This is a genomic window from Zhenhengia yiwuensis, from assembly GCF_014384995.1.
Taxonomy (GTDB): Bacteria; Bacillota; Clostridia; order Lachnospirales; family Cellulosilyticaceae; genus Zhenhengia; species Zhenhengia yiwuensis.
In genome coordinates this window covers 57672-115342 of record NZ_JACRSY010000009.1, presented here as the reverse complement: position 1 = coordinate 115342, position 57671 = coordinate 57672, and the positions used below count along the sequence as shown (strand labels likewise).

Sequence of the window (57671 nt, the reverse complement as noted above, 5' to 3'; positions counted from 1 at the left end):
TTTTCTCAAGTAAAAGGGCAAGTTCTAACAAAACTTGGTTGAGTTTTTCTTTATCCATCTTAACTTGTTGGTCTAAACGCACTACATTAGTTGGTTTATTAATAGCAAGAGGTCTACCGTATCTGTCATAAATAAGCCCCCTCGGTGCTGTTATATCAATAACACGTTCTACACTTGCTCTTAAATTGTTTGCATATTTATCATGTTCAATAATCTGAAGCTGATAAAATTTCCCTACAATAACAAGAAATAAAACGCATACACCTAAATACATTAAGAAAAGACGTTCTGATAACATATGGAGGATTTTATTTGTTTTCTTTTTCATATGCCCCTCCTGTACTTAAAATATATTCCTTGTTTTCTTTTCTCTTAGTTCTAACCTTTCATTAATTAGATAAATCAGTTGATAAAGAACTAAAGATAATGTAACTGTATAAATAACTTCTGGAATAACTAGTGCCTTAAGGAAAAAGAGTAAATTGGCTTTTCCACGCATAACATAAATAAACATGGAACTACAGCTCATAAATAAACTACTAAAAAGGGTACAGAAGAATGGCATAATAAAATTTTCTCTGTAAAAATTCTTATTAAACTTACCACATACATAACCAATAAGTATGTACGCTACTGTATGTTGTCCAATAAACATACCAAATGTTACATCATAAAAAAGTCCGGCAAGCGCTCCTATTAATGCGCCTTCCTTACTTCCTCTTAAAAGTGCAAAAGATACAATGATCATAAGCATAAAATCAGGTGCAACTCCACCTATTCGAATGGATTTAAAAAGTGTCATCTCAAGAATGTGTGTCATAACAAGTAAAATCGTTATTACAACTATACGCATAAGTAGTCCCTCTATTCTTCAGAATCACTAGTAATAACTAGTACATTTTCTAAATGTTTGAAGTCTACAAAAGGTTTGATATAAGCATATTGTGTCAGGCCATTTTTACCTGTTGTCACTTCTTCTACCGTTCCTATAGGAATACCGGGTGGATAAATATCACTTAAATGAGAAGTAATAATTTGATCTCCTTTTACAACTTCTGACTCAATATCAATCTCTAGTCTACACAGCCCCTTCTCAGCAAGTTCAATGTCACCTCTTAAAATACCTGTGTCACCTGTTCTTACTACTTTTACACTGATAGAACTACGATCGTCTATAATAGAAATGGCAGTAGATGTAAGAGGATCTACCTTTGTTATATGTCCAGCTAGTCCTCCACCTGATAAAAGAACATCTTCTTCTTTAATGCCTTGTATAAGTCCTTTATCAATATTAAAAGATTTATACCAGTTACTTATATCTTTTGCTATAACATTAGCCCCTAATGTTGGGTATTCCTGATAACGTTGTTTAAGGGATAGAATTTCCTTAAGTCCTTCATTTTCACTTTTGTATTGTTCTAACATAGTATTTTGATACAGTAAGCGATCATTTTGAGTTTTAAGTTCTTCATTTTCTCTAATCAAATCTTCTACGTTTTTAAAATACCCCGTTACTTCACTCACTTGTTCAGTTAGAAAATAAATACTCTTTTTAAAAGGGTAGGTAATAATATCTGCCACACTACTAAGCATGGAGATATTATACTTAACACCTAATACTACTGACACAGAGAGAACCGCAGTTACACTTATCCCGATTACTATGAGTTTCTTTTTGGTTTTTTGTGATAATTTCACGGCCTCTTACTCCTTGTCTATATCTATTTATCGTCGGCAAATAGCCCCGCCCATTTTTCAATATTTTCAAGTGCTAAACCAGTCCCTTGTGCTACGCAGTCAAGTGGATTTTCTGCAATATTAACCGGCATACCTGTTTCTAAGCTAATGAGTGTATCAAGACCTGTAAGGAGTGCACCACCGCCTGTAAGCATAATACCACTTTCCATAATATCTGCTGATAATTCTGGTGGTGTTTTTTCTAAAGTATATTTAATGGCTTCTACAATAGCATTAACAGGTTCTTTGATAGCTTCTGTTACTTCTTGTGAAGTAATTGTTAAGATTTTTGGAAGTCCTGTTACAAGGTCACGGCCACGGATTTCCATTGTATTATTTTCACCAGTAGGATATGCTGCACCAATTGTAAGTTTGATTTGTTCTGCTGTACGTTCACCGATCATAAGGTTATATTCTTTTTTAATGTAAGAAACAATGTATTCATCAAATTCATCCCCTGCAATACGAAGAGAACGACTTGCAACAATACCACCTAACGAAATAACTGCTACATCTGTTGTACCACCACCGATATCCACAACCATATTTCCTGTTGGTTCTTCTACACGAAGGTTAGCTCCAATAGCTGCTGCCATAGGCTCTTCCATAATAAGCGCTTGTTTAGCACCTGCTTTAAGTGTTGCTTCTTCAACTGCACGTTTTTCAACTGATGTAACCCCTGATGGTACACAGATGATAACACGTGGTTTTGGTGAGAATAAAGATTGTTTATATGCTTTTCCAATAAAGTAGCGAATCATTGCTTCTGTTGTGCCAAAGTCTGCAATAACCCCATCTCTAAGTGGTCTAATAGCAACGATATTTCCTGGTGTCCTACCGATCATTTTTTTAGCTTCATCACCTACTGCTAAAATTTGATTTGTTTTTTCTTTTATGGCAACTACTGATGGTTCATTTACTACAATACCTTTACCTTTTACAAAAACAAGCGTATTCGCTGTTCCTAAGTCAATTCCCATATCTCTTCCAAACATGTTCTTTCCTCCTACTCATGTCCATAATCATCATATGATCTGCTTGTATTTTATTTGTTAATCAAGTCGTTATCCTATAGAATTTGCATAAAATCCCATAGCTAACATGATACAGTTTTTTTCGTTATTTTTCAACAAAAAAACTGCATTTGTTTTAATAAATATTTCAAAGATACCCTTGTTCTTTCAGACTTATAAAACATCCATCACCGATAATAATATGATCAAGAAGCCTAATTCCTACAATATCTCCTGTATCTTTTAGTTTAGCCGTAATCTGAAGATCTTCCTTACTTGGAATGGGCTCTCCACTTGGATGATTATGAAGGACAATAATACTATAAGCAGATTTGCATATAGCACCTTTATAAACTTCTCTTGGGTGGACAATAGAAGCATTAAGACTTCCTTCCGACACTCTCTCATAACCAATACATTTACACTTTGTATCTAGGTAAACAACAAGAAACTGTTCTTTTTTCTTATGCCTCATCTCTTCCATAAAATAGCCTGCTACATCTTTAGGACTGGTCCATTTCATAGTTTGTTTATAGGTAGCCTTAGAAAGCCTTCGACTTAACTCTAATAGAGTTAAAATCTGTATAGCTTTAACAGGACCTATGCCATTTAGCGCTATAAGACTTTCATACGTATAATCATAAAGCTTTAGAATCTGTTCTTTTTGATCAATATCTAACACAAGATTTCTGGCAAGTTCAATACTGCTTAACTCTCTGGTCCCACTACGAAGTAAAATAGCTAAAAGTTCGCTAACGCTTAAAGCTTTCTCTCCATATTTTATAAATTTCTCATAAGGTCTCTCTTCTACTGGAAAATCTTCTATTTTCATTAGATAAACTCCTTTAATGACTTATTAAATGATTACCTAATTTTTTCATGTTTATACAAATCATTACTAGTTTATTGCAAAAAAGCTTTTAGGTTATTTCCTAAAAGCTAAGTAGTTCATATTCTTTTAAAACTTGATAAAGAGCTGATACAGGCAAACCTACTATATTAAAGTAATCACCTTCTATTTTTTCAACAAAGTTACTTGCATAGCCTTGAATACCATATGCACCTGCCTTATCCATAGGTTCACCCGTACTTACGTACCATTCTATCTCCTCAGCCTCTAATTTTCGCATATAAACAAGACTTGTAGTCGTAAAACTTCTACTTACTCCTTGTTTAAGATTAACAAGACTTACGCCTGTACAGACTTTATGGCAACCTCCCTGCAAGTCTTCAAGCATATTTAAAGCCCCTTGTACATCTTTCGGTTTACCCATAATCTCCATCTTATTTACAACAATGGTATCACAGCCCACTACCCACCTATCTTCATGATCCTGTGCAACAGCTAAAGCTTTTTGCTGTGCTAGCATTTTTACGTTTTCCTCAGGTGTTTTGCACCTATCTATCACCTCTTCTACTTCCTTTGCAATCACTTCAAAATTTACCGGGATCAGCCCCATAAGCTCTTTGCGTCTTGGAGACTTTGAAGCTAAAATAATCTTTTGCATAACTTTCTCCTTATTAAATCTTTTTGTAAATCAGTATACCGCCAACCATCCCAAGTATACCTGCTAGACTAATTTTAATTTGAAATTTAAATACAGCACTTATAACACCTAAGTCAATAGGTATAGGCTCTTCAAGGCCAAAAATCTGCTGGTAATTCATAAAACTTAAACCAGGTACTTTCGTACATAACTCTCCTATAAAATAACCTACTGTAAGCCCTGCCAACATACAAAGCAGTAAAACCCAGAAATTTTTTGCTTTCATCTTTTATCCCCCTACTTATCCTTTGTATCATCCCATTATTATATCATAGTTTAAATACACACAAAATAAGAAGCTCTTATTTTCAAAGAGCTTCTTATTACTATTAATCTTCTTCGTGATAAAGTGTAAGGGCATGAGTTGGACATTTCCCTATACATTTGCCGCACTCCGTACACTTAGAGGGATCAATAGTAGCCAGTCCATTTTCTAATGTAATCGCACCCAACTCGCATTGTTTGACACAAAGACCACATCCTATACAACCTACTTGGCAATTTCCTTTTACAATTTTTCCTTTATCATAGGATTTGCACATAACTTGATATTTTGTCCCTGCATCTCCTATATAAATCAGCTGTCTTGGACAGGCAACCACGCAGGCACTACAAGCTTTACACTTATCTTCATGAATAACGGCTAAACCATTTTCTATCGCAATAGCATCGAATGGACATGCTTTTTGGCAACTTCCGTATCCTAAACATCCATATGTACAAGCTTTTGCTCCTCCCCCTACTAAATGTGCATCTTCACAAGTCAAAATACCCTCATACTCATACTTCTCACGCGCCAAATCATGATTACCCTGGCATCTTACAATGGCTACCTGTTTAGAACATTCGACAACTTCTTCTCCCATAATTTTAGCAATAGCCTCTTTCTGAAGCTTGCTGCTTACAGGACATCCATTAGCTTTTGCCTCACCGCTTGCAACTGCTTTAGCAAAGGCATCACAACCTGCAAAGCCACACCCTCCGCAGTTGGCTCCTGGAAGATTTTCTCTTATACCTTCTACCTTTTCATCTACAGGCACTGCAAATTTCTTTGAGGCAATACCAAGTCCTACTCCAAAAACGAGCCCCATACCGCCTATGGCTAAAATAGGGTTGATCACTGCTGTTAAATCCATGTTTTTCCCCTCCTATTTAATTAGGTTCTGAAAGCCTAAGAAGGCAATTGCCATAAACCCTGCTGTAATAAGTGCTATTGGAAAACCTTTTAAATATGGTAAAATATTATTCTTTTCAATACGTTCACGTATACCTGCAAAAAGTACAATAACTAAAGTAAACCCTATTGCACCACCCACACCATTTACAATAGATTCAATGAGTGTATAGGATTTTTGCATATTGATAATAGCTACACCCAGTACAGCACAATTTGTTGTAATCAGTGGCAAGTAAACACCTAGTGCTGAATAAAGAGATGGACTTGTCTTTTGAATAACCATTTCCACAAACTGTACTAAAGATGCGATAACTAAAATAAATGCTACTGTATAAAGATACTCTAAATGTAAAGGCTGTAAAATAAATTCATAAACAATATAAGAAATCATTGAAGCAAGGCCCATTACAAAAGTTACAGCCATACCCATACCTATAGCTGTTTCTATTTTTTTAGAAACACCTAAAAAAGGACAAATTCCTAAAAACCTTGTAAGAACAAAGTTGTTCACTAATGCAGCACCTAAAAATACTAGTAATAATTCCATCGTTACATCCCCCTCTAGTGTTTTCTAGCCCTAATTGCATTTAAAATAGCCATTAAAATAGCTAAAGTAAAGAAGGCACCTGGCGCTAAAATCATAATGATAGCTGGTTCATAGGTTGCTGGCATAACACTTATTCCAAATAAGCTCCCTGCACCCAGTATTTCTCTAACCGTACCAATGGTTGTAAGAGCTAGTGTAAATCCAAGTCCCATCCCTAGTCCATCAAATAAAGAAGGAATCACCTTATTTTTAGAAGCATAAGCTTCTGCTCTTCCTAATATGAGACAGTTTACTACAATTAAAGGAAGAAAAAGGCCAAGTTGTGCATGAAGTGCCGGAATATAAGCCTGCAAGAGTAGGTCAATCATGGTTACAAAGCTTGCAATAATGACAACAAATGCTGGAATACGTATTTTGGAAGGAATACATTTTCTAAGAAGTGAAATAACTGTATTTGAGCAAATAAGTACTGCGGTTGTAGCTAGCCCCATCCCCACTGCATTTTGTGCACTTGTTGTAACAGCTAATGTAGGGCACATACCTAGTACCTGCATAAAGGTAGGATTATCTATTAAAATTCCTGCTTTTAACCTTTCAAGTAATGTTTTCATTGAGCATCCCCCTTCTGCCATTCTTCTTGATGGCTTTGAACATATTCAGCAGCTAAGTTAACACCATCTGCTACCCCCTTGCTTGTAATAGTAGCACCCGTAATAGCCATAATTTCATTTTCACTCGGATTCATTTTATTAACAACTATAGGGGTCTGCTTACCTGGAAATTGTTCTTTAAAATCTTCCTTATCCATATTCGCTCCAAGACCTGGTGTCTCTTGATGGCTTAATACTTGAATACCTGCCACCTTTCCTTCTGGCAAAATACCTACTAAAAGCTCAATACTCCCACCATAGCCTTCTGGATAAACTTTAATAACACTGCCTGTGTAATCACTTCCTTTATAAGTAATAAAAGCTGTAGTTATTTTATCCTGATCTGTCACTTCAATTTCTTTAACCGTTTCAACATCTGGCAAAAGTTTTTTAACAGCTTGATTTTGTGTCTCTTGTCTGCCTAATTTAATTACTGGTGCTGTTAGATTATTAATAAAACCTAATAGCCCTGCACATATAGTTGTAATCACAAGTAAAATGGCACCTAATTTTAATGGTTCTCTCATGCTTTGCCACCTCCAAAACGAACAGGTTTCATAAATTTATCAATAAGTGGTACAGCAAGGTTCATAAGTAAAATACTATAGCTTACTCCTTCTGGGTAACCTCCAAAAATCCTAATAACGCCTGCAATGATACCTGCCATCACAGCAAAAAGTATTTGTCCTTTATGAGTCATCGGTGTTGTCGTATAGTCTGTCGCCATAAAGAAAGCACCTAACATAGCTCCCCCTAAAAACAGTGAAGTAAAGCTTTCGTATAACCCATGCCCACTAAATAACATTGTCACAATAAAAAGTGTACCTAAATAGCATACTGGAATATGCCAAGAAATAACTTTCCTATAAATAAGATAAAGCCCTCCTAAAAGTAAAGCTAGCGCACATACTTCACCTAGGCATCCTCCTATATTTCCTAAAAAAGCATCCATTAAAGAAGGCATATAGCTTGAATCTCCTAATTTAAACGCTACAAGTGGTGTAGCACCTGAAAGTGTATCTACAGCTGATGCTGCAGATGTTGCATCCCAATTGGTAACAGGTGCACTTCCCATAAAACGTTCAGGTTTTTGAAAGTTAGTCATTGCAGTAGGATAAGCTGCAAGTAAAAAGGCACGTGCTGCAAGAGCCGGGTTAATAAAGTTCTGCCCAATACCTCCAAACATCTGTTTAGCTAGAATGATTGCTACAAAGGAACCTACTATAGGTACATAGATGGGTATATCTGCTGGTAAGTTAAAAGCTAATAGCATCCCTGTTACAACAGCACTTAAATCTGTAATGGTCACTTTTTGATGGGTAAACTTTTGCCAAATGGCTTCAAAGGCTACGCAAGATAGAACACATAGAAGTGTAGTCCATAAAGCCTTTAATCCAAATAGGTATGTACCTACTAGAAATGCTGGAATAAGTGCAATGACTACATCCCGCATAATACTCTGTACATTTTGCTTCTGGTGTGCATGAGGTGAAGATGCCACTGTAAATAATTTTTCCATGTCTTATTCTCCTTCGTCCTATTTTCGTCTTATCCTATTTTTTTCTGTTCTAATAGTCTGTACAATAGGTCTTCTTGCTGGGCATACATAGCTGCAACTCCCACACTCTATACAGTCCATACCGTGATAGGCCATAAAAGTTTCATCATCTTTATTGAGAGCTGCCTGATGCAGTGTATTAGGCACGAGCCTCATAGCACAAGCCTCTACACATCTTCCACATCTTATACAGTTAGACATTTCATATTCTCCAATTTCTTCAGCCGTAAGACATAAGATAGCAGAAGTTCCTTTTCCAACTGGTACATCTACTGAGCTTAAGGCTGTCCCCATCATAGGTCCACCAGAAATGATCCTTACTGTTCTCCTCTCATCCCATCCTGCTGCTTCTAATAACTCCCTATAAGACATCCCTAGTCTTACTTTAAAGTTAGAAGGTTTGTCTACTCCTTTTCCTGATACAGTGACAATACGTCGCATAATAGGCCTGTGTTTGGTTACTGCACGCCATATAGCTACAACTGAATCAATATTAAGCACAATAGCCCCTATATCAGCGGGTAGCTTACCACTTGGCACCTCTTTGCCTGTAATAGCATAAATGAGATGTTTTTCTGAACCTTGAGGATATTTAGTTTCTAATACTTCTACTTCTATTTTAGGTTCTCCTTGGCATAGCTCTTTCAAATGACTTATAGCATCTTTTTTATTATCTTCTATCCCTATAGAAGCTGTCGCTTCACTGAACATATGTAAAAGAATTTTAATACCATCTATAATACATGTACCTTCCTCTAACATAATCCGGTGGTCGGATGTTAAGTAAGGCTCACATTCAGCTCCATTGATAATGATATGTTTAATAATCTTATGAGCAGGCGGAGAAAGCTTAATATGAGTAGGAAAAGTAGCTCCTCCCATTCCTACAAGTCCTGCTTCTTTAACGATTTCTACAATTTCTTCTTTCGTAAGTGTTTTGTAATCTCTAAACGGTGCCTCTTGCAAATGAGGCACTTCCTCATAAGTATAGTCATTGACCACAACTACTGATAAAACCTGCATACCTTGAAAATTCAATCGCTCTTCAACAGCTTTTACTATACCAGATACTGTACTGTAAATAGGTGCACATACATATCCTGTCTCTTCCCCAATCTTCTGTCCTACTAAAACGTGATCGCCCTTTTTGACAATAGGTTTGCACGGGCTACCTATATGTTGCTGCATAGGATAGACAAGTTCATCTTTTGGCATTAGAAGCTCAATAGTTTTATCCCTAGTTAATTCTTTATAATATTTTGGATGGATACCTTTTTTAAAACTTAAAAGTTTCATGTATTTCCCCCCTCTTTCTGTCTTACTCTTAGTATATTTGCCTCCTACCAAAATTATAAACTTTATATTCTAATTTCTCAACAAAACACAGATTAATTTATACACTTTACTTATTTATAGAGTGCCCTTTCATTTTCTGCTATATAGCTCTTAATCCAGGTTAGAATATCTGGATGGTTAATAGGTAAACCATCTAACATTTCTACAATCTGCTCCGTATCCATTCTGAAACCTTGTGCTTCATAATCATGCTCATAAATATAGCGAATCTCTGGTTTAGCCATAATAAGCATATATAGGGTGCCTACCATATCCCCTAAAGGGAGTCTATCAATATGATGGTAACGCATAATAGCCTTTATTCTAGTTCCTTCTCCCTCTTTACTATCTATAGTAAGTTTCCCCTCACATTCTTCACAGAGCTGATGCAAAAGTGGAATACCAAGCCCTACCCTCCTTAAGGTGCGTGTTGTTGTAAAAGGATTGGTTACAGTACTTCTAATGGCTTCGGGCATACCTTTACCATTATCCTCAATCTCTATTACAAATCTATCAACAGATGGCTTCTCCTCTATGCGAAGTATAATACATGTTGCCTCTGCCCGAATGCTGTTCTGTATAATATCTAAAATATGTAATGCCATTTCTTTCATCTTTCATACCTCCTTATTAAATCTTATTTTCAAATAAATAAAAAGCTGCTACAAAATAATCTATCTTTCTTATTTTGTAGCAGCCTTTTTATGTTGTTGTCATCTTTTCTTGTCTTACTTTGATAATACTCTTACTTTAATCATATCGTCAAGAGCTTCTATACTTTTAATCTTTATATCCGTTACTTTTGTATCTGTGTCAATAATGGTATACGCCCATTCTCCCTTGCTTTTATTAATCATATCTGAAATATTAATGCCCTCTTCTGCAATAATACTTGTAATCTTTCCAATCATAGCTGGAATATTTTTATGAATCAATGTCAATCTAAAAGTTGCATGCCACGGCATCTCACATTCTGGGAAATTCACAGAGTTTGTAATCGTACCCTTCTCTAAGTAACCCTTAAGCTCTTTAACTGCCATAACTGCACAGTTATCTTCTGATTCTGGTGTAGAAGCACCTAGATGAGGAATGGTTATAATTTGAGGATGCCCTATAAGACCTTCTACTGGAAAATCTGTTACATACTTTTCTATAGTTCCTTTTTCAATAGCTTTTACAAGTGCTTGATTGTCTACTAAAGTATCCCTTGCAAAATTCAAAAGTCGTACACCTTTTTTCATTTTATTAAAAGCTTCTTCATTAAACATTTCTTTTGTAGCAGATGTAAGAGGAGCATGAATTGTAATATAATCTGCTTGCCCTAATACTTCTTCTAATGTATGTGCATGCCTAATATGCCTAGAGATTCCCCATGCTGCATCTACAGAAAGATAAGGATCATAGCCTATTACTTCCATCCCTAATGCCTGTGTGGCATTGGCTACTAGAACACCTATAGCCCCCAGCCCTACTACACCTAATTTTTTACCTAAAATTTCAGGTCCTGTAAAAGCACTCTTTCCACTTTCAACTTCTTTAGCAATATTACCCTTTAAAGTCTGTGCCCAGTTTACCCCTTCTATAATTTTACGAGAAGATAATAAAAGTCCTGCAATGACCATTTCCTTTACTGCATTAGCGTTAGCTCCAGGTGTATTAAAAACGACAATTCCCTTTTGAGTACAAGCATCAATAGGAATATTATTAACCCCTGCTCCAGCCCTTGCAATTGCCTTTACAGACTTCGGAAGCTCTAGTTCATGCATTTTAGCACTTCTTACTAAAATGGCATCTGCATCTTGTAAACTTTCTTGAACTTCATAACACTGACCAAAACCTTCTAATCCTTTGGATGAAATCTTATTGAGCGTATAAATTTTACTCATAAAATCCCCTCCTCATGCTGTCTTTCAAATTGTTTCATAAAATCAACGAGTGCCTTGACACCATCTATTGGCATGGCATTATAAATACTTGCACGCATACCGCCTACACTTCTATGTCCTTTCAAATTAACAAGACCCTTAGCTGTAGCTGCTTTTACAAAAGCTGCATCTAATGTTTCATCTCCTGTTACAAAAGGGATATTCATAAGAGAACGATCCTCTTTAGCCGCTGTACCTCTAAACAATTTAGACGTATCTAAATAATCATAAAGAATTGATGCTTTCTCTTTATTTTTCTTTTCTATAACTTCTATACCACCTTGTGCAAGCATCCACTCCAAAACAAGTCCTAACATATAAATGGCATAAGTAGGTGGTGTATTGAACATGGAATCGTTAGCTGCATGGGTTTTATAATTAAGCATAGTTGGAATACTTTCATCTACTCTTCCAATCAAATCCTCTCTTATAATCACTACTGTTACACCAGCGGGACCTAAATTTTTTTGAGCACCTGCAAAAATAATCCCATAGCGATTTACATCCATCTTTTCTGATAAGATACAAGAAGAAAGATCAGCCACTAAAGGCACATTCCCTGTATTAGGCAATGTGTTAAATTTAGTTCCATAAATTGTATTATTCTGACAGATATATACATAATCTGCTTCTTTATCAAACTGCTCTTTTTTATAAGTTGGAATATATGAATAAGTATCCGCCTTGGAGGATGCAATCACATTAGCTTTCCCGAACTTTTTGGCTTCTTTAATAGCTTTTGATGACCATACACCTGTGTCAATAAAATCAGCTTTTTTAGAACCTGTCATCAAATTCATAGGTACCATGGTAAATTGTAAAGATGCGCCACCTTGCAGAAACAGTACTTTATAAGTATCTGGTATCTGCATAAGCTGTCTTAACTTTGCTTCAGTTCCTTCAATAATTTGGCTATATGCCTTAGAGCGATGACTCATCTCCATGACACTCATCCCTGAATCCTGAAAGCAGACAAATTCACTTTGTGCTTTTTCTAAGACTTCAAGAGGCAATACAGCTGGTCCTGCTGAAAAATTGTAGACTCTCATATTGACATCCTCCCTTTAGATTCTTTTGCACTTTAATGTGCTATAAATATTAAATTACACTTTTAATTTATAAAATAATTAATAAATTTATAAATTTTAACTTTAACTCAAAGTAGCTACCATTACAGCTTTAATCGTATGCATACGATTTTCTGCCTGATCAAAGACAACAGAGTAATTAGCTTCGAAAACTTCTTCCGTTACTTCATTACCTTTTACTGCTGGAAGGCAATGCATAAAAATCATATCTGGATTATTAGTAAGTTGTATAAGTTCTTCATTGACTTGATAAGGTTTAAGTAGGCTAATGCGCTCTTTTGCCTTTTCTTCTTCTCCCATAGAGCACCATACATCGGTATAAAGGACATGTGCACCTTCTACAGCATTTACCTCATCTGTCACGATTAAACTTCCTCCACCTTCTTTAGCATATGCTTTACAAGTTTCAATAAGTCCTTGGTCAGGCCATAAAGTTCTTGGTGCTACAATAACCATATGTAAACCCATTTTACAGCAACCAATCATAAGACTATTCGCCATATTATTACGCCCATCACCTATATAGGCAAACTTCTTACCTTTTAAACTACCTAAATGCTCTTTTACAGTAAGTAAATCAGCTAAAATCTGAGTTGGATGATAAAGATCTGTAAGTCCATTATAAACAGGCACACCGCTATAAAGTGCTAATTTTTCTACTGTATCTTGAGAAAATCCTCTAAACTCTATAGCATCAAACATACGGCCAAGTACTCTTGCTGTATCGGCTACACTTTCTTTATAGCCTAATTGAATATCATTCTTTCCTAAATATTCAGGGTGAGCACCTTCATCTACACAAGCAACTGTAAAAGCACAACGTGTACGTGTAGAGGGTTTTTCAAAAATAAGGGCCACATTTTTTCCTTCTAATAAATTTCCCTTTATCCCCATTCTTTTTTTCATTTTAAGTTCTTTTGCAAGCTCTAATAAATAATTAATTTGTTGTGATGAATAATCATGTAAAGTTAAAAATGATTTTCCTTTTAATCCGTACATATATAACCCTCCTATTTTTTCAATTTAATATTTATTAATATATATGCATTTTTATTTATATTATACGTTATCTTTTTATTTTTGCAACTACTTTTATAAAGATAGTTTTCACATGCTACTCACAAAAAAGAGGATGCTCCTTATCCCTAGGAACATCCATACTTACTAATCTTTATGCATTCTTTTGAAAGTATTCTATAACCTCACTATAGTCTTCTATAAAATAATGAGCCTCTTTATGTAGTGCTGCTTCCATTTCTTCATTTTGTCTATCTTTTATGGCACATACAGTCATTCCTGCTCTTTTAGCTGCAAGGACACCATTTGGCACATCTTCAAATGCTAAACATCTATGCACATTTACACCTAGCTCCTCGGCTACCCTCTGATAAATATAAGGATAAGGTTTGCCTTTTTCTACCTCACAAGACGTACGAATCACCTCAAAACGCTCCCTAATGCCATGAGCTTCTAATACAGCATTAACAAGTTCATGGCTATTACTTGTAGCAATCCCTACCTTAATGCCTTGCTCCTTAAGATAATCTAAAAAGGCAAGGACACTTGTTTTGAGAGGTACCTGTTTTTGATAGAACTCAAAAGCAAGTTTATTCCACTCCGCTTTGATAGCTTCTACATCATCAGGTATATTAAAGCACTCCTTCACATAGAGTGCTGTTTCTGTAAAACTCATTCCTTCAAATTCTGCTTCAAGTGTATCAGGCACTTCAAAGCCGAAGCGCCCTAGATATACCTCATCTATTTTGGGCCACACCCACATAGAATCTACAAGTGTCCCATCTAAATCAAATATAACTGCATCAAATAGTTGTTTCACCTATTTTCCCTCCAAGTAGTTGCAATTCTGCCTCCGTTAATTTACGATAGCTACCTGTCTCTAAATCTTCTGGTAACATAAGACCGCCCATTTTAATACGCTTTAAGAACGTCACTTCCTTCCCTCTTGCGCGCATCATACGTTTAACTTGATGGAATTTACCTTCTTTAATGGTAATATAGACCTTAGAATAATCCTCATGCGCTTCTATAATTTCTAACTGAGCTGGCATGCATACTTTATTTTCACCAATATCTATGCCTTCTTCAAAAGCGCTTTGGTCTTCTTCTACCACTTTGCCATCTACTTCTGCATAATACACCTTATCTACATGTTTTTTAGGTGAGAGCAATTCATGATTAAACTTACCATCATTCGTTAAAATAAGCAGACCTTCTGTATCTTTATCTAGTCTTCCTACTGGTGATAAACTACGGCCTTTAGCAATAGGATCTAAAAGGTCAATCACTGTTTCATGTCTTGGATCTTCCGTAGCTGTAATGCATCCTTGTGGTTTATTCATAATATAATAATAAAACTCTGCATAGTCTACGATTTCATCTCTTACCTTAACCACATCTACATCAGGGTTCAAATTACAATCTGGCTTTTTAGCCACTTCATCATTAATTTTAACACGTTTACTTCTTACAAGTTTTTGTACTTCTGAACGAGAACCATAACCTGTGTGTACTAAATATTTGTCTAATCTCATTTTTTATCCTCATCCCATCATACGCCAATGTGGCGGATATTGATTTTTTAATGTACCATTATTACTTTTTACGAAGCCTAAAGGATGTCCCTCTACACAGATAACATGGTACCCCTTTGGGGCTTCTACAAGCAATGTCTCACCTTTTAAGTATTTGATGACATTTACATCATCTACAGCTAAATCTATAGTTTGCTTAAACATTTCTTTACTATAAGCCAGAACAGGTGCATGAGCAGGCTCAAAACGTTTAGATTTAAGTTCACCTAGTAACATGCCACTGCGTACAATGCGCAAACCTTGTAAATCAGGTGCATCTTCTATAGCCATGAAAACTTTATCTTTCACTTCTATAACAGGTGTGTCCCTATCTATATGTGTATAGGTTTCTATAAATTCACTTAAAGCTGGAATATCTTTAATACGTTTCTTAATAACTTGTCTTTTTGCTAGGTCTAATGTAGGCTCTTTCTTTTGAATCAAGCACACAAAATGCCCTTCACCTTGTAAATGATGTGGCCATAATCTCAGTGCCCCCTTAAGACTCGCATCTCCTCCTTTAGTCCATTCTGGATGACCAGTTGCAATGCCCCCTACTGGTGTTAAAGGTACCACTTCACACAGAGGATGATGATTTAAAAATTCCTGTATCATCCCTTCATTTTCTTCTGGTGAGAAAGTACAAGTAGAGTATAAAATCATTCCTTCTTCTTTAAGCATGGCATAAGCATATTCTAAAATTTCCCTTTGAAGTGCCTGGCAGTGCTCTACACCATGAGTCTCCCAGCTTTTTATAGCCCCTTCATCTTTTCTAAACATACCTTCTCCAGAACAAGGTGCATCAATAAGAATTTTATCAAAGTATCCTGGTAGTTTACTTGCCAGCCTTTCTGGCGTTTCATTCGTAATAATCGTATTACGTGCCCCAAAGTTTTCTACATTTTTAAGAAGTGCCTGCGTTCTTGAAGCACTAATATCATTGCTAATTAATACTCCTGTTTGGTTCAGCTTAGCTAAAACTTGTGTTGTTTTCCCACCTGGGGCAGCACATAAATCCAGAACTTTGTCTCCCTCTTTGATAGGCACATAAGCACCTGGTGCCATAGCACTTGGCTCTTGCATATAATAAAGCCCTGCAAAGTAATACGGATGCTTACTTGGTTTATTCGGCTCTGTATAATAATAGCCCTCTTTACACCAAGGGACTGGCTGAAGCTCTGTAAATGGGTTTATTTGCTTCCACTCCTCATCACTTACTTTCATCGTATTGATACGAATACCTTGATATTTAGGATTATTATAACTTTCTAAATAAGCTTCATATTCATCACCTAAAAGGCGTTGCATTTTTTCTTTAAAAAGTACTGGTAATTTCATTGATCTTGCCCCTTGCTTTAGTCATTAATTTCTAAGATATGTTTTGGATTAAAATCTATATAGTCAGCCGCTACAAGATGATAGCACTGACTTCCATATTTTCCTTTACGTGATACCATCCATGCCCTTTCATCATGCAAATGTCCATATACCACATGACGAACAGGGTAACGTTCTAAAAGCTCTGTAAAAAGAGAGGGTTCATCTTTTTCATTAGTAGGTGGGTAATGAAGTGCTACAATAATTTCTTTTGCCCCTTGCTTTATAGCATCTTCTAAAGATAGCTTAAGGCGCTCCTTCTCTCTTTCATAAACTTTCCTATCTTCAGCTGTCATATCTTCTTGAATAGGCCATCCTCTTGTACCACATATAGCCAGTTCTCCTAAGATATACGCTTTATTTTGAATAAAATACAAATCTTCATAAAGGCTGTTTAAAAGCCCTATTTTCTCCCACCAGAAGTCATGATTACCTTTAATACAGACTTTATATCCTGGCAATTCATGTATAAAAGCTAAATCTACCTTAGCTGCTTCTAAACGCATAGCCCATGAAAGATCCCCACACAAAATAACCAGATCTTGATCGGTTACTTTCTTTTGCCAAACTTCTTTCAAACGACTTACATGCCCCTGCCATCTTTCACCAAACACATCCATAGGTTTATCTGATGTAAAACCTAGATGTAGGTCTCCTATTGCATAAACTTTCATTTTATCGCTCCTTATGCTCGTATTATAGCACATTCCTTGATTCTTTCCAACGCAGCTATTTGTCCTCTGTATATTTAAGAAGTGCATAAGGATTAATCCAAAACTCTACTTGATCCTTCGTTTTAACCGCAATCCCTATATGCAGATGTACAGGAAACTTCCCCCTAGTCCCCTCAGTACCATATCCTGTATCTCCCATCATCCCAAGCAAATCTCCTGCATCAATCCTATCTCCTTTTTGTAAATGACTAGGATAATCATCTAAATGCGCATAATAAAAATAAGCCCCTCCTGGACTTCTAATACCTACCCTATAACCACCTGTTTCATTCCACCCAACATTTTCTACTATACCATCGGTCATACTAATCACTTCAATTTTCCCTGATTCATTGGTATCAGACATAATATCAATACCATAATGGAGCCTATTTCCATTATATGTTCTAGATTGTTTCCATCCATTTTCATAGGTATACCCTTTTCTAATTTTTAGGGGAAACTTACGAATGTCATAAATAAACTGCTTGTACAATTTTGTGGCTGCATCATACATACCAAAATCGTCTATTTCATTTTCTGGTCTATATTGCCTTAAGCACTGCTTCACCTGTGCCATAGAGCCTCCTTTATAAGATTCTACTGCCCACACACCAAGTGTATGGGCATAATCTTGTTTATAGCGCAGGGATAAATCCAAAAGTACTTTTAAATCCTCTTCTTCAATATTAAAATCCTGTATAAAATTTTCATAAGAAGTCTGTGTTTCATAAACTACTTTCTTTTCATTAATATCTTTGACTGCATCTTTTCTACTTCCTCCAAAACATCTCGTCAAAATAAGTATAACACCTATTGCAATTAAAAGAATACCTATTACTTTTTTAGCATTTCCTCCACCTAATGCTAGTACAGGCATATACACTTGCCTACCACTTGTACTTTTTGCTCTATGATGGATCTCATGTTGTGGATTTCTACTTTGCTTTTTGGACTTACCTAAATAACGTTTCCTCCTCATATCATAGCTCATCTGGCTAATGACTCTTTCCATAGCTCCCATTTTAACCCCCTAAAAAATTAAAGAAGCATAAAAACTTATGCTTCTTTAGTAATAAATTTTTTAACAGCTTTCCCATTTTGATATTGACACAAATCACCTTGTTTATACCCTGCATCTTCCATAGTTGCTATAATCTCATCATGTATTTTCCACCAACTTGTATTCCAGTTAGCAAATAATGTATATTCACTTGGTGCTCTCCCTATAATACGTTGAATGACCACATCTTCTGAAAGATATCTTAAGAAAGTAATGACACGCTCTTCATATTCCTCCATACTAATCATGTCAAATTCACCTTTTAAATATTGCTGCCCCATGACCGTATTTTTCACAATATAAAGTGCATGTAGCTTCACATAGTCTATACCAAGTACACTCATTAACTTAGCATTTTCAATGACATCTAGCTGATTATCCCATGGTAAATTTAAAATCAAGTGAGTACAAATTTCAAAGCCATAGCGCTTAATGCGTAATACAGCATCAATATATTCGCTTAGCCCATGTCCTCTGTTAATTTTCTCTAATGCATGATAGTTAAGTGTCTGTAAACCAAGTTCAATACATACATCATATCCAGTTTCGTCTTGCCATGCTTTTATTTTCTCAAGATAGGCATCATGAATACAGTCAGGTCTTGTAGAAATGCTAATGCCTACAAGTTTTTCATGTTTGATCTGTCCAAGCACCTCTTCGAAAGTTTCAAGAGGCATATACGTATTACTGAAATTTTGTAAATAAGCAATAAAGGTATCTGCTTTATAACGCTTGCCAATATAAGCAATATTTTCTTCTATCTGCTTACTAATAGCCATTTGTGTGTCTAACATTTCATAGCCTATTCCTACTTCACTACAAAAAGTACATCCTCCTTTACCACATGTTCCATCGCGGTTTGGACAGGTAACTGGCAGATTAACTGGAATTTTATAAACCTTTCCGCCATATTTCTCTTTTAAATAATCTGCATAACGTCTATATGTGCTCACGTCTTATTAGCTCCTTGTCTATTTCATTAAGTCATTTTTCTTTATGTTAAAACGAGATAGCTTGTTTGTCAAACAAGCCTTTATTATATATATAGCTTAGAGATGGTTATTTATTCCAAGAGTTTATTTACTGCATAAAATTTTTATTTTTTCCCATACTATCACCATAGATTTCCTAATAATACTACAAAGGTGGTGAAGATATGGATACAAAAGGACTTGATTATGTAGCATTAGCATTAATTATTATTGGTGCCATTAACTGGGGACTTATCGGCTTTTTCCAATTTGACCTAGTAGCTGCATTATTTGGAGGAATGGCTTCATGGATAAGCCGTATTATTTATGCTGTAATAGGTATCGCAGGTCTCTATTCTCTGACGCTCTTTGGAAAAGTATCTCAAAACAATTATAATAGCTAATCTAAAAATAACTAGACACATAGTTGCCTAGTTATTTTTATTACCATTTTTATAATATTTTTTATAAAATATTTTTCATTTTAAAGGATATTTTAGGCAATATGTTGAATATGTATATTAATAAATCATACTATTAGGGGTGATAACCATGATTCAGATTATTACAGGACAGACAGGTGAAGGTAAAACCAAACAAATGATTGAACTTGCCAATGAACGTAGCAAATCTTTAAATGGTCACATTGTTTACATTGATAGTACGACTCAACATCGTTTTGCACTTTCTCATCGTATACGTCTTATCGAGACGACAAATTTCCCAATTAGTGCCCATGATTTCTTTGGTTTTTTATGTGGGATTCTATCTAGCAATCATGATATTGAACTTGTTTTCATTGATGAACTTATTCAAATCACCCATTTAGGTATTGATGAACTCAGTCTTTTCTTCGACAAACTCAAAAAGCTCTCTGAAAAATATTCCGTTAACTTTATAGTTGGAGCTTCTTGTTCTCAAAGAGAAATTCCTGAGCATCTACTTTCCTATCTTGTCGCTTAGCTCATTATAAAAAAATAGAACCATCATTATTCTTTTTATAATGATGGTTCTATTTTTTATGTTTTAAAAACGCATATACTAAATGGCATAACCTTATGATTAGACTCTTGAATCTTAAGACTAGACTGTATAAAACTTTCATTTCTTGAGGTATCTATCATGAGCTTCCAACCTTGCATTGTACGTGGTAGTTCAAATCTAAGAGGCTCTACATAATGATTAATGATTATATAGAGCTTCTCATCCCCTACTTCCATCTGAACCGCTAGACTGCAGGAATAATAAGACCAGTCTGGCTGATTGTAGTTCACACCATGGAACGTGACTTTAAGTTCATGCTCATACTGCTTCATAAAACAATGGCTCTCTTTTCTAAAAGCTATTATTTGTTTTACAAAATTAAGGATTTCCTTGTTACGTTCTACATTCTCCCAATTCATCCAAGTGAGTTCATTATCATGACAATAGGCATTATTGTTGCCTTTTTGTGTCCTTCCTATTTCATCCCCCATAAGAATCATAGGTACACCTTGTGATAGCATAAGAAGGGTAAAATAATTTTTAATACGTCTTATGCGCATAGCCAAAATTTCTTCGTTTTGCGTCTCCCCCTCTACCCCACAGTTATAACTATAGTTGGCGTTGTGGCCGTCTCTGTTATCTTCTCCATTTAACCTATTATGCTTCGTATTGTAAGAAACTAAATCCCATAAGGTAAACCCATCATGGGCTGTTACATAATGAAGGGTATTTTGCTTAGTCTTACGTAAATCTTTAAATTGGATTTCACTTCCCATTAAACACTGTGCTACATCTCGAGTCATTCCCTGATCTCCTCTAACAAACCGTCTAATGGTATCCCTATATCGATCACTCCACTCTACAAAAGGATAAGGCATACGCCCCACATCATAAGCACCCTTTGCATCCCAACATTCTGCAATGAGCTTCATATGAGATAAAATAGGATCTTTCGCAATATCATCAACGAGAGACCCTTCATACCAATTTCCTGCTTCATCTTGTGCTAAAATAGATGCCAAATCTAATCTAAAACCATCTACACCCATACAAATAACCCAATACCTCAAACTATCTAAAATTAATTTTTTGGTCATTATATGCATATTATTGAAAGTATTACCCGCACCTGCATCATTACGATAATACTCATCTTGAAACTTATAATAACTTTGTGGCGCTAAGGCTTTGAAGCTAAAGACTTTCCCCTCCTTACTTCCTTCTCCTGTATGGTTATAAACTACATCTAAAATTACTTCCATACCTTCATCATGTAAGGTACTTATAAACTTTTTAAAAGATTTTAATTCTCCAAGCACTTCTTTATTTGCACTATAATTTTCCTGCAAAGCAAAGAAAGCTATAGTATTATATCCCCATTCATCCTGTAAAGTTTCTTGAGTAATAGGATGCTTATTCGCAAGAGTATGTTTATTCCATTTAAACACAGGCAATAATTCCAAGGTTGTTACACCTAATGCTTTTAAATAAGGAAGTTTTGCTATAATCCCTTCAAAAGTACCTTTCTCTTTTTCAAGTACTGTACATGTAGGACTTTTAGTAAAAGCTCCTACATGCATTTCATATATAATGGTCTCTTGCCATTCTAAATGAGGCCTATTGGCTACAATATACTCATCTTTAACCACTATATTTTTATAATGATTACTCCCCTTAGGAAAGGCATATAAACTTCTTGCATAAGGGTCAATAAGTGGCACACTTATTTCATCATTTTCGTTTTGCGTCTGCCACGTATAACTATAGCCTTCTTGTACATCTTCAATAGCTACATGAAAAATGTCCCCTGTGGCGTAGTCTTTTCTATCTAATACAACTTCTAACAAAGGTCCATCTTCATAAACTTCTTTATATAATTTAAGAATCATATATTTTGCCTCAGTGGAATAAATACCAAAGTAACAATTACCATCTATTAAGTGACAACCTAATGTAGGTAGCCCCTTACTGATCTCAAACATATGTGTCCCCCCTTGAATTCCTCTTACTTCTTCTCGATTTTACTCTATACTTTATATTATTATAGTTTACCACTTTTTTCCACTTTTATTCTGTACTATTTAGAGTCTTGCAAAATATTTAAGCTATGTTATAATAATAACCAATATAAACATAGTCAAAAATGTTGATGAAGGAAGCAGTAATAATAAAGGGAGTCTTCAGAGAATGTACGGTTGGTGCAAGTACATACCGAATTTATTATGAATTACACCTTTTGAGTTGCACAATTGTGCCGGTTTCATACCGTTATCATGTCAAGGCAAAGTTTATTTGCGAATTAAGGTGGTACCACGGGTGATCTCGTCCTTTTCTAGGATGAATCACCCTTTTTAATTTTCAATAAAATATTAGGAGGTTTTAACAATGAGTAACGTATTTGATACCCTCATGGAACGTGGGTTTATTGAACAAACAACACACGAAAAAGAAATTAGAGAATTATTAGAGAAAGAAAAAGTAACTTTCTACATTGGTTTTGATCCTACAGCAGACAGCTTACATGTTGGTCACTTTGTAACAGTTATGGCTATGTCTCATATGCAAAAAGCTGGTCATAGACCAATTGCCCTTCTTGGTGGTGGTACAGGTATGGTTGGTGACCCTACTGGTAAAACAGATATGCGTAAAATGCTTACACCAGAAATCATCAAGCATAATGTAAATTGCTTTAAAAAACAACTTTCACGCTTTATTACATTTGATAATGATCAAGCTATTATTGTTGATAATGGTGACTGGCTGTTAAACTTAAACTATGTAGACTTCCTTCGAGAAGTTGGTGTACACTTCTCTGTAAACCGCATGCTTACAGCAGAATGTTTCAAACAACGTCTTGAAAAAGGTCTATCATTCTTAGAATTCAACTACATGCTTATGCAGTCTTACGACTTCTTAGAGCTTTACAGAAAATTCGGCTGTAAATTAGAGCTTGGTGGTAATGATCAATGGTCAAATATTTTAGGTGGTGTAGAACTTGTAAGACGTTTACATGGTGACACTGCTTTTGGTATGACATTCTCTCTTCTTACAAACAGTGAAGGCAAAAAAATGGGTAAAACTGAAAATGGTGCTGTATGGCTTGATGCTGAAAAAACATCTCCATACGACTTCTACCAATACTGGAGAAATGTTGCAGATGCTGATGTTAGAAAATGTATGTGCCTTCTTACATTCCTTCCAATGGATGAAATTAATACACTTTGTAATGTAGAAGGTGCTGCAATCAACGAGGCTAAAGCACGTCTTGCATTTGAGATTACAAAAATCGTACATGGCGAGGAAGAAGCTACTAAAGCTCAGGAAGCTGCTAAAGCTGCTTTTGCTGGTAAAGGTGCTAGTGGTTCACTTCCAACAACAGACCTTAGTGCAGATTTATTCACAGATGGCCTTGATATCATCAGTCTTCTTGTAGACCATACAAAGATCGTTGCAACACGTTCAGAAGCACGTCGTCTTCTTGATCAAAAAGGCATTAAACTTGATGGTAAACCTGTTGAAGCTATCGATTTCAAAGTAACAACAGATCTTTTTACAGATAATGCTTTAATGATTCAAAAAGGTAAAAAAGTATTCCACCAAGTAAATCTTGTTTAAACACAAAAAGGACTATTGCTCGTGCAATAGTCCTTTTTTATTCTTCCATTTACTTTATTAGTTTTCTTTTGGACTAAACAAGTCTCCCATATAACGCATCACAAGTAATCTAATAAAACCTGCTACTGGTACACCTAGTAAGATACCTACTAAACCACAAATCTGCCCACCTATTACAATAGCTAAAAGTACAGCTATAGGATGAAGTTTCACTGTTTTGCCCATAACTTTAGGGACGATAAACCATCCATCTATTTGCTGCAAAATCATAACAGCAATAACAGCATAGACTCCTTTAATAGGATGTGGCCCAATAAAACCAATAAGCCCTGCTAAAATAAAACCTACTACTGGCCCAAAGTATGGAATCAGATTAAAAATACCTGAAATAATGCCTATAATAATGGCAAAATCGATACCGATGCACATAAGTGCTATGCTAATTAATGTAGCCATAATAACAGCATCAATAAGTTGCCCCCTAATATAGCCTGAAAAAACATAATCTATATCTCTACCAATATCCCTTACTTCACCACTTATACGTTTAGGAATCATTAAATCTAGAAAACGATTGTATATGGTTAATAAAGTTTTCTTATCCTTCAGTCCATAAAAAGCAATGACAAAACCTAATCCAAGGCTAAGCAAATTCCCACCCATTCCAGTAAGGACACTGATAGCCTTTGTGCCTATCCAGTTTACAAAGGCATCTATGTTACTATAAACTTGCGCAATAAAGCTACCTCCACTTCTTAGAAAAGGCATACTGGATGTTGCAAATTCCATACTTTCAATCATACTGGTAAAGTAATGAGTGTACTGCATCAGACTATCTTGTAGATTTTTCACTGCTCCAACACCAATAACTTTTTTCACATTCACTGCTACCAGAATAACAAGTGCTCCTACTGCACTAATAAAACTTATTAACGTAAGTAAAGTGGCAAAACTCCTTTTAGACTTTTCCTTCTTTCCAAGACGTTTTAACCATCTCTCATAAAAATCTGTAAGTGGATCTAAAAGATAAGCAATAATAAAACCAAAAATGAGAGGCTTTAAAAGATCAAAAATCCATTTAATAAACGTCGCTATATATCCCCCAATAAGTTTGAAATTAGTAAGCAAAAATGTAGCGAATACTGTAATCAATATACTAACTACAACATAAACACTGATTGTAAAATACTTATTATTTTTTTCAAATTTCATGGGGTCACCTTCTTAGTAGTTTTTCATTTCTTTAAGAAGGTTTACTAAGTATTCATACACACGTGCCATGGAACTAATGCTTGCACGTTCTTCTGGAGAATGAATATCATAAGCATTTGGCCCAAAAGCAATCATATCAATACCTGGTATCTTTTCTAGAATAAAGCCGCATTCAAGACCTGCATGGATGGCTTCAATTTTAGGTTGTTTATGGTACATATTTTCAAATACTTCACTAGCAAGTTCACGTATACGTGAGTTTGGTGCATATACCCATGCTGGATAATCTCCATTCACTGTAGCTTTTGCACCTAAGGCTTCACTTACTAGTTTAATTTTACGAAGCATATTTTCTTTTTTAGTTGGTACAGAACTTCTTACTGCAAGTACAAGGTGGAAACGTTCCTTTTCAAGTTGTGCCACCCCAATATTAAGAGAACTCTCAACAAGTCCTTCAATTTGCATACTATAAGCTGTAATACCATGAGGAAGTAACATGAGAAGGTCAATAGCTTTTGCTGTATTTTCTAAAGAAAGAACTTCCATCTCTTCTTGTAATGTAGTAAAGATAACTTCAAGACCTGGGTCTTGTTTAGCATATTCTGTTTTAAAAGCAATAGTCATTTCATCTATAGTCTTTTCAAGTGCTTCTTTTTGTGCATTTGAAACGTAGAAACTTACCTCTGCTTCACGTGTAATAACATTATCTTTACTTCCACCTGCAAAACGTGCTATATAAAGGGGTATTTCACATCTTATCCTATCCAGCATACGGCCTACTAATATATTAGCATTCGCACGCTCTTTATGAATGTCTGCACCTGAGTGTCCGCCTGTTAAACCTTTAATAGCTAAACTATATAAAGTATGCGCTTCTGGAGCTTTTTCATAGCTTACTGGAAGCTCTACATGGGCTTTAGCACCACCTGCACAGCTTACTAAAAATTCTCCTTCAATATCTGTATCTAAGTTAAGAAGTACTTTACCTTGTAGATATTCTGGATGAAGGTTCGCAACACCATCCATACCTGTTTCTTCTGCTGTTGTCATAAGGACTTCAATAGCTGGATGCTCAAGCGTATCATCTGCTAAAACCGCCATTTGGTAAGCAATAGCAACCCCATTATCTGCCCCAAGTGTCGTACCATCTGCACGGATAAAGTCACCATCTACAATAAGTTTAATACCTTCTTTTTCAAAGTCATGCTCTGTATTTTTATTTTTTTCACAAACCATGTCCATATGACCTTGAAGAATAACAGTTGGTACATCTTCATAGCCTGGTGTAGCTGGTTTTCTAATATAAATATTATTTGCTTCATCTTGTTTAACTTCTAAGTTAAGTGACTTTGCAAACTGTACCATATAATCACTAATTTCTTTTTCATTACCTGAACCACGTGGGATTTTACTAATCTCTTCAAAGTAGTAAAAAACCTTTTCTGGTTGTAAGTTTTCTAAAATTCTAGACATTTTTAACACTCCTTTAATTTTTAAAACTATGGATAGGCGCTGGAATTCTACCGCCTCTATCAATAAATCTATCACAATTATAGCTATTGATAGGCATAATAGGTGCTCTACCTAAAAGTCCACCAAACTCTACACACTCTCCTACACCTTTGCCTTGTACTGGAATAATGCGTACAGCTGTAGTCTTAGCATTGATCATACCTATTGCCATCTCATCTGCAATAATACCTGATATCGTTTTAGCACTTGTATCTCCTGGGATAGCTACCATATCAAGTCCTACTGAGCATACACATGTCATGGCTTCTAGTTTTTCTAAAGTTAAAGCACCTGCTTCAGCTGCTTTAATCATAGCATGATCTTCACTTACAGGAATAAAGGCACCGCTTAATCCACCTACATAAGAAGAAGCCATAACACCACCTTTTTTAACGCTGTCATTAAGAATAGCTAGTGCTGCTGTTGTCCCTGGTGCACCTGCCATTTCAAGTCCCATCTCTTCAAAAATTTCTGCAATACTGTCTCCAATAGCAGGTGTTGGAGCAAGAGATAGGTCAATAATACCAAATGGTACATCTAACATCTTAGAAGCTTCCTCAGCTACCATCTGTCCTGCTCTTGTAATTTTAAAAGCTGTGCGCTTTACTGTCTCACACAAAGTCTCAAAATCTGCTTCTCTTACCTGTTCAAGTGCTTTCTTCACCACACCAGGGCCACTTACACCCACATTAATTACTGTATCATGTTCTCCTACACCATGAAAGGCACCTGCCATAAATGGATTATCATCTGGCGCATTACAGAATACCACAAATTTGGCACAACCAATACTTTCTCTATCTGCTGTATACTCTGCTGTTTGTTTAATCACTTCGCCAATAAGCTTTACAGCATCCATATTAATACCAGACTTTGTACACCCCACATTAATAGAACTACATACACGTTCTGTCACACTTAAAGCCTCTGGAATCGATTCAATAAGCACTCTATCTGCTGGAGACATACCTTTTTGTACAAGAGCCGAAAACCCTCCTATAAAGTTTACACCAGCTGCCTCGGCTGCTCTATCTAATGTTTTTGCAATAGGTACATAAGATGTAGCTTTTGTAGCACCTGCTACAAGTGCTATAGGTGTTACAGAAATACGTTTATTGACAATAGGAATACCATATTTTTTTGAAATTTGTTCACCTACTGATACTAAGTCCTTTGCACAAGTTGTAATCTTATTATAGATATTTTCACAAAGTTTATCCATATCACCGGAAATGCAGTCTAATAAACTAATTCCCATTGTAATCGTACGGATATCTAAGTTCGCTTCTTGAATCATTTTATTTGTTTCTTGTACTTCAAATCTTGAAATCACACCTATTCCTCCCTTGTAAGTTTCTTAAATACGATGCATAGAGTCAAAAATCTGTTCATGTTGAAGACGAATATCTACCTCTAAAGCCTTTCCAAGTTCATTTAAAGAATCTACAAGTTCATCAAAAGACATAGTATTTGCTTCTAAATTTACAATCATCATCATATTAAAGTACCCTTGTAAAATAGTTTGAGAAATATCTAATATATTCACATTAGCATCACTTAAAAGCGTACATACTTTAGCAATGATACCTACTTGATCTTTTCCTACAACTGTTATAATACCCTTCATTATTGTATTACTCCCTTATTATTTTTTATTTAATTTCTTCTACTAATTCTTTCATCTTATCTACTAGTCCCTTTGGACTTAAGATATTGATATAACAGCCTGTTGCAAGTTCAAAACCTGCAAAATTGCCTGTTCTAGGTAGTAGACTAATATAGAAGTGATAAGACTGATCTCCTTTTGGTTTTCCGCTCATTACACAAATATTATAACTTACCTCCGGTAGCATACGTTCATAAAGCTTTAATGTATCACTTAGAAGCAGAGCTAGTTCCTTAAGTGCATCATCCGTTATTTGACCTAAATTCGCAAAATGTATGTTAGGTACAATCCAACTTTCATAGGGTGCTCGAGCACCTTCAGGTACAGTGAGTCGCCACTTGCTTGTTTTTATAATGTCCAACCAAGAGGAATCCTGCTGTTTACAAAGCCAACATCCTTCTTTTTCATACTGCTCTCCCACGCTTTCATAATGTCTTTTCATTGTAAGTGGAGTTTCTTCTAATGCAATAATTTGCCAATGTGAATGCATAATACTAGCCCCAGCCTTCTCTCCTTCATTTTTAAAGACTTGAATAAACTGTATACGCTCATCTTGGCTTATCTCTAGCCATCTAAGCTGTATAAGCTTGATAAGGTCATACCAATGACTTTTTGAAAAGCTATGAGGTTTCTTATCATGATATAACGTTTCAATCACTACGTCATGTATACCATATAAATCTCCCCGTTTATGACAAACAGGATATTTATTATTGACAATTCTTATATGATCTTCATCAGAAGTGAACGTCTCCATAACAACTTGTTCTATTGCCGACTCATTTTGCTTACAGAAAGGACACATACTTTCACCTTTGACCTTATTAGGCCTTTTCTGCCTATTCTCCGCTATAATAGTACTTATTCCTAAAGCTTCATTCTCATAGAGCATCTTCTTGTTCACCTCTTATTTTTCATAGTTTTTATTGTACTATATCCCTTTGTAAAATTAAAGATACCAAAATAGACTAGTTCAATTGAACTAGTCTATAAGTTTCCATTCTTCTATATTTGAGTAAAAATTAATAGGGTTTGGTTGTATATTACCACCTATCTTTTTCTTTGTAATGAGTGCACCATTCTTAAAATATAAACTAATATAAGGATTTTGCTCTGCAATATATTGTTGCAAACGTCCATATGCCTCTGTAATTTGATCAGGATGACTATTAAAAGCATTTCTAATTAAATCATCCATCATTTGATCCGAATAACTGATAAAATTATCACCATTTGTAATTTGACTAGAATGGAATGCAAAAGTTACATCTGGAATATATGAAATCTTCCATCCACCTAAGAAAGCATCAAATTGCTTATTATAGATGCGTTCTTTATAAACCTCGGCAGCTACTTTATCAATGTTCACTTCAATACCTAATTCTTTGTACATCTTCTGCATATATTCAGCTACACGAAGACGCTCCTTATTCTCTTCATTAACAAGAAGATTAAAACTTAGTGGTACATTATTCTTCGTAAATAATTTGGAATCCTCATCATATTGATACCCCTCACCCACTAAAAGTAATTTCGCTTTCTCCACATTATACTCTTTAATCTGAAGTGTTGGGTCAAAGAGATAAGAATATGGTGCAATAAGTGTATCTGTTACAACTGAATGCCCTAGATAGTAGGTATCAGATATCTTTTGCCTATCAATTCCATAAACTAACGCTTCTCTTACCTTTGCATTTTGAAAAATAGGTTTATTAAAATTAAGTCCCATAAATTCATAGCAATTAGTTCCTATTTCATAAATAGTAGCTGATTTATCCTTAGCATATTTTCCCCATTCCATTACATCTGTATAGATGACATCAATAAGTCCCTGCTCAAAAGCATAAAGTAAACTTTCTTCATCTGGAATAATCATAACTTCAATATTTTTAATAGTAGGCTCTCCTTTAAAGTAATTAGGGTTAGCCTCAAGTGTAATTTCCTTATGGGGTACACTTTCCTTATACATATAAGGTCCATTCCCTATAGGTAATAAGGACAGCTGTTGCTCTTTCTCAACATTATAGATATGTTTAGGTAAAACAGGGAAGAATAAAGTTTGGTAAACTCCACTAAAATCCTGTCTATAGAAAATCTTAAAAGTATAGCGATCCATAGCCTGAACATTAGCTATATTAGCTGTAGTTAACTTATAAGGTGACTCTGTAGCATTCTTAATCAAATCTAAAGTAAAAAGAACATCTTCACTTGTAAGAGGCGTGCCATCTTGCCATTTAATATCTTCTCTAAGTTTTACAATAAGGACTTTGTCCTTTGCACTATACGTAAAGCTTTCAGCTAAATTAGGTGTTACACTTCCGTCCTCTTCAATATTTACAAGAGTATCAAAGAGGAGATAAAGTGTGTGCTGAACACTTTTATCCATATTATAAATAGGATTTAAAGTGACTGGATTTTGCATACCTATTGTAATTTTAGATACAGATTCTTTTTTAGGTGTTTCTTCCTCAACAGGTACTTCTACTTTTGAAGTAGAGTTTTCTTTAATATCTGTCTCAGGCGTGCAGCCTGTTAAAAGGCCTACACACATTATTAGAAAAATATATTTCCATATCTTTTGTACCATTTACATTCCTCCTTAGTATAACAAATTATAAACTTTATAATAAAAGCTTACTTTTTGTATATACTTTTGTGTCTCTTTAAAGGGAATTGTATGCAAAACATTGCCATCGCTACTATAAAGTGTATTGTTACGCCACTTGGCTACATTACCTGTACCTGCATTATAGGCTGCTAAAACAAGTTGCAAATTGCCTTCATATTGTTTCATAAGCCTTGCTAAATACCATGTTCCAATTTGGATATTAATACTTGGCTCAAACAGTCTATCATTAGCATAATCAGGAATCGCACATTCTTCTGCTCCCCAAGTTCCTGTTTTATTCATAATTTGCATGAGCCCCTTCGCACCACTTTTAGAAATAGCCATAGGGTCATAACCGCTTTCTGCTTTCATAACTGCATAAACAAGGTTGCTATCTAGACCATACTGGTTACTATAAGTTTCGACTAAATCTCTAAATGGTCTTCTATAGCTTAAGAACAGACCTCCTGTAAGTATACACACTATAAGTATACCGTACACTAACCCTTTAATACATTTCCTCATCTTCACGCTAATACCCCTTCATTATTTTTTCTAATAAGGCTTTTAATTGTTCTTTGGTATTTTCACGTGTGAAACGATTATCAATAATATAGTGAGAGACTTTTTCTAATTCTTCCCACTTTTTCTGCTTATTAATCCTCTCTAACACTTGTTCTTTTGTAAAATGATCCCGTTCTATAAGACGTGTAATACGTGTCTGTTCATCTGAAAAGACACCTATAATACGATCCGTTAAAGGAACAAGTCCTATTTCAATTAAGAGCGCCGCATCTATAATGACAAAATCCCATTTCTCTTCTTCTTTACATCTTTCTACTTGTACTTTAATTTCATTATAGATAATAGGATGTGTAATGGTATTAAGTGCATTAAGCTTTTCTCTATCTGCAAAGACTATATCTCCTAACCTTCTACGCACAATCTGCCCATTTTCATCTAAAATACTTTCTCCAAAGGTTTCAACAACTTGATCATATGCTAAATCCCCCTTTAGCAAAATACGATGACCTAGCTCGTCTGCACCTATGACAAAACATTTTTTAAGTTCACAAAGAAGAGATACAATCGTGCTCTTCCCTGAACCTATTCCTCCAACAATTCCTAATGTTTGCATCGCTTTCTCCTATTTTGCCGCCAACCAGTTTTCACCGCTATGCACTTCTACAGACATAGCTACTTTTAAATTTACTGCTTGCTCCATTTTTTCTTTTAATAGTTTGGCAACCTTTTCTTGTTCTGGTCTATAAACTTCTAATAACAGCTCATCGTGAACAGTTAAAATAACTTTAGACTTAAGACCTTCATCTCGAAGTGCTTGGTGAACATGCACCATAGCCAGCTTAATTATATCTGCCGCTGTACCTTGAATAGGGGTATTCATGGCTTTACGTTTGCCAAACTCTCTTAAATTGAAGTTTTTAGAATTAATCTCTGGGATATCACGTTTACGATTAAAGATAGTCTTTACATAACCATGATCTCTTGCAAAACTTATACATCCATCAAGGTATTCTTTTATTTTAGGATATTTTTCAAAATATCCCTCTATATAAGCTGCCGCTTCTTTCTGTGTAATCTTAAGATCTTCTGATAAAGAAAAGGCACCTATACCATATACGATACCAAAGTTAACGGCCTTAGCATTACTACGTTCAAGTGGCGTAACTTCTTCAAATGGCACATGGAAAACTTGTGATGCTGTTAAAGTATGAATGTCAATGCCTTCATTGAAAGCATGAATGAGGTTCTCATCTCCTGCAAGTGCAGCTAGAACACGTAGTTCAATTTGTGAATAGTCTGCATCTAAGAAGATATACTCATCTGAACTTGGAATAAAGAGTTCACGGATACGTCTCCCCATCTCTAATTTTACAGGGATATTTTGAAGATTTGGTTCTGTAGAGCTAATACGGCCTGTAGCTGTAATAGTTTGGTTAAAGCTTGAGTGAATTTTATGCTCAGATGTCATTACTGCAATAAGACCTTCTACATAAGTAGATTTAAGCTTTGTATACTGTCTGTAGGCTAGAATATGTTCTACAATTGGATAGCCATCTCTTAACTTCTCAAGGACTTCTGCAGCTGTAGAGTAGCCTGTTTTGGTTTTCTTAACAGGTGGAATATCCATCTTTTCAAAAAGTATAACACCTAACTGTTTAGGCGAATTAATATTAAAACTTTCTCCCGCTAACTCGTAGACTCTTTCTGCTTCTTTCTCAATTAAGGCATCTAATTCTTTGCCATAAGCTTGCAGTTTCTCAAGATCTACTTTAATGCCTTCCCTTTCCATATCAAAAAGCACTTTAACAAGCGGCATTTCAATATCATTAAAGAGTATCTGCATATCATTTTTATCTAACTCTTTCTGAAGTACATCATAAGCTTCATAAAGAATATGTGCTCTTCTTGTTAAAAAGTCCACACGTGTATTTTCATCTAAACCTAGCCAGCGTTTTTGACTTTTACCTTTGCCAACAAGTTCTTCATAAGAAGGTACATTTTGCATCACTAAGAAATTATCAGCAAGCTCACTAATCTCATAGGTTTCACTTGTAGGATCAATGAGATAAGCAGCAATAAAAGTATCAAACACTTGTCCTTTAATCTCTATGTGCATCTCAGCTAGAATATGTCTAAGCTTCTTGCTATCATGAATCACTTTAAGGCCTGTCTCTTTCTCAAAGAAAGTCTTGACCTCTGCCTGATCTTTACTTAAATTTAAACTTAAGAAATTAACGCCTTTGCCTTCTGCAATACCTAATTCTAAGCATCCATCCTCATAAGCATAAGTAATCGCCATGCACTCTGAACTTCCCAATGACTCTAAGCTTTCCTGCTTACTTACTTCTATAGTTTCTACTTTTTTAGTGGCTGAAGTTCTTGGAAGTCTTGCTATAAGCTTTTTAAAGTCAAGCTGTTTAAACACTTCTTCTGCTTCTTCAGATAAAGTAAGGTCTAGATAGAACTCGTCCCATGTATACTCAAGCGGCACATCACACACAATCGTTGCAAGCATCTTACTTTCTAAAGCCTGATCTTTATAGGTTATAAGATTTTCTTTTAATTTCTTTTGTGTAAGCTCATCAATATGTTCATATAAGTTTTCAATGGAATGATATTGTTTAATCAGCTTAATAGCTGTTTTTTCACCTATGCCTGGTACCCCTTTTATATTATCTGAGGCATCTCCCATAAGCCCTTTTACATCAATAAATTCCAAAGGTGAAACTTCATATTTCTCCACTACATCTTTTGCAAAGTAACTTTCAATCTCTGTTCCCTGCTGCTTTGTTTTAGGAATTTTAAGTTCAATGTCCTCACTTGTAATTTGCAATAAGTCACGATCTCCTGATACGACCACCATATTATAGCCGTCTCTTTCACCAGCTTTAGCTAAAGTACCCAGTATATCATCTGCTTCAAAACCTTCTTTTTGCAGAATGTGTACGTTCATAAGAGCAAGGACTTCTTTAAGCAGTGGAATCTGCTCTCTTAATTCCTGTGGCATCCCTTTACGTGTCCCTTTGTATTCTACATTTTGAATATGTCTAAAAGTTGGTGCACTTACATCAAAAGCTACACCTACTAAGTCTGGTTTTTCCTTTTCAATCATACTAATCATAATATTTAAAAAGCCATAAACAGCATTAGTATAACGTCCTTCTTTGTTTGTCAAAAGTGGAATGCCATAAAAGGCTCTATTAGCAATACTTAAACCATCAAATAATAATATTTTTTTCTTCATTATACACCTCCTATATTTAAGGATACCCCAAAATATTCCTATTTATTATAGCATACTTTATGCTATAAACGAAGAAAGAGCTTAGGAATTTTAAGATAAAATTCCTAAGCTCTTAATAAATTCTAAGGTTTTAAAAGACTTCTCAATATAATAGGCAACCATTTCATCACATAGCCTTGCCATCTCTTGCAAGACATAGGGTTTAATTTCGAAATTAAAAAGTGTTTTATAGGGTGCAAGTCGTATGTAATTAAGCACATACCATGTTGTATAACTTAAAGTTATAAGAGCGCTCATGCTTCTACATTTCTTGCAGCATAAACCACCTTCTTCCACAAGAAAAGTATAGGTAGCATGTTCATCTCCTTCTACTGACATACCGCATGATACACATCTTGTTAACTCCGGTGTGAATCCTAATACGACAAGAGCACGCATTTCAAAGGTACGGCGAATACGCTCTGCACTTTCTTCACTACTTTTATTCAAACTATGTAAAGCATAAAGCATAAGAGTAAGCAGCTCACTGTTACCACTACTTTCAGTTGCTACTTCACTTACAAATTCTGCAATGTAAGAAGCATAACTTAAAATCACCAAGTTTTCTCTTAAATGATGAAAAGTATAACGTGGCTCTACACTAATTAATTTGTAAGTGTGCTTATACTGAGTCAAGACAAACTCACCATATACAAAAAGCTCTGTTCCTGAAGCAAGTCCTTTATCAAACTTCTTAGCACGTGGTGCACCTACTTGAATAATTCCATATTCTCTTGTAAAGAGAGTGATATATTTATCACTCTCTCCTACTACATATTCTTTTACAACAACTGCATCAACTTTTATAACCATAATCTCTAGTTTTCATCCAATCTCTTTTCTTGTAAGCCTTGTCTGGTTCTTTCATATTCTTTAAAGTTCAAATAGGTTTGTATATCTCCTGTGGTTTCAAAGCATTTCCATAAATGATCTAACATATGAACTACCCCCTTCAGCTTATTACTATTAGCTTATACAAGTTTGGCTATCCTATGCTACAAAAAAATTGCCATTGTAAAAGACCTTGACTATTAAAATTTTCGATTACTAAAAATCTTGATCATTAAATCCATAATTTTTAAGTAGGAATTGGCTGTCACGCCAATTCTTCTTAACTTTAACCCATAAAGTTAAATAAACCTTAGATCCTAAAAGCCTCTCCATATCATAGCGTGCTTTACTTCCGATTTCTTTAATCATTGCACCTTGTTTACCAATAATAATACGTTTATGAGAATCACGTTCACATACAATCGTTGCCTCAATATCTACAATATCTCCATTTTTTCTAGATTTCATTGTATCAATTTCTACCGCAATACCGTGAGGGATCTCTTTATCTAAAAGGTGAAGTGCTTTCTCACGAATGAGCTCAGCTACAATTTGTCTTTCTGGTTGGTCTGTTAAAACATCGTCTGGGAAGAACTGCGGTCCTTCTGGTAAATACTTTTCAATACATTTTAAAAGGGCATCAATGTTAGCCCCTTCATAAGCTGAAATAGGAATAATCTCACTAAAATCTAATTCCTCTTTATACTTATTAATAGTTTCTGCTACTTCTTCCTTCGATACACTATCAATTTTATTGATACAGAGGAAGATTGGTGTATGAACTGATTTAAGCTTCTCAATAATAGTAGCTTCATTTTTGCCAATGATTGGATGTGGCTCTACAAGGTAGAAAATAATATCCACTTCATTAAGTGTTGTGTTAGCTGTTTTAATCATCATTTCCCCTAATTTATTTTGAGGCGTATGAATCCCAGGTGTATCTATAAAAACAGCTTGATACGTATCTGTAGTCAATACAGTTTGAATACGATTACGTGTTGTTTGAGGTTTGTTAGACATAATAGCGATTTTCTCGCCAATTAATCTATTCATAAGTGTAGATTTCCCTACATTGGTTCTCCCAATGATTGAAATAAAGCCTGATTTAAATGTATCGTTCATGAGTTTCTCCTTATTTGTTAAGATCTTCTTGTGTAAAGTGCCCAGGTAAAAGCTCTTTAAATTCAAAGACTTTTATTTCTCCTAGTGCATTTTCTAATATAATATGGCCATTTGGCATAAATTCTCCGATTACTTGTCTGCAAATCCCACATGGATAAGTAAATTCCTTGCTACTACTTACAATAGCAATTGCCTTATAGCGAAGTTCCCCTTCTGATACAGCCTTAAAAATAGCTGTACGCTCTGCGCAGTTTGTTGCACCAAAAGATGCATTTTCAACATTACATCCCGTATAAATTTTATCTGTGTCTGTAAGGAGCGCTGCGCCTACTTTAAAATTAGAGTATGGTGCATAGGCATAGGTCATAGCCTCTTTGGCTTTTTCTACTAGTTGTTTATACTCTTCCATTTAAAACATCTCCTATCGATTAATTCCAAGATCTGAAAGCACTTCATTTTGCTTTGCAATCATTAATTTTTCATCTTCTTCATTCATATGGTCATATCCTAAAAGGTGGAACATGCTGTGTGCTACTAAAAAACATACTTCACGCTTTAAAGAATGTCCATAGGACTTAGCTTGTTCATCTGCTACCTCATAGCATAACACAATATCTCCTAGCATGATATGATTTGTGTCATAATTCATCACTTCTGTTTCATCTAATTTTTCCCAGTCAATTATACCATTTGACTCAGGATCAATTTGTGGAAAAGATAAAACATCTGTTGCACGATCTATATCTCGGTATTCATGATTGATAGATCTTATCTCTTCTTTGTCTACGACAGTTAAACTAATTTCTGATTCATAAGGTACTTTTTCAACTTCTAGGCATTTTGCAATAACCTTTTGTATCTCCTCAAATAAGTCTTCATGTTTTTCAAAAAAGTTATATTCATCTTCTAAGTATAAGTTCATTCTACTTGCCCTTTCTCTCTGGGTATTCAATACGTTCATGATACATCCCTTTTAACATACGCGTAAAGGAGTCAATAATTTTTTCTATATCAGATATATAAAGTGGACATTCATCTAACTGTCCTTCATCTAATTTTTGTTTAACCATTTTTCTTACAAGGTCTTCAACAGTTACCTCTGTTCCTATTTTATGCTGCATAGACCTTACTGTTGCTTCTACCACATCTGCAAGCATAATAAGTGCCGCTTCTTTACTCTGTGGCTTAGGCCCCTTATAACTAAAGTCCTTAATGTCTACTTCTTCCCCTTCAATATTTTTAGCTTTAATATAAAAATATTGTGCTGTGCTTGTCCCATGATGTTCTTTAATCATATCTTTTACACACTTAGGAAGTTTATATGTATCTGCCAGTTCAATTCCTGAAGTTACATGGGATAATATAATATCTGCACTTGTTTGTGGATCTAAATAATCATGTGGATTATCAAGTACTTGGTTTTCTTTAAAATAATTAGAACATGTCAGTTTACCAATATCATGATAGTAACCACCTACCCTTGCCATAAGTGGATTGGCTCCAATTTCATCTGCTGCAGCCTCTGCTAGGTTGGCAACAAGTAGACTATGATAATAAGTCCCTGTCGCTTCAATAAGTAGACGCTTCAATATAGGTTGGTCTGGATTGGTCAGTTCAAGTAGCTGAATGGGTGTAATAAATCCAAAAGCTGCTTCCCATAAAGGTAAACTTCCTACTACAAGAACGACTACAATAACACCTACAAAGAATGCTTCTACTCCCTTTAGCATAAGCTGTGTAGATAAAGAAATTCCTACCAACATATTTAAACTAATAAAAATTAGTGTTTGCAGAAGTCCTACTAATAGTGCATTGACCATAGTTTGTTTACGCTCTTGCATTTGAGCCACGATACTAATACTAATGAGCCCAGCTAAAAGATGGTAAATGATAAATACACTATCAGCCTTATGAGTCAGTGCAGCTACTACAATCAAAATAAGATGCATAACAATAGCAATATCTTTATGGATTAAAATAGCAACCAAAATAGGAGCAAACGCCAATGGCATATAAATATAGTCTCCCATTAAAACCATTCGAATAATCCCTAAAGATAAAATATACAAAATAAAAATCAAGCTAGCCTGTCCTCTATTAAGACTTGTATTACTTATCTCGTATTTCATACTACGATAAAGGAATAATACGGCTAATATAATAAGAATCCCTACACCTATATACTGCGTATAGACCTCTGAATCATCTATATTCAGATAACCTATCTTGTTTAAAACATTATAAGCTTCTTCTGTCACCCTTGTACCTTGTTCAACCACTCTTTCTCCTTGAAGTATATAAACAGGTTCTACACTTTCTCTAGCCTCTTCCTTAGCTAATGCGGTTGCTTCCTTATCTACTATCAAATTGGGCTTAATTTGAGAAGAAATAATCTCATAAGCAATTTTTTGCTCTACTGTACTCAAATCTGTCTTTTCTAGTTTAGCTCTTACATCGAGAGCCTTATTTTCATTCTCTTTAATGCCTTCTTCCATAGTGTTGGTAAGTAGATTGATACAAATTTGTTCTAAACTATGTAAACGGTTCACACTCATTCCGAGAAGTGTTTTATATTCGTCTTCGTAAAGGGGAATAGGTGACTTACTTTGAAGCGTCTGTATAGGCGATACTCCATGCTCCTGTGGAATAGCTGTCACCTTAATAGCTTCTGCATAATCGAATAATAACTCAATATTAGCAATACCCTTTTCAAGTACACGCTCATCCATTTTATAAATATCTGGCGTTAGTGCTTCCAATTGATTACGTTTTCTTTCTGTTGCAATTTCATTTTCTACTTGAAAAGGGGCCTCAATGGTTTCACTTGCGATTTGTCCTATCTCGATATGAATCTTTTTCCTAAAGAAATCCCCCGAGCTTATTACAAAAAAGGTTAGCATTACAGCAATCATGAAATAGATAACTTCCCATCGAAACTTTTTCATCCCCTGCCTCCATTCTGCAAAAAATACCGCTAAAGTTTAGCGGTTATTTTTTGGTTTCTCATGTACTTTTTCATACTCATCATAAGCATCTACAATTTTTTGAACCAATGGATGTCTTACAACATCATTACGATTTAAATAACTAAATCCAATACCTTCCACATGAGATAAAATCTTAGCTGCTTCTTTTAAACCACTTTTTTGATCTGCTTGTAAGTCTATTTGTGTTAAGTCTCCAGTAATAATGGCTTTACAGTTAAATCCAAGTCTTGTTAAGAACATCTTCATCTGTGGTGGTGTTGTATTTTGCGCTTCATCAAGGACAACAAAAGCATTGTTAAGTGTACGCCCTCTCATATAAGCAAGTGGGGCAACTTCAATAAGTCCTTTTTCCATATTCTTTTCAAACTGCTCAGCACCCATAATCTCAAACAACGCATCATATAAAGGTCTTAAATAAGGATCCACCTTACTTTGAAGGTCTCCTGGTAAGAAACCTAGCTTTTCTCCAGCTTCTATAGCCGGTCTCGTTAAAATAATTTTACTTACTTCATTCTTTCTAAAAGCATTTACAGCCATAGCCATAGCCAGATACGTTTTTCCTGTTCCAGCAGGACCTATCCCAAATACTACCATATTCTTTCTAATACTGTCTATATATTGTTTTTGACCTAATGTCTTAGCTTTTAAAGGTTTTCCAGCTGCAGTCATTGTAATAAGGTCTTGTGTGGCCATAGAGAATTCTTTTTCTTTGTTTTTCTTAATAAGGTCAACGGTATATTCTACCATCTGTGTATCTATAACTTCTCCTTTTTCAGCTGCACTTAGAAGCTCTTTGAAAGTTCTAATGGCTAAATCGATATGCGCAGGTTCTCCAGATATTTTAATATCTTCATCTCGAAGGACTACTTTGATATGAAAAAGTTTTTCTAGAAGTTTAATATGTTCATCAAACTTTCCAAAGATTCCTGCTATATAACATGTTGGAATTTGTATTTTCTTTTCGTCTAAACCCATTATTCGTTTTCTCCTTCTACTTCACTTTGTGGCATCATCTCTTGAGGTGTTAAATAAAGAGCTTCACTAATATCTTCTTCTACAATAGCCTGAAGCTTTGCAACCAGCTTATTATCATCTTTACTATAAACAACTTCATGGTAAATCACCTGAGCCTCATCACCTAACTTTTTAAGCAAAGCGTCATAAAGTGTTCCATAAAGTTTTTCTTTAGCACTTTCTTCATCAATAGGCTGTTTATACGGTGTATACTCTACTTTCTGCTCTTTTTCATAATAGAATGGTAATGGAAACTGATCTGTAAGCTTAAACTGTTTAACCGTTATCACTTCATCATAATCGTCATACTGCTCTTTTGTATGACTCCTTAAAAAAGGAATTCTTAAATCAAAAAGCCTTAAATCACACTTTGTACTGACACGATTGGTATAAACCTTTTGAACTGTTTCAAGAGGCATACTTGCTTCTAGCGCATAGCCTGTCTTTGCCTTAACGGTTGCCTTTGCATGTGTTAAATAAAGGGAACCTCCTTCATCACCTAGCTGCATACTGCCTGAGACTAAAATATCTCCCTTTTTCACAGTATCTCCTTTTTTCACGCCAGGCATTCCTTTATCTGTCGCAATATAAGTAATAAGTCCATCATTTTTAGCAACAAGGTGACAAGGTGCATTTTCTGTATGTATAGTTGGTTTAGGAACAGATTCTGAAATCTCTACAACCAACTTTGTTCCTTCAAACTTAATCCCAGTCCAAATAATGTCCGGGTATGTATTAATGAGTTTTTGCTCGGCCTCTCGTAAATTCAGTCTTGCTTTAAGCCTTCCTGCTTTGTAACCACTTTCTTCTAATGTCTCTATAACCTCTGTTTCATTAAGCCTCTCACAGCCTTGCACTTCTACAAGCCATACAAATGAGCTTAGCAGGTAAATACAACCTATAAACAAAAAGACACCTACACTAAACATGACACGTTTACGATATCTAAATGTCAAAAAAGGAAGACCCCTTTTTTCTACAATTCTCATACGACACCGTGCCTTCTTGGCATAAGGCTTCAAACGCTTGAAGCCTTCAATAGTAGTACTTAAATAGATTTTACCATCTTTACGTTTAATATTCCAAAAAGTATTCTGATGGCGTATTGCTAAATTCATAAATTTTTCTAAAGTGTAGCCACTTACTTCTACTATAACATAACCTTTTAAATAATTCCATAAAGATAAAAACAAATGGCTCACCCCCTATTCCCAAAGCTTAAAGCTTGGATTTTCCCCTTGATTTGGATATGCTCACTATCCATACTACGTGCCTCTAAGTTCTTGCCTTCTATTGTAAATTCTCCGCACTGCGTTTTTAATCTAATGACTTCATCTCCATACTCTACGATACTTATAAAATTCTCAATGACAATTTCTCTATCTCCAACTAAAGAAATAATAGGTACATCCAGCACGGTTTCTTTAGGAATTTCAAAGCTTTCCATCATATCAAGTATCCATTCTTTCTTCTTGTCTGATTTTTCCTTCTTCATGACTGATTCCCCCCTTATTTCTATATTATGCATAGGGCAGGACAAGTATAACAAAAAATCCTAGAAGCTATCTAGCTTCTAGGATTTCATTAGCCAATATGTGTTGACTATAGCACTCACTATTTATACTAATTAGTATTGTCTATTTTTTTTGCGTGCTGCTTCTGATTTCTTTTTACGTTTCACACTTGGTTTTTCGTAATGTTCTCTTTTACGAATTTCTTGCATGATACCTGCTTTAGCACAATTTCTTTTAAAACGACGAAGAGCGCTATCTAAAGATTCATTTTCGCGAACAGTAACCTCTGACATTTCTTTCCCTCCCTCCGGGCTGCAGTATCGTGCTTTATGCATTTGTACGGAGAAAAGATTAAAGCACTACCCTAAATTATAATTGACATCTTATATTACGTCAATAGGTTCTTAGCAACTTTTAGCTATTTCTTTAATTGTTCTTTAATTGTTCTTTAATGATATCTGTTGCTGTTTGTAATGCTTCATTCATTTTTGATGCATCTTTACCTCCAGCTTGTGCCATATTAGGGCGACCACCACCGCCTCCTTGTACGACAGGAGCAGATGCTTTAATAATATTACCACAGTGGATACCAGCGCTTACTGCATCATTTGTAGCCATTGCTACTAAGCTTACTTTTTCATCTTGGCTACTTGCAAGTACAACTACACCTTCACCTAATTTGTCTTTGAATGTATCTCCCATATTACGAAGAGCATTCATATCCATATTTGGAAGTGCTGCTACTAATACTTTAAGTCCTGCAATTTCTTGTACCTGATCAAAAATATTTTCTGCTTCAGCTTTCGCCATTTCTGCTTTAAGTTTATCATTTTCTTTTTGAAGCTCTTTGCTTTCAGCCATTAAATGCTCAACTTTTTTAGTAATACCATCTTTTTTAGCTTTAACAAGTTTAGCAACTTCATTTAATTCTTTTTCAATTTCTTGGTAATAATGGATTGCACCACGACCTGTAACTGCTTCAATACGTCTTACACCTGAAGCAACACCTGATTCAGAAACAATTTTAAATGTACCAATTTGAGCTGTATTAATAAGATGTGTACCACCACAAAGCTCTACTGAGTAATGACCCATGTCTACCACACGTACAACTTCACCGTATTTTTCACCAAAGAGTGCCATAGCACCCATTTTTCTTGCTTCATCAATAGAAGTTTCCATTGTTGTAATATCTAAAGCAGATAAGATTTTTTCATTTACGATAGCTTCTACACGTTCGATTTGCTCTGCTGATAAAGCTTCAAAGTGTGTATAGTCAAATCTTAAACGATCTTTTGTTACATTAGAACCAGCTTGTTCTACGTGTCCACCTACTACTTCACGAAGCGCTTTTTGAAGAAGGTGTGTTGCACTATGGTTACGTGCAGAATCAAGACGTACTACACTGTTTACTTTAAATGTAGCTGTTTCACCTTGCTTCACCGTACCTACTACTACTTTACCATGGTGTACAAATTTACCACCCACAGCTTTTGTTGTATTTGTTACTTCTACTGTACCTGTAGCTGTTGTAATCGTTCCTACGTCACCAGCTTGACCGCCACTTTCAGCATAGAATGGTGTTGCTTTTGATACAATATACACGTCCATGCCTTCTTTTGCTTCTTCAATAATTTCTGTTTCTGTTGTGAGTGCATCAATAGTAGACTCTACTTCTAGTGTATGATAGCCAACGAACTGTGTTGATAAGTTTGTATCTAATTTGTGGAATACTGTTTCATCACTACCCATGTAGTTTGTTTCACCACGTGCATCACGACCACGTTGTTTTTGTTTTTCCATTTCATCTTTGAAAGCTTCCTCATCAATTGCAAGACCTTTTTCTTCTAAAATCTCACGTGTTAAATCGATAGGGAAACCATAAGTGTCATAAAGTTTGAAACAAGCTACACCATCTAATACTTTTTCACCTTTTGCTTCAAGTTCTTCAATATAAGTTGTTAAGATGTTAAGTCCTTGTTCAATTGTTTTGTTGAAGTTTTCTTCTTCTACTGTAAGAAGTTTTACAATGTAGTCGAATTTATCTTCAAGCTCTGTATACTCATGTTTTGAGTTATCTACTACTGTTTTAACAAGTTCTTTTAAGAATAAGCCTTCAATACCTAAAAGTTTACCATGTCTTACTGCACGTCTAATAAGTCTTCTCATAACATAGCCGCGGCCTTCATTTGATGGAAGTACCCCGTCAGATGCCATGAATGTTGCTGAACGGATATGATCTGTAATAACACGGATAGACATATCTGTTTTTTGAGATTGACCGTATTCTACACCTGCAAGTTCACATACATGATCACGGATTGCTTTAACTGTATCTACATCAAAGATAGATGTTACACCTTGCATCATAGCTGCAAGTCTTTCAAGACCCATACCTGTATCAATATTTGGTTTTGGAAGTGGAAGGTAAGTACCATCTTCTTGTCTATCAAATTGTGTAAATACTAAGTTCCAAAATTCTAAGTAACGGTCACAGTCACACCCTACCGCACAAGTTGGGGAATCACAACCAAACTCTGGACCTCTATCAAAGTAGATTTCTGAACATGGGCCACATGGACCTGTTACGCCTACTTCCCAGAAGTTATCTTCTTTGCCCATGAATACAATGTGGTCTCTTGGAACGCCCATTTTTTCATGCCAAATTTCAGCTGTTGGCTGATCCTCTTCATAAACAGATACATAAAGACGGTCTTCAGGAAGTTCAAGTACTTTTGTTACAAACTCCCATGCCCAGCTAATTGCTTCTTCTTTGAAGTAATCCCCAAATGAGAAGTTCCCTAACATTTCAAAGAATGTACCGTGACGTGCTGTTTTGCCGATATTTTCGATATCACCTGTACGAATACATTTTTGACAAGTTGTCATACGTGTCTTTGGTGGTACTTCTTGACCTGTAAAGTAAGGCTTAAGTGGTGCCATCCCCGCATTGATTAATAATAAACTGTTGTCATTTTGAGGTACAAGCGGGAAACTTTTTTTACGTAAGTGTCCTTTTGACTCAAAAAAGCTTAAATACATTTCTCTTAGTTCATTTAAACCGTAGTTTTTCATAAGTAATCCTCCTTATTCTTTATAAAAAGCTTCATAATACTCTTCAAGACAAAGTCCTAGCTTAGCCATTTTTTTAGCATGCCCTATACCTACGTAACGATAGTGCCACGGTCTATAAGAAAACTTTGTATAGAACATCTTATCTTTAGGGTACCTAAGTATGAATCCATAAGATGTGGCATATTCCCTCATCCAATGGAACTGTGGACTTTCTTCATATATAGAAATACTATTATCTTGTTGCATATGATGAAGTGCAATGTCAATACAAAGCCCTAACTGATGCTCACTGCATCCTGGTGGCATAAGCGTTCTTCTTGCTTTTTCATAAGCAAGTTCTGCCTTAAGCCCCTGCCTTATATTTTTTTGAACTTCATTTTGAAAAAGCTTTTTTTGATAAGCAAAGCATAAGTAACCCCTGCGTCCATAAATAGATGGCAGGCCTTCTCTTTGCAAAGCTCTATTCATCTCATAAAAAGCTTCATAAACCTCTTTGACAAGCCAAATATGCATGACCGGCTCACAAACTAAAGACTCTGGAATATATAAAGCATCTAAAGGTCTATCTTCATTGACTATACTAAGTTTATACATAGAATCACCTCTTTTTGATTTCAAGGCAAAATAAAAAACCCCATCCCAAATTAGGGACGAGGTTTCTCGCGGTACCACCCTAGTTATACTCTACATAGAGTATCCCTCTTCAACTTGTAACGTAGTTACCCGTACATCCCTACTTATGGTTCAAGATGCATGCTCAAAGGCTGCTTCTATAAACAGGCATTAGAAAGCTCTCACCACCACTTTCCTCTCTGAAAACCCTTATTTATATACTATTCCTTATCTTCGCATTTCACTTATTCTATATATATACTTAGTACAGCTTCTCATATGCGTATTATGATACTGATTATAAGAAATAAAGGCATTTTTGTCAATGCATGTCTCCTTTAAAACCTATGAATAAATAAGCCGCTTCTAAGCTTAGGTTCAAACCAGGTGGACTTAGGTGGCATAAGTCTATTAGCATCAGCTACCTGTATAAGCTCATCCATAGTAGTCGGATAAAGTGCAAAAGCAATATCCATATCTTCATCTGTACGCCTATTAAGCTCCTTTATCCCTTTGATACCTCCTATAAAGTCTATTCTTTTATCTATCCTTGGATTCTTAATATGAAAAATAGGCTCTAAAATTAAATCTTGTAAAATAGCTGTATCTAGCCTTGCTACAGGGTCCTTTTCATTAATCTGATTATTCTTAAGTCTCAGATTATACCAACTTCCCTTATATCTCATCCCTATATGATGGGGCCTAGGTGGATGGTATATCTGCTCTTTCATCTGGGTAATATTAAATTGTTTTTCTATGGCATTCATCAGTGCCTCTTCACTCAATTCACTCTCATCTTGAATCACACGATTATAATCTATAATGTTTAAATCAGATTTTGGAAATATAACACCTAGAAAGTCTTCATATTCTCCTTCTTCCTTAAATACCTCTTTTCTTCTTACTCTTGCATAACTTGCTGCAGCAGCTAATCTATGATGTCCATCTGCTACATATAAATTCTTCATTTTATTAAAACAGGCTATTACTTCAGCTTGTTCATGCGGATTCTCTATACAGTATACCAATTGCCTTACTCCCTCATGTTCAAAATCATAAAGAGGTTTATGATCTAGCCTATACCTTTCTATAAAAGCTTTAAGCTGTGCTTCTTCTTTACATGCTAAGAAAATAGGCCCTGTATGCGCCTGACACTCTTCAATATGCAAAAACCTATCTTGCTCTTTATCCTCTCTAGTCTTCTCATGTCTTTTGATTTTGCCTTCATCATACTCCCTACAGCTTAGACATCCTACAATGCCATATTGGCTACTTGAAGATGTAATAAGCCCATAGATATATAGGCAAGGACTCTCTTCCTGTATCAGTATACCTACCTCTATAAGCTCTTCCAAAATGTTTCTAGCATACTCATATTGCTTCAGCTCTTGTCCTTTATAAAAAACTTCTGGTTTATCTATATGCAAAAAAGAATAGGGATTACTTTCTCCAATTCTTCTTGCTTCTTCTTCACTTATTACGTCATAAGGTAAGGCTACAACCTGCATTGCATAATCTATTCGGGGTCTGTAAGCCCTAAAAGGCTTAATAGAAATCATCCCATATCCCTCCTTTCTATCTTATTTAGTTTTATTAAGAAGAACCCTAAATTATGTCTTATTTTTCTTTCAAGTAAAAAGTCATACTAAAAAGGAGTAAGGCATTTAGATTGCCTTACTCCTTTTTTTAAATTCTATCTTTCTTTGTATAATGTGTATGTAGCAGTTCATGTGCCTTATGACTCATTGGATGTCCAAAATAAGTGTCATACATTTCAATTACTGCTGGGTTTTCATGAGACTTACGTAGTGGTTTATGCTCATCTTCCCTATAAAGTGCCTCACGGCGTTTTTGTACCACTTCAATATTGCCATGATGATAAGGCTGGCCACCACCGCCAACACATCCTCCTGGGCATGCCATCACTTCAATAGCATGGAAACCTCTTGGGTTACCGTTTCTTAATTCTTCCATAAGTGTTCTTGCATTGCCAAGGCCATGTGCAATACCAATCTTTAGATCTAAGTCTCCCACTTTTACAGTAGCTGCACGTACACCATCAAATCCTCTTAGCTCTTCAAAATCTACTTTACCAAGACTTTCTCCTGTTACTTTTTCATATGCTGTACGTACTGCTGCTTCAATAACACCACCTGTGGTACCGAAGATTACAGCTGCACCTGTCGACTCCCCTAATGGATGATCAAATTCAGCCTCTTCTAAGCTATTAAAATCAATATTAGCCTGTTTAATAAGTGCCGCAAGCTCTCTTGTTGAAAGTGTAATATCTACATCTTTCTCAAACTCTGGTCTATCTGCTTCATACTTCTTAGCTAGACATGGCATAATAGAAACTACTATCATTTTCTCTCTTGGAATATTCATTTTTTCTGCAAAATAGGATTTTGCAATAGCACCAAAGATTTGTTGTGGAGATTTTGCCGTAGATGGATAATCTAATAAATCACTAAATTGTGTTTCATAGAAATTTACCCAAGCAGGACAGCAACTTGTAAGGATTGGAAGATGTACACTCTTATCTCCTTTTATTGAACGTGTTAAACGGTCAATCAGCTCTGCACCTTCTTCCATAATGGTCACATCTGCCGCAAAGTCTGTATCAAATACATAATTAAAACCAAGTTCTTTTAGTGCTGCTACCATCTTACCTGTTACAAGTGTACCTGCTTCCATCCCAAACTCTTCCCCAAGTGCAGCACGAACAGCTGGCGCAGTTTGAACTACTACAACTTTGTCTGGATTTGCAAGTCCACTTAGTACATCACTTACTTGTTCATTTTCACAAAGTGCTCCCGTTGGACATACAGCTACACATTGACCACATTGTGTACATACTGTTTCTTCAAGTGGCAGACCAAAAGCTGTGCCTACAAAGGCATTAAATCCACGATTTACACCTGAAAGAGCTCCTACAGTCTGTACTTTATTACACATTGTCTCACATCTACGACACATAATACATTTATCCATATCACGCATAATCGATACGCCTAATTGTTTTGGATAAGTAGATTGTGCATGATTTTCATTAAAGGCTACATCACGGATACCAAACTTCACAGCCATATCTTGCAGCTGGCAATTCCCAGCTTTTTCACAGCTTAAGCAATCCTTTGGATGGTCTGAGAGCAAAAGTTCAAGTACCATGCGTCTAGATTTCATAACACGTGGTGTATGTGTCTTAACCACCATACCATTTATAACAGGTGTTGCACATGCTGGTGCCAGATTTTTTCTACCTTCTACTTCTACAACACAAATTCTGCAAGATGCAGTCTGACTTTTCATTGCTGTACCATGTAAATTAAGATAACAAAGGGTAGGAATTTCTACACCTACTTGTTTTGCAGCATCAAGAATAGTTGCACCTTGATTTACCATGGTTTCTTTGCCATCTATTGTAATTTTAAGTTCTGACATCTTAAACTCCCCCCTATTCTCTTACAATAGCCCCAAAACGGCATTTAGTCATACAAGCACCACACTTAATACATTTAGTTTGGTCAATTGTATGTTGTTGTTTTGGACTACCTGAAATTGCATTTACTGGACAAATTCTTGCACACGCTGTACAACCTATACATTTATCTGTTATGTTGTACTGAAGTAATGCCGTACATTTACCCGCAGGGCATTTATGATCTCTTACATGGGCAATGTATTCATCTTCAAACGCTTCAAGTGTAGATAAAATAGGGTTTGGTGCTGTTTGGCCAAGTCCACAAAGTGCTGTATCTTTAATCACCTGGCTCAGTTCTTTTAAAGTCTCTAAATCTTCCATCGTACCGTTACCAGCTATAATCTTCTCTAAGATTTCAAGTAAACGCTTTGTACCTACGCGGCAAGGTGTGCATTTACCACAAGATTCTTCTTCAGTAAATTCTAAATAGAACTTAGCAACAGCTGGCATACAGTCTGTTTCATCCATAACAATCATACCACCTGAACCCATCATAGACCCTTTTGCAATAAGGTTATCAAAATCTATAGGTGTATCTAAGTCTTTTTCTGTCAAGCAGCCACCAGATGGTCCTCCAGTTTGAACAGCTTTAAACTTCTTACCATCTTTAATACCGCCACCAATATCATAAATAACTTCTCTCAAAGTGATTCCCATTGGTACTTCAATAAGCCCTACATTGTTAATTTTACCTGCTAAAGCAAATACTTTTGTACCCTTAGATTTTTCTGTACCAATCTTACTAAACCAATCTGCTCCCTTAAGAAAAACAACAGGTACATTAGCGAAAGTTTCAACGTTATTTACATTAGTAGGCTTACCCCAATAACCACTCTCTGCTGGGAATGGTGGTTTGGTTGTTGGCTCACCACGCATACCTTCCATAGAGTGGATAAGCGCTGTTTCTTCTCCACATACAAAAGCACCCGCACCAAACTTAATTTCAATATCGAAGTCAAAACCTGTACCCAAAATATCATGACCTAGTAAACCATACTCACGTGCAGCTAAAATCGCTGTTTCAAGACGTTTAACAGCAAGTGGATATTCTGCACGAATGTAAACGAGCCCACGATTTGCCCCTATAGCGTAACCACAAATAGCCATAGCCTCTACAATAGAGTGCGGATCCCCTTCTAGAATAGAACGATCCATGAAAGCACCCGGGTCCCCTTCATCCGCATTACATACAACGTATTTCTGATCACTCTTGTTTTTATAAGCAAACTCCCATTTAAGCCCTGTAGGGAATCCACCGCCCCCACGTCCACGTAAACCTGACTTCTTCATTTCATCAATAACTTCTTGCTGAGTCATAGAAAGAACTTTACCAAGTGCCCCGTAGCCATCTCTTGCAATATATTCCTCAATATTTTCTGGATCGATAAAACCACAGTTACGGAGTGCTACACGCATTTGTTTTTTATAGAATTCCATATGCTTGGAATCTGATACACTATCACTTGTTGTTGGATTCACATAGAGAAGTCTTTCAACTTTTCTACCTTTTACAATATGTTCTTTTACAATTTCTTCTACATCTTCTGGTTTTACCTGTACATAGAACGTATTATCTGGAAGAATTTTAACAATCGGTCCTTTTTCACAAAAACCAAAACATCCTGTTGTAAGTATCTGTACACTGTCTTCCATACCTACTTCTTTAATATGTAAATTAAGATTTTCTACAATTTCCTTAGATCTTGAAGAAATACATCCTGTACCACCACATACTAGAACGTGCATTGTATATTTAGACATTTTTAGGCCACCTTCTTTCTTTACTCATCAAGGGATTTATGAATAGCTGGTATAATACCATCTGCCATTTCGCCGCCAAGAATATGTTTCTCTAAAATTTCTTTTGCTTTGGCTTTATCTACATTTCCATAGACAACTGGCTCTTTCCCTGGAAGTGTAACTTCAATTGTTGGCTCTGCATAACAGTACCCCATACAGCCACTTTGTGTAATGACTACATTTTCGATGTCTTCATCTCTTATAAGCTCTGCTAAATAGTTCATCACTTCTCTTGCTCCTGAAGCAATCCCACAAGTTGCCATTGCAACACGAACGACTACCATATTTTCAACATTTTCACCTTTTACTCTTAGATCAACTTTATTTTTTACGTTGTCTCTTAGTGTTTTAAGCTGATCAAGTGACATAATTTTAGTCATAGCTTTCCCCTCCTGAATTAATCTTGGTACTCTTTAATAATCTCTTTAACCTGTTCAGCTGAGTTAATGCGTCCATATACTTTATCTCCAATAAGTACAACTGGCGCAAGGCCACATGCACCTACACACCTTAATGCATCAAGCGAAAACTTACCATCTGAAGTAGTCTGCCCTACATCAATGCCAAGCTCATTTTTAAAAGCCTCTAATACTTTATCTGCACCTCTTACATAACAAGCTGTTCCTAGACACACAGAAATAGGATATTTCCCCTTTGGCTCCATTGTAAAAAAGGAATAAAAACTTACGACACCATAAACTTGTGCTGTTGAAATATTTAACTTTTCACCAACGAATGCTTGGACCTCCTTCGGAAGGTACCCAAAAATAGATTGTGCTCTATGAAGTACTGAAATTAAAGCGCCCCTTTTTTCTGGTAATTCATCAATAAATTTTTCGAGTTCTGCATACATTTCTCTTGCAAGCTCATTTTTGCAACTTTCACATGACATAGCCTATCCTCCTCACACTTTTATTACTTTTGGCTAACTTATTGAATAAGTAGCCAATATCTTCAATAACTTATTTATGAAAATACTACGCTTTTGTAGTATCATCATCACTTTTACACTTTACCTAACTTTTCAGAAAACCAAACAGTTGCGTTTGACTTAAGTATTCTAATTCTAAGAATTGCTCACTTTCACAAAGCGCTTCTAATGTATGCGCATCAGAACTTCTAAGTAGTTTATACCGGTTAAACTGTCTCTCAAAAACTTCCTGATTTCCCATCTTAGAGATCTCTAATACTTTGAAATCTAAGTCATCAGGTACTGTTCCTAGATTCGATAGAATACTATATGCACTTCGGTCTATATGAGCAGGATAAAGAATACCCCCACACTGTTTAATTAAGAGTACTAAGTCATAAATAGATAGATTGGTAGCTACTAGAAGCATCCTTTCAATTTCTCCTGCAACCTCTCCCTCTTCATCTAGTAGCCACTGGTGTCCAAATATATGTGTTTGATTTTTGATATAGGGCATATGCCCTTGTACTTCCTTTTCTATATATTTTGCAGCATCCAACGAAGGGAAGAGTGCAATAGCATGAAATTCTTCCATACATTCTATTTCCATCCCTGGGATAACTATAATGCCTTTCTGTCTTCCTAGCTTTACGGCAACCTCACAGTTGCCACAGCTTTGGTGGTCTGTAATGGCGATAATTTGCTTACCAAGTAAATAGGATAAATTAATAATGTTATTTAGGGTCATGGCCTCATCCCCACAAGGTGAGGCCGTGGTATGAATGTGAAAATCATAAGAAATTCTCACCCTATCCCCCCTAAAGTTTGGTCCATCCCAAACCTATAAGCGATCTCAAAGCTACTTAAAGGAGAGGTAAGAACGGGAATACCATTTTCCTGTGCTTTTTCAAGCATATCAGCCGTAGGCTCACTCCCCTCAGCTAAGATAATAGCCCCTATTCCTACCAAACTTGCAACCGCTATGGTATTAATATGTCCCTGTATAGTAATCCATACCATTTTTTCCTTGGCATGTGCCATTACAAAACTTAATAAATCCCCTACATATCCACCTGTTATCTCTTGATTTAGACCATCACTTTCACTTAATATACTCAAATTATATTTCTTTACTAATTCTCCTACAGTCATATCGCCCCTCCTAACCCTTAGTAGTCGGTAGAATTTTCTTTGTAAGTTCAAACATAGATTCTGATAATTCCTTAATACGTTTTCTAAGCATAAAAATACAATCCTCTACATTTGCACATCCCTTGACCACATCTTCTGCAAAGCACCTACACGTAGGGGCTCCACATGATCCACAGTCAATTTGCGGAAGCTGCTTATATAAACTTTCTATATGTTCCATCATTTCTATAGCAGTCTCTAAATCTTCATCTAATGAAAATACAGGTTTAGGGTCAACGGATATATTATAAAGGTAGGGGATTTCCTCAAGTAGAGTATCTTCTTGTATAGCCTTATCTCCTAACAGCTTACGCTCTTTCTCTACTAATTTCTTAAGGGTGTGCCTACTTACAAAAGGATTCTCTATGGTTAAGGCACCTCCTAAACATCCTCCTGTACAAGCAAGTGCCTCTATATAATGAATCTTTGACAAAGTGCCATCTTCTACTTTTTCTAGAATATCAATAACTCTCTCTATGCCATCTACAGCAATATGATTATCTATTTCATTATTAGAAACGCCTCCATTACGTGTTGCCCAGAGAATGCCATCTGGTGAAGGTACTCTCTTCTTTTCTTTTAAATAGGTTCCTTCCATAGTATGGATTACTTTTAGATAAATCTCCTGCATAGAGAATGCACCATCTACATAAGATTTTTCAAAGCCTTTAGGCTTATGAATATCTGTTGCCTTAGCAGGGCATGGTGAAATAAAGAATACGCCTACCTGACTTACATCTATACCCGCTCTAGCATAAGTTTCTTTTACATAGCGCGCAGCAAGCTCCATAGGTGACATAATGGGTAGGACATGGTGAATAAGTGCCGGGAATCTTCTTTGAATAAGTCTCATAATAACTGGACAGGCTGAAGAGATGACTGGATATTCTCTATCTGATTTCATATACTCTTGTGTATGCTTTGTAATAATCTGTGCAGCCTGACTCACTTCAAATACGTCTGTAAACCCAATGGTATATAAAGCCGCAATAATATTTTCTATACTTTCTCCTTTAGAGAACTGAGCATAGAAACTAGGAGCAGTTAAAGCGATACGGTAAGGATAAGCCTTAATCATTCCTATGCTATCCATAACTGCTTTCTTAGCACCGTTGTTACATACAGCAATACAGTTACCACAGTCAATACAACGGTCATTAATAATTTTAGCTTTTGAATCACGTACACGAATAGCTTCTGTCGGACATCTTTTAATACAGTCCGTACAACCTCTACACTTACTGCTATCTAGTGTTACAGAATGGCTATACATCTCTTTTCACCTAATTTCTACTTTAAAAGTATTATGATTTCTACTTTAGTTCCTTTACCTACTTCTGATGTAATATGAAGGTTATCACTGTATTTCTTCATATTGGGTAGTCCCATTCCTGCACCAAATCCAAGCTCACGTATTTCATGAGAAGCTGTAGAATAACCTTCCTTCATAGCTAAATCAATATCTGGAATGCCCGGTCCTGTATCTTGCAGTACAACTTGTATCTGTTCCGGCAAAATATCTACATCTACCCTTCCTCCATTAGCATGAATGACCATATTCATCTCTGCTTCATACATGGCAATAGCAATCTTACGAATGATGCTACTTTCTATTCCTAATTTTTTGAGTACATTTTTAACCTTTCCCGATGCATCTCCTGCAAGTAAAAAATCATTCCCATCCACTTCAAAGTGTAGCTTCATTCTATTCCTCGCCTCCACCACCTAATCCTTTTTCATAAAGTTTGCCACAAGCTATATAAAGTGGTTCATTAGTTGACAAAAGTGTAATATGTTTTTGCCTTGCAAGTTCTATCATGTCTTCTGTTGGGGCTTTCCCTCTTACAAATACAATAGCTCTAATATCCAGCATTTCAGCCGTACGAATAACCTGGGGGTTAATAAGCCCTGTAAGGAGTAACACCTTTTCTTTAGCAAAAGCGAGTACATCACTCATAAGGTCACATCCACATGCAGCATGTAAGCATTGATCTAGATATTCTTCCCCTACCCATATGGTTGCACCTAATATTTCTTTAATTTCCCTTATTTTCATCATTGATTCCTCCCTCATTATCAGCTGTAATAGGCTATGCCTGGTAATTTCACAGTAAAAAAGCCTTCCTGAAAACTTGTTTCAATTTCTCCACATCCGGTTTCTTCAAAAATTTTCTGTACCTTTTTAAGTCCTATTCCAAAGTGAAGTGTATTATCTTTTTGTTCAAATAATAAAAGTCTAGAGTAAAGCCATGGATTCGTATGGATACTAAGCTGATTAAACTTTTCATAATAATACTGTCTTGGATTCATAACAGAAATTTTATCTAAGCCAATTTCCACCTTAGTATAATAGTAAGGGTTCCAATAATCTCTATGAATAATGGCATTTTCAAGTACTTCTGATAAAGCTTCATAAGGATAACTGCTTGGCAAAAGTGGCTTAATACGTTCATTAAAGTCTTTGAACATCTCTATTATATTGCCCATAATACCAAAGTTTTCTTTTTCATAAGTTACCTCTATCAATGCATTAGGCATAAAAAGCTGTGGAAGCTTACCAAAAAGAAGTAAACCGCCATAAGTAGGGCATGTTAGTATTCCTTCTTCTTTATCACTTATAATACCTAGCACTTTAAGCATCTGCATTTGATTGGTTTCATATAGATTAAAATGTTTTAAATAACACTCTATAAGTTCAAAATTTAAATCCTTTAAAGTCGCAGCCCTACAAGGTACCTGCTCAAAACTTATAATTCCCTGCTCTTGGAGCATCTGAGCTAATTCATGCCTTGTTGCTGTATCTGTTGTAGAACCTCTTCTCACATAAAATGCTCCGTTTTGACGCATCTGATGTGGCACCTGCCTGCTTTTAAAAATAGTAAGTATACCTATCTTCTTTTGCTTTATTTCTAGTATTTCAAAACTTGCCGGAACAGGTGGTACACTTCTATAAGCAATGACTTGTTGAATACGCTCTTCTATATCTATAGGTATATCCTTTAGTCCTACTAATCGCTTCGTCTTATCTTCAATACCGTAGATGATATACCCTCTCCCACCTTCTGTATTCGCAATAGCAATAACATCTTTTACGAACTCTTTCTTATCAGAGTCTAATTCTAAAGCCAATTTAAGCTTAAAATCTAATTTAAAACCTTCATCTTCATTAAGTAAGTGTATGAGCTTAGATTTGTTCATTAATTCACCTGCCTAATAAGAATTCTAATTTATTTGATTTGTTTCTATTTTAACACATTAAACAAACAATTTGTAGACTATTATATTGTTATGTTACTTATTTAATAAATTATATTTTATATTTTACAGAAAAGTTATACTTTTCAATAAGGTTATCTCTCTCTATTCTTCTTCATATATATTATTAAGCTTCAATTTTATATGAGGAGGTTTCAAAATGCCCACAAAAAAGGATACATCCCTTTGTTATATACGTCTTTTTAACGCTTTCACTTCATCTATAGCCTTTGACCTTTATTTAGATAATCAACTCATGTATAGTTATTTCCTATATGAAGACTTTACTAAATACTATCCTATTCCATCTGGAAAGCATATCTTAAAATTAACACAGCATTATAAGGAAGATGTGCTCTATGAAAAGAAAATAAACTTGCAACGTTTTCAGATTTATACAGGTGTCTTAGCTTGTAAGTATAAAGACCCTGAAACTTATCATATTTTCTGTTTAGAAGAACCGCAAAAGCTTTTAGAACCACCTAGACTTGCTGTACGTCTTAACCATTTTGCACGCTTTGATGGTGCTATTTCTTTAAATCTTCCTGAAGAGCCACTTCCCATTCGTAACATTCGCTATGGCCAGGCTTCTTCCTATCTTGTTAAAGAACCAGCCCCTTATACCTTCATCATTAAAGAAACAAGTGAGGAAAATGAACTTACCACACTCTCTTCTAAAAAGCTTAAGCCCGGTAGGCTGTATTCTATTTATCTAGTAGGTGATGGCACTAAGACTTTCCCATATAAAACCGTTTTAAGTATTGATGGTTTTTCCTATCTACCCATTGAAAAGATACAAAAAAGAACCACCTAGGAATTATTTTTTCCTACGTGGTTCTTGCTTTTTGTTTACTACCGACTTTTTACTTTTTGAAAAAGTACTGTTACCTTTTGATGTCTTTTTTGAAGCAAACTTTTTAGTATTTTTCTCTGATTGTTTTTTCTCTGCTGCAGTTCCTCTTCTAGGTTGTTTTTTACTCTTCTCACTAATAGAACTCTTGTTAGTACGCTGCACCTCTTGTTTACTTTTTACTGGTTTTGTTTTCTTAACCGAATAGCCAAAAGTGCCAAGTTCTTCTCCTAATGTAAGGTAGGTACCATGAGAATAAGCAATCAAATCTGTCTGATTTAAATGGAACTTACCTTTTTCATCCATATACTGGTCATCCACATAGACTTCTA

General features: G+C 35.6%; 61 protein-coding genes and 2 other annotated features (2 of these 63 cut by a window edge). Of the genes, 4 read left to right on the top strand and 57 right to left on the bottom strand.

All coding sequences use genetic code 11. From position 1 onward, the window contains the following. From H8718_RS07475 to H8718_RS07365, 23 genes are all read right to left on the bottom strand, one after another. On the bottom strand, positions 1–328 hold the start of the coding sequence (locus H8718_RS07475; RefSeq protein ID WP_177669669.1) for a penicillin-binding transpeptidase domain-containing protein. 2804 nt of this gene lie to the left of the window's left edge; only the first 328 of its 3132 coding nucleotides appear in the window; the start codon lies at positions 326–328; its stop codon lies off the left edge, out of view. Positions 329–343: 15 nt separating this feature from the next. After that, positions 344–853 (bottom strand): rod shape-determining protein MreD, encoded by a 510-nt coding sequence (gene mreD / locus H8718_RS07470; protein ID WP_177669667.1) that lies wholly within the window; start codon positions 851–853, stop codon positions 344–346. An 11-nt stretch (positions 854–864) separates the two neighbouring features. Then, a complete protein-coding gene (mreC, locus tag H8718_RS07465; protein WP_249332455.1) occupies positions 865–1698 on the bottom strand; it encodes a rod shape-determining protein MreC in 834 nt (277 codons plus the stop codon). A 23-nt stretch (positions 1699–1721) separates the two neighbouring features. Beyond that, complete coding sequence (locus H8718_RS07460; RefSeq protein ID WP_177669663.1) at positions 1722–2732, bottom strand: rod shape-determining protein; 1011 nt, start codon at positions 2730–2732, stop codon at positions 1722–1724. Between the two features lie 166 nt (positions 2733–2898). Further along, positions 2899–3582, bottom strand: a complete 684-nt coding sequence (radC, locus tag H8718_RS07455) for a RadC family protein (protein WP_249332454.1) — start codon at positions 3580–3582, stop codon at positions 2899–2901. A 100-nt stretch (positions 3583–3682) separates the two neighbouring features. Then, entirely contained in the window at positions 3683–4258 is a 576-nt protein-coding gene (locus H8718_RS07450) for a Maf family protein (protein WP_177669660.1), read from the bottom strand. Between the two features lie 13 nt (positions 4259–4271). Then, positions 4272–4523, bottom strand: a complete 252-nt coding sequence (locus H8718_RS07445) for a DUF4321 domain-containing protein (protein WP_177669658.1) — start codon at positions 4521–4523, stop codon at positions 4272–4274. Positions 4524–4626: 103 nt separating this feature from the next. Continuing rightward, positions 4627–5433, bottom strand: coding sequence for an RnfABCDGE type electron transport complex subunit B (locus H8718_RS07440; protein WP_249332453.1), 807 nt, complete (start codon positions 5431–5433; stop codon positions 4627–4629). Between the two features lie 12 nt (positions 5434–5445). Beyond that, positions 5446–6021, bottom strand: coding sequence for an electron transport complex subunit RsxA (rsxA, locus tag H8718_RS07435; RefSeq protein ID WP_249332452.1), 576 nt, complete (start codon positions 6019–6021; stop codon positions 5446–5448). A gap of 14 nt (positions 6022–6035) precedes the next feature. Beyond that, positions 6036–6632: an electron transport complex subunit RsxE gene (gene rsxE / locus H8718_RS07430; RefSeq protein WP_249332451.1), complete on the bottom strand. Its 597-nt coding sequence runs from the start codon at positions 6630–6632 to the stop codon at positions 6036–6038. Beyond that, positions 6629–7198, bottom strand: coding sequence for an RnfABCDGE type electron transport complex subunit G (locus H8718_RS07425; protein ID WP_249332450.1), 570 nt, complete (start codon positions 7196–7198; stop codon positions 6629–6631). Before H8718_RS07425 ends, rsxE begins: the two co-directional genes overlap by 4 nt. Beyond that, positions 7195–8190 (bottom strand): RnfABCDGE type electron transport complex subunit D, encoded by a 996-nt coding sequence (locus tag H8718_RS07420; RefSeq protein WP_249332449.1) that lies wholly within the window; start codon positions 8188–8190, stop codon positions 7195–7197. Before H8718_RS07420 ends, H8718_RS07425 begins: the two co-directional genes overlap by 4 nt. A gap of 18 nt (positions 8191–8208) precedes the next feature. Then, positions 8209–9525 (bottom strand): electron transport complex subunit RsxC, encoded by a 1317-nt coding sequence (rsxC, locus tag H8718_RS07415; protein ID WP_249332448.1) that lies wholly within the window; start codon positions 9523–9525, stop codon positions 8209–8211. A 110-nt stretch (positions 9526–9635) separates the two neighbouring features. Further along, on the bottom strand, positions 9636–10178 hold the full coding sequence (locus H8718_RS07410) for an ATP-binding protein (protein ID WP_177669645.1): 543 nt from the start codon (positions 10176–10178) through the stop codon (positions 9636–9638). 114 nt (positions 10179–10292) lie between these two features. Next, entirely contained in the window at positions 10293–11450 is a 1158-nt protein-coding gene (locus tag H8718_RS07405) for a phosphoglycerate dehydrogenase (RefSeq protein WP_177669643.1), read from the bottom strand. Then, positions 11447–12538: a 3-phosphoserine/phosphohydroxythreonine transaminase gene (gene serC, locus H8718_RS07400; RefSeq protein WP_249332447.1), complete on the bottom strand. Its 1092-nt coding sequence runs from the start codon at positions 12536–12538 to the stop codon at positions 11447–11449. The genes H8718_RS07405 and serC overlap by 4 nt, the downstream gene beginning before the upstream one ends. Before the next feature lie 102 nt (positions 12539–12640). Then, positions 12641–13576 (bottom strand): ornithine carbamoyltransferase, encoded by a 936-nt coding sequence (argF, locus tag H8718_RS07395; RefSeq protein ID WP_177669640.1) that lies wholly within the window; start codon positions 13574–13576, stop codon positions 12641–12643. A 172-nt stretch (positions 13577–13748) separates the two neighbouring features. Further along, positions 13749–14414 (bottom strand): HAD family hydrolase, encoded by a 666-nt coding sequence (locus tag H8718_RS07390; RefSeq protein WP_249332446.1) that lies wholly within the window; start codon positions 14412–14414, stop codon positions 13749–13751. Continuing rightward, complete coding sequence (locus tag H8718_RS07385) at positions 14398–15129, bottom strand: pseudouridine synthase (protein ID WP_177669636.1); 732 nt, start codon at positions 15127–15129, stop codon at positions 14398–14400. The genes H8718_RS07390 and H8718_RS07385 overlap by 17 nt, the downstream gene beginning before the upstream one ends. A gap of 9 nt (positions 15130–15138) precedes the next feature. Continuing rightward, positions 15139–16506, bottom strand: coding sequence for an RsmF rRNA methyltransferase first C-terminal domain-containing protein (locus H8718_RS07380; RefSeq protein WP_249332445.1), 1368 nt, complete (start codon positions 16504–16506; stop codon positions 15139–15141). Positions 16507–16523: 17 nt separating this feature from the next. Beyond that, positions 16524–17219, bottom strand: a complete 696-nt coding sequence (locus H8718_RS07375) for a metallophosphoesterase (protein WP_249332444.1) — start codon at positions 17217–17219, stop codon at positions 16524–16526. A gap of 55 nt (positions 17220–17274) precedes the next feature. Then, positions 17275–18282: a M23 family metallopeptidase gene (locus H8718_RS07370; RefSeq protein ID WP_249332443.1), complete on the bottom strand. Its 1008-nt coding sequence runs from the start codon at positions 18280–18282 to the stop codon at positions 17275–17277. 35 nt (positions 18283–18317) lie between these two features. Then, on the bottom strand, positions 18318–19274 hold the full coding sequence (locus H8718_RS07365; RefSeq protein ID WP_249332442.1) for a TIGR01212 family radical SAM protein: 957 nt from the start codon (positions 19272–19274) through the stop codon (positions 18318–18320). Positions 19275–19477: 203 nt separating this feature from the next. Between H8718_RS07365 and H8718_RS07360 the strand changes: the two genes are divergently transcribed. Beyond that, positions 19478–19696 carry a DUF378 domain-containing protein gene (locus tag H8718_RS07360; RefSeq protein ID WP_177669628.1) on the top strand — a complete coding sequence of 73 codons (219 nt, stop codon included), beginning with the start codon at positions 19478–19480 and terminating at the stop codon, positions 19694–19696. A 148-nt stretch (positions 19697–19844) separates the two neighbouring features. After that, entirely contained in the window at positions 19845–20255 is a 411-nt protein-coding gene (locus tag H8718_RS07355) for a twitching motility protein PilT (RefSeq protein ID WP_249332441.1), read from the top strand. Between the two features lie 56 nt (positions 20256–20311). On the opposite strand, the gene H8718_RS07350 is transcribed toward H8718_RS07355, so the two are convergent. After that, the gene (locus H8718_RS07350; protein ID WP_249332440.1) at positions 20312–22258 is read right to left on the bottom strand and encodes a glycogen debranching protein; all 1947 of its coding nucleotides are present in this window, start codon (positions 22256–22258) and stop codon (positions 20312–20314) included. Positions 22259–22413: 155 nt separating this feature from the next. Further along, positions 22414–22609: a binding site (T-box leader), on the top strand. Between the two features lie 52 nt (positions 22610–22661). Here H8718_RS07350 and tyrS point away from each other — a divergent pair. After that, positions 22662–23891, top strand: coding sequence for a tyrosine--tRNA ligase (tyrS, locus tag H8718_RS07345; RefSeq protein WP_249332439.1), 1230 nt, complete (start codon positions 22662–22664; stop codon positions 23889–23891). Positions 23892–23948: 57 nt separating this feature from the next. Here the strand turns inward: tyrS and H8718_RS07340 are convergent, their stop codons facing one another. The 32 genes from H8718_RS07340 to H8718_RS07185 form a co-directional block, all read right to left on the bottom strand. Next, the gene (locus H8718_RS07340) at positions 23949–25103 is read right to left on the bottom strand and encodes an AI-2E family transporter (protein WP_249332438.1); all 1155 of its coding nucleotides are present in this window, start codon (positions 25101–25103) and stop codon (positions 23949–23951) included. Between the two features lie 12 nt (positions 25104–25115). Continuing rightward, complete coding sequence (locus H8718_RS07335) at positions 25116–26576, bottom strand: aminoacyl-histidine dipeptidase (RefSeq protein ID WP_249332437.1); 1461 nt, start codon at positions 26574–26576, stop codon at positions 25116–25118. Between the two features lie 13 nt (positions 26577–26589). Then, positions 26590–27948: a PFL family protein gene (locus H8718_RS07330; RefSeq protein WP_249332436.1), complete on the bottom strand. Its 1359-nt coding sequence runs from the start codon at positions 27946–27948 to the stop codon at positions 26590–26592. Positions 27949–27972: 24 nt separating this feature from the next. Further along, positions 27973–28242, bottom strand: coding sequence for an ACT domain-containing protein (locus tag H8718_RS07325; protein WP_283246173.1), 270 nt, complete (start codon positions 28240–28242; stop codon positions 27973–27975). A gap of 25 nt (positions 28243–28267) precedes the next feature. Further along, positions 28268–29173, bottom strand: a complete 906-nt coding sequence (locus tag H8718_RS07320; protein WP_249332435.1) for a galactose-1-phosphate uridylyltransferase — start codon at positions 29171–29173, stop codon at positions 28268–28270. 90 nt (positions 29174–29263) lie between these two features. Next, positions 29264–30868, bottom strand: a complete 1605-nt coding sequence (locus tag H8718_RS07315; RefSeq protein ID WP_177669611.1) for a peptide ABC transporter substrate-binding protein — start codon at positions 30866–30868, stop codon at positions 29264–29266. 12 nt (positions 30869–30880) lie between these two features. Next, positions 30881–31414: a lytic transglycosylase domain-containing protein gene (locus tag H8718_RS07310; protein WP_177670002.1), complete on the bottom strand. Its 534-nt coding sequence runs from the start codon at positions 31412–31414 to the stop codon at positions 30881–30883. 7 nt (positions 31415–31421) lie between these two features. After that, the gene (gene coaE, locus H8718_RS07305; RefSeq protein WP_177669609.1) at positions 31422–32027 is read right to left on the bottom strand and encodes a dephospho-CoA kinase; all 606 of its coding nucleotides are present in this window, start codon (positions 32025–32027) and stop codon (positions 31422–31424) included. Positions 32028–32036: 9 nt separating this feature from the next. Continuing rightward, positions 32037–34658, bottom strand: a complete 2622-nt coding sequence (gene polA / locus H8718_RS07300) for a DNA polymerase I (protein ID WP_249332434.1) — start codon at positions 34656–34658, stop codon at positions 32037–32039. Between the two features lie 90 nt (positions 34659–34748). Beyond that, on the bottom strand, positions 34749–35510 hold the full coding sequence (gene recO / locus H8718_RS07295; RefSeq protein ID WP_177669605.1) for a DNA repair protein RecO: 762 nt from the start codon (positions 35508–35510) through the stop codon (positions 34749–34751). Between the two features lie 5 nt (positions 35511–35515). Next, the gene (locus H8718_RS07290; protein WP_177669603.1) at positions 35516–35635 is read right to left on the bottom strand and encodes a YqzL family protein; all 120 of its coding nucleotides are present in this window, start codon (positions 35633–35635) and stop codon (positions 35516–35518) included. 109 nt (positions 35636–35744) lie between these two features. Next, on the bottom strand, positions 35745–36650 hold the full coding sequence (era, locus tag H8718_RS07285) for a GTPase Era (protein WP_177669601.1): 906 nt from the start codon (positions 36648–36650) through the stop codon (positions 35745–35747). Positions 36651–36660: 10 nt separating this feature from the next. Then, positions 36661–37059: a cytidine deaminase gene (locus H8718_RS07280; protein WP_249332433.1), complete on the bottom strand. Its 399-nt coding sequence runs from the start codon at positions 37057–37059 to the stop codon at positions 36661–36663. A 12-nt stretch (positions 37060–37071) separates the two neighbouring features. Further along, the gene (ybeY, locus tag H8718_RS07275; protein WP_249332432.1) at positions 37072–37572 is read right to left on the bottom strand and encodes an rRNA maturation RNase YbeY; all 501 of its coding nucleotides are present in this window, start codon (positions 37570–37572) and stop codon (positions 37072–37074) included. A 1-nt stretch (position 37573) separates the two neighbouring features. Next, the gene (locus H8718_RS07270) at positions 37574–39595 is read right to left on the bottom strand and encodes an HD family phosphohydrolase (protein WP_249332431.1); all 2022 of its coding nucleotides are present in this window, start codon (positions 39593–39595) and stop codon (positions 37574–37576) included. Between the two features lie 36 nt (positions 39596–39631). Beyond that, complete coding sequence (locus H8718_RS07265; RefSeq protein WP_177669595.1) at positions 39632–40612, bottom strand: PhoH family protein; 981 nt, start codon at positions 40610–40612, stop codon at positions 39632–39634. Next, a complete protein-coding gene (gene yqfD, locus H8718_RS07260) occupies positions 40612–41844 on the bottom strand; it encodes a sporulation protein YqfD (RefSeq protein ID WP_177669593.1) in 1233 nt (410 codons plus the stop codon). Before yqfD ends, H8718_RS07265 begins: the two co-directional genes overlap by 1 nt. Positions 41845–41849: 5 nt before the next feature. After that, complete coding sequence (locus H8718_RS07255) at positions 41850–42146, bottom strand: YabP/YqfC family sporulation protein (protein ID WP_249332430.1); 297 nt, start codon at positions 42144–42146, stop codon at positions 41850–41852. Between the two features lie 132 nt (positions 42147–42278). Further along, positions 42279–42458, bottom strand: a complete 180-nt coding sequence (gene rpsU, locus H8718_RS07250; RefSeq protein WP_053985353.1) for a 30S ribosomal protein S21 — start codon at positions 42456–42458, stop codon at positions 42279–42281. Positions 42459–42591: 133 nt separating this feature from the next. Then, a complete protein-coding gene (alaS, locus tag H8718_RS07245) occupies positions 42592–45240 on the bottom strand; it encodes an alanine--tRNA ligase (RefSeq protein ID WP_249332429.1) in 2649 nt (882 codons plus the stop codon). Positions 45241–45252: 12 nt separating this feature from the next. Further along, positions 45253–45834: a M15 family metallopeptidase gene (locus H8718_RS07240; RefSeq protein WP_249332428.1), complete on the bottom strand. Its 582-nt coding sequence runs from the start codon at positions 45832–45834 to the stop codon at positions 45253–45255. Positions 45835–45883: 49 nt separating this feature from the next. Further along, positions 45884–46096 (bottom strand) — a binding site (T-box leader). Between the two features lie 94 nt (positions 46097–46190). Next, positions 46191–47411 (bottom strand): DUF1015 domain-containing protein, encoded by a 1221-nt coding sequence (locus H8718_RS07235; protein ID WP_249332427.1) that lies wholly within the window; start codon positions 47409–47411, stop codon positions 46191–46193. Between the two features lie 127 nt (positions 47412–47538). Continuing rightward, complete coding sequence (locus tag H8718_RS07230; protein WP_249332426.1) at positions 47539–49293, bottom strand: NADH-dependent [FeFe] hydrogenase, group A6; 1755 nt, start codon at positions 49291–49293, stop codon at positions 47539–47541. A 13-nt stretch (positions 49294–49306) separates the two neighbouring features. Next, entirely contained in the window at positions 49307–51094 is a 1788-nt protein-coding gene (gene nuoF, locus H8718_RS07225) for an NADH-quinone oxidoreductase subunit NuoF (RefSeq protein ID WP_249332425.1), read from the bottom strand. Between the two features lie 20 nt (positions 51095–51114). After that, positions 51115–51513: a (2Fe-2S) ferredoxin domain-containing protein gene (locus H8718_RS07220; RefSeq protein ID WP_249332424.1), complete on the bottom strand. Its 399-nt coding sequence runs from the start codon at positions 51511–51513 to the stop codon at positions 51115–51117. A 17-nt stretch (positions 51514–51530) separates the two neighbouring features. Beyond that, the gene (locus H8718_RS07215; RefSeq protein WP_177669578.1) at positions 51531–52025 is read right to left on the bottom strand and encodes an NADH-quinone oxidoreductase subunit NuoE family protein; all 495 of its coding nucleotides are present in this window, start codon (positions 52023–52025) and stop codon (positions 51531–51533) included. A gap of 124 nt (positions 52026–52149) precedes the next feature. Then, positions 52150–52851 (bottom strand): PHP domain-containing protein, encoded by a 702-nt coding sequence (locus tag H8718_RS07210; protein ID WP_177669576.1) that lies wholly within the window; start codon positions 52849–52851, stop codon positions 52150–52152. Then, complete coding sequence (locus tag H8718_RS07205; RefSeq protein WP_177669574.1) at positions 52848–53195, bottom strand: DRTGG domain-containing protein; 348 nt, start codon at positions 53193–53195, stop codon at positions 52848–52850. The genes H8718_RS07210 and H8718_RS07205 overlap by 4 nt, the downstream gene beginning before the upstream one ends. A gap of 10 nt (positions 53196–53205) precedes the next feature. Beyond that, a complete protein-coding gene (locus tag H8718_RS07200; RefSeq protein ID WP_177669572.1) occupies positions 53206–54507 on the bottom strand; it encodes a [Fe-Fe] hydrogenase large subunit C-terminal domain-containing protein in 1302 nt (433 codons plus the stop codon). A gap of 17 nt (positions 54508–54524) precedes the next feature. Further along, positions 54525–54938, bottom strand: coding sequence for an ATP-binding protein (locus tag H8718_RS07195; protein ID WP_177669570.1), 414 nt, complete (start codon positions 54936–54938; stop codon positions 54525–54527). 1 nt (position 54939) lies between these two features. Next, positions 54940–55290 carry a hypothetical protein gene (locus tag H8718_RS07190; RefSeq protein ID WP_177669998.1) on the bottom strand — a complete coding sequence of 117 codons (351 nt, stop codon included), beginning with the start codon at positions 55288–55290 and terminating at the stop codon, positions 54940–54942. A gap of 20 nt (positions 55291–55310) precedes the next feature. Beyond that, entirely contained in the window at positions 55311–56432 is a 1122-nt protein-coding gene (locus tag H8718_RS07185) for an AlbA family DNA-binding domain-containing protein (protein ID WP_249332423.1), read from the bottom strand. 217 nt (positions 56433–56649) lie between these two features. Between H8718_RS07185 and H8718_RS07180 the strand changes: the two genes are divergently transcribed. Continuing rightward, positions 56650–57303, top strand: a complete 654-nt coding sequence (locus tag H8718_RS07180) for a DUF4397 domain-containing protein (protein WP_249332422.1) — start codon at positions 56650–56652, stop codon at positions 57301–57303. A 3-nt stretch (positions 57304–57306) separates the two neighbouring features. On the opposite strand, the gene H8718_RS07175 is transcribed toward H8718_RS07180, so the two are convergent. Next, positions 57307–57671: the final stretch of a flavin reductase family protein gene (locus H8718_RS07175; protein ID WP_177669565.1), read on the bottom strand. The gene runs 415 nt beyond the window's last position; 365 of the gene's 780 nt are visible here — the last part of the coding sequence; the start codon falls outside the window, past its right edge — the gene reads right to left on this strand; it ends in the stop codon at positions 57307–57309.

Excerpts from the sequence above, each read along its gene's own strand:
- mreD (WP_177669667.1), bottom strand. The coding sequence starts at position 853 with ATGCGTATAGTTGTAATAACGATTTTACTTGTTATGACACACATTCTT.
- H8718_RS07460 (WP_177669663.1), bottom strand. The coding sequence starts at position 2,732 with ATGTTTGGAAGAGATATGGGAATTGACTTAGGAACAGCGAATACGCTT.
- radC (WP_249332454.1), bottom strand. The coding sequence starts at position 3,582 with ATGAAAATAGAAGATTTTCCAGTAGAAGAGAGACCTTATGAGAAATTT.
- H8718_RS07450 (WP_177669660.1), bottom strand. The coding sequence starts at position 4,258 with ATGCAAAAGATTATTTTAGCTTCAAAGTCTCCAAGACGCAAAGAGCTT.
- H8718_RS07445 (WP_177669658.1), bottom strand. The coding sequence starts at position 4,523 with ATGAAAGCAAAAAATTTCTGGGTTTTACTGCTTTGTATGTTGGCAGGG.
- H8718_RS07440 (WP_249332453.1), bottom strand. The coding sequence starts at position 5,433 with ATGGATTTAACAGCAGTGATCAACCCTATTTTAGCCATAGGCGGTATG.
- rsxA (WP_249332452.1), bottom strand. The coding sequence starts at position 6,021 with ATGGAATTATTACTAGTATTTTTAGGTGCTGCATTAGTGAACAACTTT.
- rsxE (WP_249332451.1), bottom strand. The coding sequence starts at position 6,632 with ATGAAAACATTACTTGAAAGGTTAAAAGCAGGAATTTTAATAGATAAT.
- H8718_RS07425 (WP_249332450.1), bottom strand. The coding sequence starts at position 7,198 with ATGAGAGAACCATTAAAATTAGGTGCCATTTTACTTGTGATTACAACT.
- H8718_RS07420 (WP_249332449.1), bottom strand. The coding sequence starts at position 8,190 with ATGGAAAAATTATTTACAGTGGCATCTTCACCTCATGCACACCAGAAG.
- rsxC (WP_249332448.1), bottom strand. The coding sequence starts at position 9,525 with ATGAAACTTTTAAGTTTTAAAAAAGGTATCCATCCAAAATATTATAAA.
- H8718_RS07410 (WP_177669645.1), bottom strand. The coding sequence starts at position 10,178 with ATGAAAGAAATGGCATTACATATTTTAGATATTATACAGAACAGCATT.
- H8718_RS07405 (WP_177669643.1), bottom strand. The coding sequence starts at position 11,450 with ATGAGTAAAATTTATACGCTCAATAAGATTTCATCCAAAGGATTAGAA.
- serC (WP_249332447.1), bottom strand. The coding sequence starts at position 12,538 with ATGAGAGTCTACAATTTTTCAGCAGGACCAGCTGTATTGCCTCTTGAA.
- argF (WP_177669640.1), bottom strand. The coding sequence starts at position 13,576 with ATGTACGGATTAAAAGGAAAATCATTTTTAACTTTACATGATTATTCA.
- H8718_RS07385 (WP_177669636.1), bottom strand. The coding sequence starts at position 15,129 with ATGAGATTAGACAAATATTTAGTACACACAGGTTATGGTTCTCGTTCA.
- H8718_RS07380 (WP_249332445.1), bottom strand. The coding sequence starts at position 16,506 with ATGAAATTACCAGTACTTTTTAAAGAAAAAATGCAACGCCTTTTAGGT.
- H8718_RS07375 (WP_249332444.1), bottom strand. The coding sequence starts at position 17,219 with ATGAAAGTTTATGCAATAGGAGACCTACATCTAGGTTTTACATCAGAT.
- H8718_RS07370 (WP_249332443.1), bottom strand. The coding sequence starts at position 18,282 with ATGGGAGCTATGGAAAGAGTCATTAGCCAGATGAGCTATGATATGAGG.
- H8718_RS07360 (WP_177669628.1), top strand. The coding sequence starts at position 19,478 with ATGGATACAAAAGGACTTGATTATGTAGCATTAGCATTAATTATTATT.
- H8718_RS07355 (WP_249332441.1), top strand. The coding sequence starts at position 19,845 with ATGATTCAGATTATTACAGGACAGACAGGTGAAGGTAAAACCAAACAA.
- H8718_RS07350 (WP_249332440.1), bottom strand. The coding sequence starts at position 22,258 with ATGTTTGAGATCAGTAAGGGGCTACCTACATTAGGTTGTCACTTAATA.
- tyrS (WP_249332439.1), top strand. The coding sequence starts at position 22,662 with ATGAGTAACGTATTTGATACCCTCATGGAACGTGGGTTTATTGAACAA.
- H8718_RS07340 (WP_249332438.1), bottom strand. The coding sequence starts at position 25,103 with ATGAAATTTGAAAAAAATAATAAGTATTTTACAATCAGTGTTTATGTT.
- H8718_RS07335 (WP_249332437.1), bottom strand. The coding sequence starts at position 26,576 with ATGTCTAGAATTTTAGAAAACTTACAACCAGAAAAGGTTTTTTACTAC.
- H8718_RS07325 (WP_283246173.1), bottom strand. The coding sequence starts at position 28,242 with ATGAAGGGTATTATAACAGTTGTAGGAAAAGATCAAGTAGGTATCATT.
- H8718_RS07320 (WP_249332435.1), bottom strand. The coding sequence starts at position 29,173 with ATGCTCTATGAGAATGAAGCTTTAGGAATAAGTACTATTATAGCGGAG.
- H8718_RS07315 (WP_177669611.1), bottom strand. The coding sequence starts at position 30,868 with ATGGTACAAAAGATATGGAAATATATTTTTCTAATAATGTGTGTAGGC.
- H8718_RS07310 (WP_177670002.1), bottom strand. The coding sequence starts at position 31,414 with ATGAGGAAATGTATTAAAGGGTTAGTGTACGGTATACTTATAGTGTGT.
- coaE (WP_177669609.1), bottom strand. The coding sequence starts at position 32,027 with ATGCAAACATTAGGAATTGTTGGAGGAATAGGTTCAGGGAAGAGCACG.
- polA (WP_249332434.1), bottom strand. The coding sequence starts at position 34,658 with ATGAAGAAAAAAATATTATTATTTGATGGTTTAAGTATTGCTAATAGA.
- recO (WP_177669605.1), bottom strand. The coding sequence starts at position 35,510 with ATGGTTATAAAAGTTGATGCAGTTGTTGTAAAAGAATATGTAGTAGGA.
- H8718_RS07290 (WP_177669603.1), bottom strand. The coding sequence starts at position 35,635 with ATGTTAGATCATTTATGGAAATGCTTTGAAACCACAGGAGATATACAA.
- era (WP_177669601.1), bottom strand. The coding sequence starts at position 36,650 with ATGAACGATACATTTAAATCAGGCTTTATTTCAATCATTGGGAGAACC.
- H8718_RS07280 (WP_249332433.1), bottom strand. The coding sequence starts at position 37,059 with ATGGAAGAGTATAAACAACTAGTAGAAAAAGCCAAAGAGGCTATGACC.
- ybeY (WP_249332432.1), bottom strand. The coding sequence starts at position 37,572 with ATGAACTTATACTTAGAAGATGAATATAACTTTTTTGAAAAACATGAA.
- H8718_RS07270 (WP_249332431.1), bottom strand. The coding sequence starts at position 39,595 with ATGAAAAAGTTTCGATGGGAAGTTATCTATTTCATGATTGCTGTAATG.
- H8718_RS07265 (WP_177669595.1), bottom strand. The coding sequence starts at position 40,612 with ATGGGTTTAGACGAAAAGAAAATACAAATTCCAACATGTTATATAGCA.
- H8718_RS07255 (WP_249332430.1), bottom strand. The coding sequence starts at position 42,146 with ATGAAGAAGGAAAAATCAGACAAGAAGAAAGAATGGATACTTGATATG.
- rpsU (WP_053985353.1), bottom strand. The coding sequence starts at position 42,458 with ATGTCAGAGGTTACTGTTCGCGAAAATGAATCTTTAGATAGCGCTCTT.
- alaS (WP_249332429.1), bottom strand. The coding sequence starts at position 45,240 with ATGAAAAACTACGGTTTAAATGAACTAAGAGAAATGTATTTAAGCTTT.
- H8718_RS07240 (WP_249332428.1), bottom strand. The coding sequence starts at position 45,834 with ATGTATAAACTTAGTATAGTCAATGAAGATAGACCTTTAGATGCTTTA.
- H8718_RS07235 (WP_249332427.1), bottom strand. The coding sequence starts at position 47,411 with ATGATTTCTATTAAGCCTTTTAGGGCTTACAGACCCCGAATAGATTAT.
- H8718_RS07230 (WP_249332426.1), bottom strand. The coding sequence starts at position 49,293 with ATGTCAGAACTTAAAATTACAATAGATGGCAAAGAAACCATGGTAAAT.
- nuoF (WP_249332425.1), bottom strand. The coding sequence starts at position 51,094 with ATGTCTAAATATACAATGCACGTTCTAGTATGTGGTGGTACAGGATGT.
- H8718_RS07220 (WP_249332424.1), bottom strand. The coding sequence starts at position 51,513 with ATGACTAAAATTATGTCACTTGATCAGCTTAAAACACTAAGAGACAAC.
- H8718_RS07215 (WP_177669578.1), bottom strand. The coding sequence starts at position 52,025 with ATGTCATGTGAAAGTTGCAAAAATGAGCTTGCAAGAGAAATGTATGCA.
- H8718_RS07205 (WP_177669574.1), bottom strand. The coding sequence starts at position 53,195 with ATGACTGTAGGAGAATTAGTAAAGAAATATAATTTGAGTATATTAAGT.
- H8718_RS07200 (WP_177669572.1), bottom strand. The coding sequence starts at position 54,507 with ATGTATAGCCATTCTGTAACACTAGATAGCAGTAAGTGTAGAGGTTGT.
- H8718_RS07195 (WP_177669570.1), bottom strand. The coding sequence starts at position 54,938 with ATGAAGCTACACTTTGAAGTGGATGGGAATGATTTTTTACTTGCAGGA.
- H8718_RS07190 (WP_177669998.1), bottom strand. The coding sequence starts at position 55,290 with ATGAAAATAAGGGAAATTAAAGAAATATTAGGTGCAACCATATGGGTA.
- H8718_RS07185 (WP_249332423.1), bottom strand. The coding sequence starts at position 56,432 with ATGAACAAATCTAAGCTCATACACTTACTTAATGAAGATGAAGGTTTT.
- H8718_RS07180 (WP_249332422.1), top strand. The coding sequence starts at position 56,650 with ATGCCCACAAAAAAGGATACATCCCTTTGTTATATACGTCTTTTTAAC.